General features: G+C 40.0%; 64 protein-coding genes (2 of these 64 running past the window's edge). 43 read left to right on the top strand and 21 right to left on the bottom strand.

All coding sequences use genetic code 11. The annotated features are described in order from the left end of the window. From AC0VYH_RS06830 to AC0VYH_RS06840, 3 genes are all read left to right on the top strand, one after another. Window positions 1–195, top strand: the 3' portion of a protein-coding gene (locus AC0VYH_RS06830; protein ID WP_475373533.1) for a LacI family DNA-binding transcriptional regulator. Its footprint begins 822 nt before the window's first position; 195 of the gene's 1,017 nt are visible here — the last part of the coding sequence; its start codon lies beyond the left edge, outside the window; the stop codon is at window positions 193–195. Between the two features lie 28 nt (window positions 196–223). Next, complete coding sequence (locus AC0VYH_RS06835) at window positions 224–1,570, top strand: GH1 family beta-glucosidase (RefSeq protein WP_475373534.1); 1,347 nt, start codon at window positions 224–226, stop codon at window positions 1,568–1,570. A 136-nt stretch (window positions 1,571–1,706) separates the two neighbouring features. After that, window positions 1,707–2,501, top strand: coding sequence for a hypothetical protein (locus AC0VYH_RS06840; RefSeq protein ID WP_475373535.1), 795 nt, complete (start codon window positions 1,707–1,709; stop codon window positions 2,499–2,501). Window positions 2,502–2,564: 63 nt separating this feature from the next. On the opposite strand, the gene AC0VYH_RS06845 is transcribed toward AC0VYH_RS06840, so the two are convergent. From AC0VYH_RS06845 to AC0VYH_RS06860, 4 genes are all read right to left on the bottom strand, one after another. Beyond that, the gene (locus AC0VYH_RS06845) at window positions 2,565–4,511 is read right to left on the bottom strand and encodes an FtsX-like permease family protein (protein ID WP_475373536.1); all 1,947 of its coding nucleotides are present in this window, start codon (window positions 4,509–4,511) and stop codon (window positions 2,565–2,567) included. Further along, complete coding sequence (locus tag AC0VYH_RS06850; RefSeq protein WP_475373537.1) at window positions 4,501–5,265, bottom strand: ABC transporter ATP-binding protein; 765 nt, start codon at window positions 5,263–5,265, stop codon at window positions 4,501–4,503. Before AC0VYH_RS06850 ends, AC0VYH_RS06845 begins: the two co-directional genes overlap by 11 nt. Before the next feature lie 101 nt (window positions 5,266–5,366). Beyond that, window positions 5,367–6,371 carry an ATP-binding protein gene (locus tag AC0VYH_RS06855; protein ID WP_475373538.1) on the bottom strand — a complete coding sequence of 335 codons (1,005 nt, stop codon included), beginning with the start codon at window positions 6,369–6,371 and terminating at the stop codon, window positions 5,367–5,369. Beyond that, window positions 6,368–7,051, bottom strand: coding sequence for a response regulator (locus tag AC0VYH_RS06860; protein WP_475373539.1), 684 nt, complete (start codon window positions 7,049–7,051; stop codon window positions 6,368–6,370). The genes AC0VYH_RS06855 and AC0VYH_RS06860 overlap by 4 nt, the downstream gene beginning before the upstream one ends. 175 nt (window positions 7,052–7,226) lie before the next feature. On the opposite strand from AC0VYH_RS06860, the gene AC0VYH_RS06865 reads away from it, so the two are divergent. Further along, entirely contained in the window at window positions 7,227–8,003 is a 777-nt protein-coding gene (locus AC0VYH_RS06865; RefSeq protein WP_475373540.1) for a DUF2628 domain-containing protein, read from the top strand. A gap of 127 nt (window positions 8,004–8,130) precedes the next feature. Beyond that, window positions 8,131–8,403, top strand: a complete 273-nt coding sequence (locus AC0VYH_RS06870) for a hypothetical protein (protein ID WP_475368712.1) — start codon at window positions 8,131–8,133, stop codon at window positions 8,401–8,403. Between the two features lie 62 nt (window positions 8,404–8,465). Here AC0VYH_RS06870 and AC0VYH_RS06875 read toward each other — a convergent pair whose 3' ends face one another. The 7 genes from AC0VYH_RS06875 to AC0VYH_RS06905 form a co-directional block, all read right to left on the bottom strand. Next, window positions 8,466–9,083 carry a sterol desaturase family protein gene (locus tag AC0VYH_RS06875; protein WP_475368713.1) on the bottom strand — a complete coding sequence of 206 codons (618 nt, stop codon included), beginning with the start codon at window positions 9,081–9,083 and terminating at the stop codon, window positions 8,466–8,468. A 1-nt stretch (window position 9,084) separates the two neighbouring features. Next, window positions 9,085–9,771 (bottom strand): GntR family transcriptional regulator, encoded by a 687-nt coding sequence (locus tag AC0VYH_RS06880; protein WP_475368714.1) that lies wholly within the window; start codon window positions 9,769–9,771, stop codon window positions 9,085–9,087. A gap of 193 nt (window positions 9,772–9,964) precedes the next feature. Then, window positions 9,965–10,774 (bottom strand): hypothetical protein, encoded by an 810-nt coding sequence (locus AC0VYH_RS06885; RefSeq protein ID WP_475368715.1) that lies wholly within the window; start codon window positions 10,772–10,774, stop codon window positions 9,965–9,967. Window positions 10,775–11,202: 428 nt separating this feature from the next. After that, entirely contained in the window at window positions 11,203–11,547 is a 345-nt protein-coding gene (locus tag AC0VYH_RS06890; protein WP_283152571.1) for a hypothetical protein, read from the bottom strand. A 26-nt stretch (window positions 11,548–11,573) separates the two neighbouring features. Then, on the bottom strand, window positions 11,574–13,094 hold the full coding sequence (locus tag AC0VYH_RS06895) for a T7SS effector LXG polymorphic toxin (protein WP_475368716.1): 1,521 nt from the start codon (window positions 13,092–13,094) through the stop codon (window positions 11,574–11,576). 15 nt (window positions 13,095–13,109) lie between these two features. After that, window positions 13,110–13,388, bottom strand: a complete 279-nt coding sequence (locus AC0VYH_RS06900; RefSeq protein WP_283152569.1) for a DUF5344 family protein — start codon at window positions 13,386–13,388, stop codon at window positions 13,110–13,112. Continuing rightward, window positions 13,385–13,753, bottom strand: coding sequence for a YwqH-like family protein (locus AC0VYH_RS06905; protein WP_475368717.1), 369 nt, complete (start codon window positions 13,751–13,753; stop codon window positions 13,385–13,387). The genes AC0VYH_RS06900 and AC0VYH_RS06905 overlap by 4 nt, the downstream gene beginning before the upstream one ends. Window positions 13,754–14,175: 422 nt before the next feature. Here AC0VYH_RS06905 and AC0VYH_RS06910 point away from each other — a divergent pair, with 422 nt between their 5' ends. From AC0VYH_RS06910 to AC0VYH_RS06940, 7 genes are all read left to right on the top strand, one after another. Next, window positions 14,176–14,442: a hypothetical protein gene (locus tag AC0VYH_RS06910; RefSeq protein ID WP_475373541.1), complete on the top strand. Its 267-nt coding sequence runs from the start codon at window positions 14,176–14,178 to the stop codon at window positions 14,440–14,442. 421 nt (window positions 14,443–14,863) lie between these two features. Next, window positions 14,864–15,391: a competence protein ComK gene (locus tag AC0VYH_RS06915; RefSeq protein ID WP_475373542.1), complete on the top strand. Its 528-nt coding sequence runs from the start codon at window positions 14,864–14,866 to the stop codon at window positions 15,389–15,391. 87 nt (window positions 15,392–15,478) lie between these two features. Continuing rightward, the gene (locus AC0VYH_RS06920) at window positions 15,479–16,312 is read left to right on the top strand and encodes a hypothetical protein (protein WP_475373543.1); all 834 of its coding nucleotides are present in this window, start codon (window positions 15,479–15,481) and stop codon (window positions 16,310–16,312) included. 15 nt (window positions 16,313–16,327) lie between these two features. Next, window positions 16,328–16,570 (top strand): hypothetical protein, encoded by a 243-nt coding sequence (locus AC0VYH_RS06925; RefSeq protein WP_475373544.1) that lies wholly within the window; start codon window positions 16,328–16,330, stop codon window positions 16,568–16,570. Between the two features lie 99 nt (window positions 16,571–16,669). Then, window positions 16,670–16,867: a hypothetical protein gene (locus AC0VYH_RS06930; RefSeq protein WP_430241217.1), complete on the top strand. Its 198-nt coding sequence runs from the start codon at window positions 16,670–16,672 to the stop codon at window positions 16,865–16,867. A gap of 256 nt (window positions 16,868–17,123) precedes the next feature. After that, entirely contained in the window at window positions 17,124–17,954 is an 831-nt protein-coding gene (locus tag AC0VYH_RS06935; protein WP_475368720.1) for a DUF2785 domain-containing protein, read from the top strand. Window positions 17,955–18,128: 174 nt separating this feature from the next. Further along, window positions 18,129–18,317 carry a hypothetical protein gene (locus AC0VYH_RS06940; protein WP_475373545.1) on the top strand — a complete coding sequence of 63 codons (189 nt, stop codon included), beginning with the start codon at window positions 18,129–18,131 and terminating at the stop codon, window positions 18,315–18,317. 88 nt (window positions 18,318–18,405) lie between these two features. On the opposite strand, the gene AC0VYH_RS06945 is transcribed toward AC0VYH_RS06940, so the two are convergent. Continuing rightward, window positions 18,406–20,946, bottom strand: a complete 2,541-nt coding sequence (locus AC0VYH_RS06945; protein WP_475373546.1) for a heavy metal translocating P-type ATPase — start codon at window positions 20,944–20,946, stop codon at window positions 18,406–18,408. Between the two features lie 11 nt (window positions 20,947–20,957). Beyond that, window positions 20,958–21,278 carry an ArsR/SmtB family transcription factor gene (locus AC0VYH_RS06950; protein WP_283152558.1) on the bottom strand — a complete coding sequence of 107 codons (321 nt, stop codon included), beginning with the start codon at window positions 21,276–21,278 and terminating at the stop codon, window positions 20,958–20,960. A gap of 248 nt (window positions 21,279–21,526) precedes the next feature. Between AC0VYH_RS06950 and AC0VYH_RS06955 the strand changes: the two genes are divergently transcribed. After that, on the top strand, window positions 21,527–22,621 hold the full coding sequence (locus tag AC0VYH_RS06955; RefSeq protein ID WP_475373547.1) for a hypothetical protein: 1,095 nt from the start codon (window positions 21,527–21,529) through the stop codon (window positions 22,619–22,621). A 206-nt stretch (window positions 22,622–22,827) separates the two neighbouring features. On the opposite strand, the gene AC0VYH_RS06960 is transcribed toward AC0VYH_RS06955, so the two are convergent. After that, the gene (locus AC0VYH_RS06960) at window positions 22,828–23,361 is read right to left on the bottom strand and encodes a hypothetical protein (protein WP_475373548.1); all 534 of its coding nucleotides are present in this window, start codon (window positions 23,359–23,361) and stop codon (window positions 22,828–22,830) included. 187 nt (window positions 23,362–23,548) lie between these two features. Then, window positions 23,549–23,899: a hypothetical protein gene (locus tag AC0VYH_RS06965; RefSeq protein ID WP_430241231.1), complete on the bottom strand. Its 351-nt coding sequence runs from the start codon at window positions 23,897–23,899 to the stop codon at window positions 23,549–23,551. Between the two features lie 291 nt (window positions 23,900–24,190). Between AC0VYH_RS06965 and AC0VYH_RS06970 the strand changes: the two genes are divergently transcribed. From AC0VYH_RS06970 to AC0VYH_RS06990, 5 genes are all read left to right on the top strand, one after another. Further along, entirely contained in the window at window positions 24,191–24,610 is a 420-nt protein-coding gene (locus AC0VYH_RS06970; RefSeq protein WP_475373549.1) for a GNAT family N-acetyltransferase, read from the top strand. 113 nt (window positions 24,611–24,723) lie between these two features. Beyond that, on the top strand, window positions 24,724–24,906 hold the full coding sequence (locus tag AC0VYH_RS06975) for a hypothetical protein (RefSeq protein WP_194220888.1): 183 nt from the start codon (window positions 24,724–24,726) through the stop codon (window positions 24,904–24,906). A 29-nt stretch (window positions 24,907–24,935) separates the two neighbouring features. Beyond that, window positions 24,936–25,160, top strand: a complete 225-nt coding sequence (locus AC0VYH_RS06980; RefSeq protein WP_475373550.1) for a hypothetical protein — start codon at window positions 24,936–24,938, stop codon at window positions 25,158–25,160. 33 nt (window positions 25,161–25,193) lie between these two features. Continuing rightward, window positions 25,194–25,547, top strand: a complete 354-nt coding sequence (locus AC0VYH_RS06985) for an SHOCT domain-containing protein (RefSeq protein WP_430241237.1) — start codon at window positions 25,194–25,196, stop codon at window positions 25,545–25,547. Between the two features lie 67 nt (window positions 25,548–25,614). Then, window positions 25,615–26,136, top strand: coding sequence for a GNAT family N-acetyltransferase (locus tag AC0VYH_RS06990; RefSeq protein ID WP_475373551.1), 522 nt, complete (start codon window positions 25,615–25,617; stop codon window positions 26,134–26,136). Window positions 26,137–26,212: 76 nt separating this feature from the next. On the opposite strand, the gene AC0VYH_RS06995 is transcribed toward AC0VYH_RS06990, so the two are convergent. Next, window positions 26,213–26,509, bottom strand: coding sequence for a DMT family transporter (locus tag AC0VYH_RS06995; RefSeq protein ID WP_475366979.1), 297 nt, complete (start codon window positions 26,507–26,509; stop codon window positions 26,213–26,215). Further along, entirely contained in the window at window positions 26,506–26,856 is a 351-nt protein-coding gene (locus AC0VYH_RS07000) for a DMT family transporter (RefSeq protein ID WP_475373552.1), read from the bottom strand. The genes AC0VYH_RS06995 and AC0VYH_RS07000 overlap by 4 nt, the downstream gene beginning before the upstream one ends. Window positions 26,857–26,997: 141 nt before the next feature. Between AC0VYH_RS07000 and AC0VYH_RS07005 the strand changes: the two genes are divergently transcribed. Next, the gene (locus AC0VYH_RS07005) at window positions 26,998–27,828 is read left to right on the top strand and encodes a LysR family transcriptional regulator (protein WP_475373553.1); all 831 of its coding nucleotides are present in this window, start codon (window positions 26,998–27,000) and stop codon (window positions 27,826–27,828) included. Here the strand turns inward: AC0VYH_RS07005 and AC0VYH_RS07010 are convergent. Further along, on the bottom strand, window positions 27,825–29,990 hold the full coding sequence (locus AC0VYH_RS07010; RefSeq protein WP_475373554.1) for a PAS domain S-box protein: 2,166 nt from the start codon (window positions 29,988–29,990) through the stop codon (window positions 27,825–27,827). The genes AC0VYH_RS07005 and AC0VYH_RS07010 overlap by 4 nt on opposite strands. A gap of 193 nt (window positions 29,991–30,183) precedes the next feature. Here AC0VYH_RS07010 and AC0VYH_RS07015 point away from each other — a divergent pair, with 193 nt between their 5' ends. The 4 genes from AC0VYH_RS07015 to AC0VYH_RS07030 all read left to right on the top strand — a co-directional run bounded on the left by AC0VYH_RS07015 (window position 30,184) and on the right by AC0VYH_RS07030 (window position 33,776). Further along, window positions 30,184–30,528, top strand: a complete 345-nt coding sequence (locus tag AC0VYH_RS07015; RefSeq protein ID WP_303529435.1) for a PadR family transcriptional regulator — start codon at window positions 30,184–30,186, stop codon at window positions 30,526–30,528. Continuing rightward, window positions 30,515–31,468, top strand: coding sequence for a hypothetical protein (locus AC0VYH_RS07020; protein ID WP_475373555.1), 954 nt, complete (start codon window positions 30,515–30,517; stop codon window positions 31,466–31,468). Before AC0VYH_RS07015 ends, AC0VYH_RS07020 begins: the two co-directional genes overlap by 14 nt. A 309-nt stretch (window positions 31,469–31,777) precedes the next feature. Then, window positions 31,778–33,109 (top strand): GntP family permease, encoded by a 1,332-nt coding sequence (locus AC0VYH_RS07025; RefSeq protein ID WP_194220898.1) that lies wholly within the window; start codon window positions 31,778–31,780, stop codon window positions 33,107–33,109. A gap of 124 nt (window positions 33,110–33,233) precedes the next feature. Continuing rightward, window positions 33,234–33,776, top strand: coding sequence for a CBO0543 family protein (locus tag AC0VYH_RS07030; RefSeq protein WP_430241252.1), 543 nt, complete (start codon window positions 33,234–33,236; stop codon window positions 33,774–33,776). Between the two features lie 46 nt (window positions 33,777–33,822). Here the strand turns inward: AC0VYH_RS07030 and AC0VYH_RS07035 are convergent, their stop codons facing one another. Then, window positions 33,823–34,737, bottom strand: coding sequence for a cation diffusion facilitator family transporter (locus AC0VYH_RS07035; RefSeq protein WP_475373556.1), 915 nt, complete (start codon window positions 34,735–34,737; stop codon window positions 33,823–33,825). 219 nt (window positions 34,738–34,956) lie between these two features. On the opposite strand from AC0VYH_RS07035, the gene AC0VYH_RS07040 reads away from it, so the two are divergent. The 12 genes from AC0VYH_RS07040 (at window position 34,957) to AC0VYH_RS07095 (ending at window position 42,409) form a co-directional block, all read left to right on the top strand. Next, window positions 34,957–35,451 carry a CBO0543 family protein gene (locus tag AC0VYH_RS07040; protein WP_475373557.1) on the top strand — a complete coding sequence of 165 codons (495 nt, stop codon included), beginning with the start codon at window positions 34,957–34,959 and terminating at the stop codon, window positions 35,449–35,451. Window positions 35,452–35,637: 186 nt separating this feature from the next. Then, a complete protein-coding gene (locus AC0VYH_RS07045; protein WP_475373558.1) occupies window positions 35,638–36,285 on the top strand; it encodes a pentapeptide repeat-containing protein in 648 nt (215 codons plus the stop codon). 174 nt (window positions 36,286–36,459) lie between these two features. Next, window positions 36,460–36,930 (top strand): N-acetyltransferase family protein, encoded by a 471-nt coding sequence (locus tag AC0VYH_RS07050; protein ID WP_475366988.1) that lies wholly within the window; start codon window positions 36,460–36,462, stop codon window positions 36,928–36,930. A 367-nt stretch (window positions 36,931–37,297) separates the two neighbouring features. After that, a complete protein-coding gene (locus AC0VYH_RS07055) occupies window positions 37,298–37,702 on the top strand; it encodes a cytidine deaminase (RefSeq protein WP_475366989.1) in 405 nt (134 codons plus the stop codon). 195 nt (window positions 37,703–37,897) lie between these two features. After that, the gene (locus AC0VYH_RS07060) at window positions 37,898–38,095 is read left to right on the top strand and encodes a hypothetical protein (RefSeq protein ID WP_475373559.1); all 198 of its coding nucleotides are present in this window, start codon (window positions 37,898–37,900) and stop codon (window positions 38,093–38,095) included. A 24-nt stretch (window positions 38,096–38,119) separates the two neighbouring features. After that, window positions 38,120–38,575 carry a DUF4871 domain-containing protein gene (locus AC0VYH_RS07065; RefSeq protein WP_475373560.1) on the top strand — a complete coding sequence of 152 codons (456 nt, stop codon included), beginning with the start codon at window positions 38,120–38,122 and terminating at the stop codon, window positions 38,573–38,575. Further along, window positions 38,576–39,172 carry a nucleotidyltransferase family protein gene (locus tag AC0VYH_RS07070; RefSeq protein ID WP_475373561.1) on the top strand — a complete coding sequence of 199 codons (597 nt, stop codon included), beginning with the start codon at window positions 38,576–38,578 and terminating at the stop codon, window positions 39,170–39,172. It begins immediately after the preceding gene. A gap of 66 nt (window positions 39,173–39,238) precedes the next feature. Further along, complete coding sequence (locus AC0VYH_RS07075) at window positions 39,239–39,448, top strand: hypothetical protein (RefSeq protein WP_475366992.1); 210 nt, start codon at window positions 39,239–39,241, stop codon at window positions 39,446–39,448. 68 nt (window positions 39,449–39,516) lie between these two features. Continuing rightward, complete coding sequence (locus AC0VYH_RS07080) at window positions 39,517–40,053, top strand: nucleoside/nucleotide kinase family protein (protein ID WP_475373562.1); 537 nt, start codon at window positions 39,517–39,519, stop codon at window positions 40,051–40,053. Window positions 40,054–40,490: 437 nt separating this feature from the next. Continuing rightward, window positions 40,491–41,114: a hypothetical protein gene (locus tag AC0VYH_RS07085; protein WP_475373563.1), complete on the top strand. Its 624-nt coding sequence runs from the start codon at window positions 40,491–40,493 to the stop codon at window positions 41,112–41,114. 414 nt (window positions 41,115–41,528) lie between these two features. Further along, a complete protein-coding gene (locus AC0VYH_RS07090; protein WP_430241274.1) occupies window positions 41,529–41,858 on the top strand; it encodes a PadR family transcriptional regulator in 330 nt (109 codons plus the stop codon). A 5-nt stretch (window positions 41,859–41,863) separates the two neighbouring features. After that, window positions 41,864–42,409: a DUF2812 domain-containing protein gene (locus AC0VYH_RS07095; RefSeq protein ID WP_475366995.1), complete on the top strand. Its 546-nt coding sequence runs from the start codon at window positions 41,864–41,866 to the stop codon at window positions 42,407–42,409. Between the two features lie 102 nt (window positions 42,410–42,511). Here the strand turns inward: AC0VYH_RS07095 and mprF are convergent, their stop codons facing one another. Both mprF and AC0VYH_RS07105 read right to left on the bottom strand, forming a co-directional pair. Then, complete coding sequence (mprF, locus tag AC0VYH_RS07100; RefSeq protein ID WP_475373564.1) at window positions 42,512–45,043, bottom strand: bifunctional lysylphosphatidylglycerol flippase/synthetase MprF; 2,532 nt, start codon at window positions 45,041–45,043, stop codon at window positions 42,512–42,514. 197 nt (window positions 45,044–45,240) lie between these two features. After that, a complete protein-coding gene (locus AC0VYH_RS07105; protein ID WP_475368738.1) occupies window positions 45,241–48,303 on the bottom strand; it encodes an efflux RND transporter permease subunit in 3,063 nt (1,020 codons plus the stop codon). Window positions 48,304–48,608: 305 nt separating this feature from the next. Here AC0VYH_RS07105 and AC0VYH_RS07110 point away from each other — a divergent pair, with 305 nt between their 5' ends. The 8 genes from AC0VYH_RS07110 to AC0VYH_RS07145 all read left to right on the top strand — a co-directional run. Beyond that, entirely contained in the window at window positions 48,609–49,490 is an 882-nt protein-coding gene (locus AC0VYH_RS07110; protein ID WP_475368739.1) for a TetR/AcrR family transcriptional regulator, read from the top strand. A gap of 75 nt (window positions 49,491–49,565) precedes the next feature. Further along, the gene (locus AC0VYH_RS07115; RefSeq protein ID WP_303529388.1) at window positions 49,566–49,856 is read left to right on the top strand and encodes a hypothetical protein; all 291 of its coding nucleotides are present in this window, start codon (window positions 49,566–49,568) and stop codon (window positions 49,854–49,856) included. A 207-nt stretch (window positions 49,857–50,063) separates the two neighbouring features. Further along, window positions 50,064–51,854 (top strand): M3 family oligoendopeptidase, encoded by a 1,791-nt coding sequence (locus AC0VYH_RS07120; RefSeq protein WP_475368740.1) that lies wholly within the window; start codon window positions 50,064–50,066, stop codon window positions 51,852–51,854. Between the two features lie 335 nt (window positions 51,855–52,189). Next, window positions 52,190–53,002, top strand: coding sequence for an alpha/beta fold hydrolase (locus tag AC0VYH_RS07125; RefSeq protein WP_283152530.1), 813 nt, complete (start codon window positions 52,190–52,192; stop codon window positions 53,000–53,002). 103 nt (window positions 53,003–53,105) lie between these two features. Further along, the gene (locus AC0VYH_RS07130) at window positions 53,106–53,486 is read left to right on the top strand and encodes a hypothetical protein (protein ID WP_475373565.1); all 381 of its coding nucleotides are present in this window, start codon (window positions 53,106–53,108) and stop codon (window positions 53,484–53,486) included. A gap of 641 nt (window positions 53,487–54,127) precedes the next feature. Then, the gene (locus AC0VYH_RS07135; protein ID WP_475373566.1) at window positions 54,128–56,521 is read left to right on the top strand and encodes an immune inhibitor A domain-containing protein; all 2,394 of its coding nucleotides are present in this window, start codon (window positions 54,128–54,130) and stop codon (window positions 56,519–56,521) included. Between the two features lie 139 nt (window positions 56,522–56,660). Next, window positions 56,661–57,005 (top strand): MerR family transcriptional regulator, encoded by a 345-nt coding sequence (locus tag AC0VYH_RS07140; protein WP_475373567.1) that lies wholly within the window; start codon window positions 56,661–56,663, stop codon window positions 57,003–57,005. Continuing rightward, window positions 56,998–57,036 carry the 5' portion of an SRPBCC family protein gene (locus AC0VYH_RS07145; RefSeq protein WP_194220919.1) on the top strand. Its footprint extends 429 nt past the window's final position, so 39 of the gene's 468 nt are visible here — the first part of the coding sequence; its start codon is at window positions 56,998–57,000; its stop codon lies off the right edge, out of view. The genes AC0VYH_RS07140 and AC0VYH_RS07145 overlap by 8 nt, the downstream gene beginning before the upstream one ends.

Genomic DNA, 57,036 nt, shown 5'->3' on the forward strand with positions numbered 1-57,036 from the left:
CTAGTCGGGTGTGATGATATCGATGCCTGTCGCTACAGTGCTCCGCAGCTCACGACTGTAAGGCAGAATAAAGAGCTGCTCGGTAAGCTTGCTGCTCATAGGCTTCATGATTTAACAAATGGTAAAACAGAATTGAAACCTGTTTTTATTGATTCAGAATTGATCGTGAGAGAATCTTGTGGAAGTAAAGTATAACGACTGACGTGATAATGGAGGGAAGACAATGGCAATTATACAATTTCCAAATGATATGAAGTGGGGCGCGGCAACCGCAGCCTATCAAATCGAAGGGGCCGTAGATGAAGGTGGACGAGGCCAATCGATTTGGGACACCTTTTCGCATACGCCTGGAAATGTGAAGAACGGAGATAACGGAGATGTCGCTTGTGATAGCTACCACCGTTATGAAGAAGATATTGCATTGATGAAGGAGCTAGGCATTGAAATGTATCGCTTCTCCGTCTCCTGGCCGCGTATTTTTCCGAATGGCACAGGGAACGTCAATGAAGAAGGTCTTCAGTATTACCATCGTTTTGTTGACGCCCTACTAGATCATGGCATTGAACCTATGTGTACACTTTATCACTGGGATTTGCCGCAGGCCCTTCAGGACAACGGTGGATGGGCAAGCAGAGAAACGACGGATGCGTTTGCTGATTATGCTGAGCTTATGTTTAACGAATTTAATGGGAAAATAAAGCACTGGATTACGATCAATGAACCATGGTGCGTGTCTTTCCTATCAAACTTCATCGGCGTTCACGCACCAGGCAATCAGGATCTCCAGCTTGCGACTACTATTTCACATCATCTTCTATTAGCACACGGAAAAGCGGTTACGAGATTCAGAGAGTTAGAAATGGAAGGTAACATCGGGTATGCCCCAAACCTCGAATGGAATGAGCCATACAGCAATAAGCAGGAGGACATTGACGCCTGCAATCGTGGAATGGGTTGGTTTATCGAATGGTTCTTTGATCCAGTCTTTAAAGGACGCTACCCGGAATTTATGCTGAACTGGTTTGAGAAAAAAGGAGTTTCCCTTACGCTTGAAGATGGCGACCTTGACGTTATTAGTCAGCCTATCGACTTTGTTGGGATCAATTACTACACAGGAAGCGTCGGAAGGTATAAAGAAAACGAGGAATTATTTGATTTAGAGAAAATCGATATCGGCTATGATAAAACGGATATTGGCTGGAACGTATACGGAGAAGGCTTCTATAAGGTCCTTAGCAAATTAAAGGATCAATATGGTGATGTTCCGATCTACATTACCGAAAACGGTGCCTGCTATAACGACGGCGTTGAAGATGGTCAAGTTAAAGATGAGCGCCGGATCGAGTATTTAAAGCAGCATCTTACCTCATTAAGTCGGAGTATAGAAGCAGGCGTGAACATTAAAGGCTACTTAACATGGTCTCTGCTTGATAACTTCGAGTGGGCAGAAGGCTATGATAAACGCTTCGGGCTCGTCCACGTTAATTTCCGTACGCTAGAACGAACGAAGAAGGATAGCTATTATTGGTACAAGCAGACGATTGATAATGGTTGGTTTGATATGGAGTAGGATAGTTCCCCTCACCGTGTGGCGGTGGGGGGATTTTGATTTACCGTAGAGTCTCATACTCTATATTAGTCGGATGATGGAAAAAAAGAGGAGGACCCTTAAGAGAAATCGAAATAGCAAGACGGAGGGATTGTATATGAACTATGCCGTATCGGTAACAGATACAACAAAAACAAATGAGATTGAAAAGAGCGGACTACAGCTATTAGCATTTCTTGATACATATGAGAGTGCGCTGCAAGAAATTACGACCGTTGAGGAGCCGCCAAGAGGGATTGTTTTCCACGATTTAGAATCAGCCACAAAGCTGTATTCGACGATTCCATTGCCCGCCTACACTTCGAGAGACTTGATCCACTTAACCCCATTACGAGACACGTGGAAAGATATTTATCTATCCACGGTAAAAGATGTGAAAGAGGCAGCGGATTATTATGAAAACCTTGAAATGGTCGATGTAGCAGAGCTTGTTGCCCATGAATTCACGCACCACGCTGACTTCTTCCATTCAGAATTCGATGATTGGGAAGAAGAGAATGCGAATGATATGTGGTTCGAAGAAGGCATTTGCTTCTACTTACCTCGGAAGCTCTTATTGACAGAAGAGCGATTTGAAAAAGTGATGAAGGTGGAGCGGCTGTTAATTGACGCTCATAAAGAAGAGTACGGTGAATACACGCTAGACGCATTTGGAGAAGCGGGCTATCGAGGTGGAGACGACTTCTCATATTCGGCTGCGTTTTATGATTATTGGAGAAGTACGACTACAGTTGCTGAGCTAATTGATGGTTACTGTGAAGGCGACGTACGTGAGCTTATTCGCTTATATCGCAAGTGGGTAGAAGGCGGAGAAAAAGGGCGCCTTCAGGATTACTTTATTAATAGGTTTGAACTTTCGGATGAAGTGGCGAGAGGGCTTTGGTTGAGGTGAGGTAATTGGGAGCGACAAATTATGACATAAAGCGGGTGGTGCCTGGCACCATCCGCTTTTCTCTTATAGTGCTTCACGTATAACTTTTTTATAGTAAGCGACTGATAACCCGCCGAAGATTGAATAAAGCAATGTATAGATTCCCATAACGATCAGCATTGGCGTATACAATTCGGTTCCAAAGAAGAACCAGCCGGAACGAACGGCAAAGTAGCCGTGAAGAAGTCCAACAACAAGGGGGATGCCGAAGTTAACAAGCTGCTTGCCGCGGATGCCACGTGAGAGATCCGCTTGTGTGAAACCGAGTTTTCTGAGAACAGTATAATTCGGACGTTCTTCTTCTCCTTCATTCATTTGTTTAAAGTAGAGGATACATCCTGACGTGATCAGGAAGGTAAGTCCTAGAAATCCTACGATAAACATGATAAGACCCATGTTTTCCTTTTGCTCTTGAAAGGATTGATATTGAGAGCTGTTCCCCTGGTCCTGTTCGAAGGAAAGTGACTGAAATAGCTCAGTTGCTTCTGGTAACGTTGACTGATTTACAAGGTTATATCCAAAATAGGTTAAAGGCTCATCTTGTATTTCTTCATCCATATCTTTTTGAAGAGAAGCAAAGGTCGTTTCATCCACTACAACCGTAGGTAGTCCACCATCAGAATAAGAATACGGGAGGATGTAGTCACTTTTCAATCCAAGATAATCTTGAGCTATTACCTTCTCTTTTCCTTCAATTTGAATGACGCCAGCGTTATCAAAACGAATGACGGATTCAAGAATTTTGCTAAATCCGGTAAAAACCGCTTCATTAGAAGACACATCTATTTCTTCAAGTGTTTGATCACTAATGACAGGTAACACCATTTCGGATGCATCAAAAGCCGTCCCGGACTGTTGTTTAGTAAGGATTTCTTCTGTCAAAACGGTCGCTTGAAGAACTTCCATTTCTTTGGTCGTGAAATCATAGCCTCTAGCCTTCAATTCCTTTTCAAATATAGCCGCATTTTGTTCCTCGGCAAGGGAGAAATGGTCCGGAATGTTTTGTTTCGATGTTTTTTCTGCTGAGTAATACGAAATATAGCTAAGTGAAGAAAGAGCGATCGCGAGTGCTGATACAGTCGTAATAATTGTAAGCAGAAGCGAGTTGGATTTCATTCGAAACATGATTGATGATAGAGAAAGTACATCATTAATGTTCAGATAGCCTTCTTTACGCTTCCGAATTAGGTTGGCGACGAATCGAATGGATCCTTTGTAGAAAAGGTAAGTTCCCAAAATAACGGATCCGAGAATAAAGGCCATGGCAAAGAGAAGTTCGTTCATGGCTGAAAAATCGCCATCAAACAGCCTGCTCGATACGTAATAACCTGCCATAATCAGAATGAGTCCAAGCACACCCATGATGACTTCTCGAATGGAAATGTTCTTTATCCGTTCTTCAGATTTAGAGGTCACGTGGAACAGAGAGAGAATACTTTGTGCTTTAATAAAGATCCAGTTCGTTATCAAAATGATACCGAAAATGGCGAAGAAAACAATCACTGTTTGCAGCAGGGCAGCAGAGGAAAAGTTCAGACTTGCCACTCCATCAATGCCAGTAGCTTTGAAGAGGATCATTTGGATCAGCTTGGAAAATGCAAATCCGACAAAAATACCTAAACTCATAGAGCCAATATAAATGAGTAAATTTTCTACGGTTAAGATTCGGAAGATGCGACCTTTTGTCATGCCAATTAATTGAAAGAGTCCGATTTCTTTTCCGCGTTGTTTAATAAAAATGCTGTTTGCGTATATGAGAAAAACGGTTACGATCACGACAAGCATGATTGAAGCCGCTCGGATGGCGGCTGTCATTTTAGCTGAAGTTTCCATGTTGTCGACACCCGGGTCATATTGAAGAGTGACGAAGGAAAAGTAGAGTCCGACACTAAAGATCAGGGCAAAGACGTACAAATAATAGTTTTTCATGTTCTTCTTTAAGTTCTTCAGAATTATGTGATTAATGCTCATACTGCACACCACCGAGCACGCCTTGAGTCTTCATGATGTCTTTTAGAAACGATTGGCGTGATTCCGTCCCTTTATTGAGCTGTGTATAGATGCGGCCGTCGCGTATAAAGATGACGCGACTGCTATAGCTAGCTGCAACGGGATCATGCGTAACCATTGCAATCGTGGCTTCGCGCGTTTCGTTTAAGTCGCTTAGCTTATTCAGAAGATCGGAAGCTGACTTTGAATCGAGTGCTCCAGTAGGCTCATCGGCGAAGATAATGCTTGGGTTATGAACGAAGGCTCGAGCGGCAGAAGTACGCTGCTTTTGTCCTCCTGATAGTTCATTTGGGTATTTATCCTGGAGATCATGAATGCCAAGCTCACCTGCAAGAGCCTCAAAAGCTGCAGTAGCCTCTTGTTTAGAAACTTTCGCAATCGAAAGGGGAAGCAGGACATTCTCTTTCACGGTTAACGTATCAAGCAGATTATATTCTTGAAAAATAAAGCCAAGATGTCGTTTTCGAAATTCAGCGAGCTGCTTTTCTTTTTGCTTTGTCATTTCTTTTCCTTCAATTTTAATCGATCCGCCACTCACACGATCGATGGATGAAAGCACGTTTAGTAGTGTTGTTTTTCCAGACCCAGATGCCCCCATAATGCTTATAAATTCCCCGCGTTCGATCGAAACGTCGATACCCATTAATACTTCTTGCTTCAAAAACTTATTTCCATAGCTTTTTTGAATTTTACTTGCTTCAAGTACGGTGGTCATCCAATTCCTCCAATGTTTAAGTGATAGTTTCATTATAAAAAGGAGGCGCAACTCTTTCCCTCGATTCGCCGAACAATAAGAGAAGGCATGTGACATTGTTGTCACATGCCTCGAATTTGTTCAAAGTCATTAAGTTCCGGAAAGGTAAGAGTGAAAGCTGTACCGCTCCCGGGCTCTGAATCGACCTCGATGGTAATCTTCAGATAGTCTGCAGCTTTTTTTACGAGATAAAGGCCTATTCCAGATGCTGCTGAATCATGATGATTGGAAGTCGACGTAAATCCTTTCTCAAAAATGCGAGGAAGATCACGATTCATAATCCCGCGTCCCTTGTCCTCAATGGTAAGGAAAGGTTTTTTTCCATTCCTGCCGCTTGTGATACGGATGTCACTGTTTTCGCTGTACTTAACAGCGTTTGTCAGTAGTTGACGAAGCATAAAGGAGAGCCACTTGGTGTCGCTAAGTATTTCACTGACAGGCAAGTCAAGATCAAAGCCAATTCGTCGCTGTTTGCACCATGTACGTAGTGGAGAAATTTCGTTGACCAGAATCTTTTGGAGGTCAACCCATTCGATATACAGATCATTTTCAATCGCTGGCATCCGCTTCTGGTGAAGCTGCTGATCAAGAAGAAAGTGGATGCGAAGCCATTCATATGTAAGCTGCTCATTTAGCTCTCGATCTTGGACGCGTTCAATCAGCAAATGAAGAGCTGTAAGCGGCGTTTTCACTTCATGAATCCAGGCGACAAGATCATCTTTCTCTACTTCGAGCTGGTGTTTCATATGATTGCTTTCGTTTCTAAGCTGCTCGATTTGATCTGTCGTGACATGCTCTACCACTTTTTCAAAAGGGGTGGTGGCCTGTGGAATACTTGTTAGATCATGGTTGTTATCCCGGTCTTCCAGCTCTTTGTAGAATTTCGTTTCCTTCACGAAACGTAATAGTAGAAAAAGAAAGAAGATGAGCAGGGTTAAAAAGACAGCATATAAAACAGACGTGAATGGGATTGTCGGATCAATCGATGCAATGAGAAGAAATACCCCTTCTATGAAAAGAGTGAAAGCAATCCAGCTACGGCGTTCCTTTAAAAATCTCCACATCATGATGTTTCCAAGGCCAAATAGCCCTGTCCTACTTTTGTTTGAATAGCGTCAGCAAGATCGATCTCCGCTAATTTTTTCCTTAGTCGGTTTACATTTACCGTGAGCGTATTGTCACTAACGAAACGCTGGTCGTCCCAAAGACGATTAATCAGTTCATCTCGGGTAACAATCTTGTTTTTACGTTCAATTAGCATAAGGAGAATGATCATTTCATTTTTTGTTAGCTCAATTGCCCTTTCGTTAAACGTCACCCGATTGCGCTCCGAATCAATGGTGGTACCGTTCCAGGTTTTAAGTGTATTCGTCTCAGTATTGTAATTGTATACGCGCCTGAGTATAGCCTGAATTTTTGCAACTAGAACATCAAAGTGGAAAGGCTTCTGGATAAAATCATCTGCCCCAAGGTTCATCGACATGACCATATCAGTTGGATGATCGCGAGAAGAGAGGAAGATGATCGGAACATTTGAATGATCACGAATCATTCTGCACCAGTGAAAGCCGTCAAACTTTGGGAGTTGTATATCAATAATTGTTAGGTCAGGTTTCACTGTAGAAAATGTTTGCATCACCTCACTAAAATCGCTAATGCCATAGACCTCATATGACCATTGCTCGAGGCGCTCTTTGATTTCGTGGAATAGGGATGTATCATCTTCAATTAATAGAATCTTAAACATTGAATCACCACACTTTGCTTCGTCATCTATGTCGATTATAGCAAATAAATGGTAAATAAAAATAATAGAAATGAAAATGATCGATTCGACAAAAAAGAACAAAAACCGGGTGGTGACAGGCACTCACGACTAGCGTATCCTTAAAAAGCATGAAAATAGGAATTGGGGGAGTACGATGAGTTGGTTCAATCGAAATAAGAATGACATTAAGTGGACAGAGCTTGATGAAGAAACACGTGAAGAGATGCTGGTATTTACGGGTAAAAGGGATAAAATTTATAAAAAGAAGTGGGAAAAGTTATCGACTAAGAAGTCACCTATTTCGTGGAACTGGGCAGCATTTTTCTTAAGCTTGTTTTGGTTTACATACCGTAAAATGAACGTATTTGGATACTTGTTCCTCGGTATTATCGTCATAGTGGACGTTTTATCGATTGTGTTTTTTAAGAAAGCACTACCCGGTTCAACGATAGCACCTGCTTATATTGTTTTGGCTCTGTTTGGAAATAAGCTCTATTTTGATTTTGCGTTAAGCAAAGTAAAGAAGCTGAAAGACCTTTATCCCGATCGTGATGAGCGTCTTGCCGTGATTAAAAAGCGTGGAGGCGTGAGCTGGTTATATGCGCTTCTATTTGTGGTCGTCATGATGATCTACGGTTTTGGAAGTGCGGCTCTAGAAGAGGAAGTTTACTATTCCTACATGGAACCTAAATTTACAGAAGCTGCTGAATTACAGGATTCAGGTAAATTAGATGAAGCGATGGGCATTTACAATGACATCGAAAATGACAACTTACCTGTGCCATCTATTCACTTTAACAAGGCGCTTCTATATGAAGAGCAAGGAGAATTTGAAAAAGCGTTAAGTGAGATGAATACATACATTGGATTAGAACCTGAGGATGAAGAAGCAATGGAAATTAAAGAAGAGATTGAGGCGAAAATGGAATAGAGGGAAGAGAGAGGGGTCAGGTGCGTACCTGACCCCCCTTCGCGTACATTTGTCTTTTTCATTTACATATTTCTCCTCTTTTAATCAATAATAAGAAAAAAACCGGATGATTAAAGGAGTGGGTATTATGGATGAAATAAACCAGCAAGTGTTACGAGAAGCCCATCAGGCATGCGGAGATATTGAAACCATTCGTCAGCAGTTGATAGATGCGAGGCAACGAGGAGAACTGGCGTTAGCGCAACGATTTGAAGAAGAATTAATTCGAGCAGAGCAAGTCGCCAGAGAGTGCCAGCGGAAGCTTCAACAAACTACAGCAGGAAGTCTTGAGGGGGAGCAAATTCTCCAGCAGATCACTCATGACTTAACGACGTGTGGTCAAACATTGCGTCAACAATAAGAATGAATAATCCATAGAAAAAGGGGCTGACATGAGAATGTCAGTCCCTTTTTGAGATTTTGCTACGGACGCTGCTCTAAATCCTTCGCCGTCTGACTCATTTGTACATCCTTTTCATTTTTTAATGTGCCAAACAGTACATCAACGAACGGAGTAGAAACACCGTACCAATAATTTTCGTTTTTATAATGATGCAAAATGTGCGTTTTCTTGATCCACTGCCCAAACCTTGTTTTGGGCTTAAACGGTCGATGGGCAATGTAATGTTTCCATTCGTAGACGAAGAACATAGCGAGCAATCCTGTGCTAAAGGAAAGTGAGAGCAGTAGAGATCCAGACAGGACATAGAAGATCAAACAAAGGAGCAGCAAATTCGGAAAGCTATACCAGATCGGTAGAAATAATAATTTGAGATCATTCGGCATTTTGTGATGGTCGTAGTGCAACCGTTTAATAAGCTTAAGAAGTAATGGATTGTTAGGTGTTTTAATGTGAAACAAAAAGCGGTGTGTGAGGTATTCACTAAACATATAGGTGACAATCCCAATGATTATAAACACTGGGACAAGGTGAGAGAGGGTCATTGTCAGTAAGAAGCCAAGAACGATGAGAAATAGGATAAACATGATCAAGATATCAAGGTGGAAGAAAAAATCACGATACAATCCTTTTGCTTTCAAGTTATATGCCCCCGTTCATTTTCGTTTTCCAGAGTTCCAGGCTCGTAGACATCATCTCTTTCGTCAGAGACTCTGCGTGATCAAGATCTCCTTTTAACGTAGCTTCGAGAAACTGCTCATAATAGTGCTTTGATGCTTGACGATGAGAAGGGTCTAGAAAGTACTTTTCAGCCATTTTGCCATAGATGTCTTGAAAACTATTAAGGATTAGAAGAAAGATGGGATTATGTGAGAGCTCAGCAATGTTTTTCTGTAGACTCCAATCAAAATTAGCGTATGATTTCGGATCGTCTGTTAGCTCTTCAAGTGGGATGAAAAGCGAAATGATTTGGAGTCTGTGATGAAGAAGAGCATCCCGGACATAAGCAGGTGTTAACGTAATACGTAGCTCGAGCATGTAAACGATAAACTCATCAGGTATATCTTCGTGGTGCTGGAGGATGTTCACGATCGTCATTAAATTGCCATGCTTCCAGTAATCATTTACAATCGCTGGCGCACCTTTACGAATCGTTATCCATCCATCACGCTCTAGTCTCTGTAAGGCTTCACGAATGGTAGGGCGACCTACTTGATAGTGGGTAGCGAGTTCTCGTTCAGGAGGGAGCGGATCGTTAGTCGCCCATTCTTGTTCTAAAATAGAGTGTATGAGCTGTTTAGTGATTTTTTCGGACGATCGTTCTTTCATTGAGTGTGATCACCTCGATTCTGGTAAGACCAGAGTTTTTGTTGGTAATACCATTATAATATAAGGGAAAGGGAATATGTGGGTTTTTGTTTGAAAATTCTGTTTTGTAATTAATGATAGAATACAAAAAAACTCTACAAATGAAATTTTTGTAGAGTTTATCAAAAGAGGTATTCGATAGAAAGGGAAGTTGTCAACTATTTTCCATTTGATAAGAGGCATACGCCCCTATATCCTTGAGAGTGTTTTCCCACTGTTCTTGATCAGCCAAATAAATATAAACGGGTTTCTTAGGGTCTTCTGTATATTCACTAATCCAAACGCCTTTTGATGAAGGGAGGAAGAAAATGATATTTTCTAGATAAATTTCTTCTTCAGGTGTCACGATGTTAAAGTTGGAGATGTTGAATAGAGTCCAGTCGAATTGTTTAAGGTCCTCTGTGAAACAGTTAAAACTAGTTTCTTCTGATGGTGTGAATTTAGATTTCTTTCTTACTTTATCTATTTTGTTAGGATTACTTAACAGATCAAATGATCGATCGCTAAGAGAAAACGGCTCTACTTTTTCATAGTTTTCGAATGTAATGCCGTAAAATGCTTTCATATGATCTGAAATCTCTTCGGAAGAGATCAGAGAAAACTCATGAATGATATCCCGATCAATAATATGGGAGAGCCATTCGTCTCCTTCATAATGATGGAGCATTAAAACAGCTTTTTGTGGAGCGTTTGAACAACGAATCATCCGTTTAGAAGCGACGTACTTCGTAAGAAAATCAGTTGTTTCTTTCGTAAGAGGATTTTCTCCTTTTGCCTCTCGTTCTTCATCCCACATTTGCTTTAAAATTAGTTGTTTACTAGTTGCTTCTAAAATAGCAATCCATTCTTTTTCAGACTTTTCACCGATTGCCGACTCCGCTATTCCTTTAGCAACACTTTGATGGCCAATCGCACTAACCATAAGGGCTAGCTCTTCTGTTGTGCAGGTTAGTAGGTGGTTCATTTATATACCTCCAATTTTTCATAAAAAGATGGCTTTTAAAGATCGGTAGATAACTTGATACACAATGATAGATAATATGATTTGAATTATCAAAGCTGACAATAGGTAGATTTTTCTTAGGAACCAATTATATTTTGCGGATTTTGAATACCAATAATAACCAGAACCGATCGTTATTTTCATAGAAAAATTCATTGCTTTATGAATTATATTACTAGGGTTTTGGACAAGGGTAGATAAGTAAAAATTCACCATAGTTCTTTCGAGTAATAGAATAGTGACCCCATACATAACTTGTATCCCTAATATATAGAATAATAAAATTCTGATAATTTCTATAAACTCATTCATTGTAAATCCCATTTTTTGCTCCATTTTTATTAATCAAATGATCAAGCTGTAACATATTAAACTGAATCTGCTTAGTGTTATAAGAATACTGCTTTCATCGATCTATATATAATTTGATAAATAACAATAGATAAAACCCCTTGAACAAAGAGTGCAATTGCAAAGAAGGTTTTTCTTAAAAACCAATTGTAATGTGCTACTTTTTTGTAAATAAAATAAGCAGAACCTGTTACTGACATGGATATAATATTTAATGTTTTCTCTAGAAAATTACTTGATTTTCTGTCTATATCAAAAACATATGTATTAATCATTATTCTTTCAAGTAAAAGAACACCCAGTCCAAACATAAATTGTATCCCTAATAGGTACAAGATTAATATTCTCGCTATTTCAATAAATTCTCTGATGGTAAATCCCAAAACGTTCACCTTCTTAAATATGTTTATTAATTAAACCAACTTGTAACAGATTTTCCAACTTTGTTTATCATACCATCAACACTTTCTCCTATCTCTTCTCCTAAATCTTTTATTTTATCACCATATTTCGAACTAACAATACCACCTACTAATCCGCCAATTGCACCTCCAACCACAATACCAACTGGTCCTCCAACGCTTCCAATAGTTGCACCGACCTTAGTGCCAACACCAATAGCAACAAAATCAGTGCCAAATCCGAAAAATGCTCTTCCAGCCTTTTCTGCAACACTCTTATTTGCATTTTCAGGAGCAGAAAATTCACCTAAATTAGATACTACAGAAATTCCTAAACCTACAATTGAAATCCCTTTAGCAGCTCCACTAAAGCCTTTTGCACTTGCAGTGTTTGCTAAAATATCTTTAGTCCCGGTTTTCATTCGATCTACGGTTCCTTTTAATAAATCTGACCCACTTAATTTATTAAAATTCTTAGGAAAGCCTGCAACATGCTTATAAAGGTGTGCTGGACTATCATATGAAGATACAAATTTATGCATCGGTTTCATGAATGGATTTGTAGGAGAAGAGGCTCTTGAAAAATCTAAGATTTTTTTTGCAAGAGGTGAACTATGGCCTCCTCTACTTGTCCAAGAGGGATCTGTTTTTACACTGAATTCATAGTTTCCTTTTATTCTATTCCAAATAGTTGGTTTGCTACCGAAATAATGAATATCTAATTTTCTTGATACTAAAAGTGTTGTTGCAGATGCTAAAGTTTGATAACCGACTAACAAGTTATCTCCAAAGCTCATTTGCTTATTGATGTAATCAAATGGAGACGTAAACATATTACCATAGCTTGCTAACTTTTGATTTGTTAGTTGGGATTGGAGACTATTGTAGCTTGATAAGTTATCTAACTGTTTGTCAGAATAACTATTGATGTTTATACTCCCGCCATTAAACATCTCCCGAACGTCTTCAATAAATGCTTTAATAGTATGCAAATCTTTCTCAACATTGTCTAATGCTTTCGTTTGAGCTTGATCGAATTTCATTAAATCTTCAACGGTTTGATCAGATTCTTTTAATGCTTTTAGGTATGTACTATGGAAACGATCATCATCTAACTTTGGAGCATAAATAATATCGCTTACGCCGCCAATAATTGCGTTTGTTTCAGTAACTAGTTGTGATGTATTGTTATTCGCTTTGTTCAATCCGTTGGTTAAATCATTTTCGATGAAGTCTTGTCTTATGAAACCTTTTTCGGAAGACTCAAGAGTCAGTTCAGCATCTTTTATTTGCGTAAGGGCATTTGAGTAACTCTCTAGAGCATAGGAAAAGGCTTCAAGAAGTAAAAAGTGGAAGTCTTGATAAAAAGAACGGACTGATTCACCACCCTTACCACCAAACGCATCATCTAAGTTAGCGAACTCTTTTATATTATCCATTAGACTTTGAAGTTGATCATTTTGAGTTGATAATGCTTTTTCTAAATGATTGATATCAGATTGAAAAGACTCAGCATCTAAGACTTTCATAAACTCATATGCCTCCTATCGCAATTTAATGGACGAAGATAGTTGTTGATCAGTATTTTCCATATCTGATAGAGCTTTGCGGACAGATTCATTATTTGCCACAAGAACTTCTTTGTAAGAGTTACCTATTTCAGTTAGGAGCTGGTTCAGTTGATTCATTCGATCAACAACGTCTAATCTATTTTCTGTTGCAAGGTTATGTGGTACTTCTGTTTTAAGGGAATGCAGTGTTTTTTCAATTCTTGAAATGGATTGTTCTACTTCACCATATTTGATTCGTATCTCTTTACTCATTGAACGGATGTCCTTTCTTTTTCTTCGTTTTTAAGCCGTAGTTTTTCGTGGGAAATACTTGATTCTACCATTCCTATTTCTATACGCAGTCTCGTTATTTTGTCTTCTAATGTTGATAGGACTGAATTAAGTTGAGAAATCGATATATCGTTATAAGCTTCTTTCTTGTCTTCACGGATATTCTTAAAAGAATCTGCTAACGTACCGTGCCAGGTGGAAGGGGTCAATTCAGGATCGTCAACCAGGTGTCGATTATGTATAAATTCATCCTGTATACTATCAAGCTTTCTAGTACATGTTTCCAATCGGGCTAACTGTTCCCTTTTTTCAGTTAGGTCTGATTGCAATTGAAATAAATAGGACATTTGCGCTATCCCCTTTGTATGGTTGATAAGAAAAATCATACTCAAGCAGTAGTATATGGTACCAAATGGAAGGGTTCTGGTAAATAGGTTGTTCTACCTGTTCGTGAGACTGACGTACGGGGTACTTGTACCTATACCCTGTTTTCACTTCTATTTAACCATATTTTTGTAAAAAATGGTAATAGTGTTACTAGGTGGTTTTTTATAGCTTCATAGAGTTTACGTAGCCTTCACTAACAGGTTTGATTATGAAAAGGAGTTAGATGTTAAATGGTTAGGGTGTTCGTTTATCGGGAAAGTACGGAGTAGACTCTGTTAAAGAATGTTCATACTTTTGCCATAACAAAAACGAGATTGGCGCTGTTATACTTAGGATAGAAGTCATGAATCAGTTCACCTAGAAAAGGAAAGAAGGAAAAATGATGAGCACAGAATCTGAATCTAAACTATTGTTTTCATTGAGCATTGTGCAGTTTATCCTATCTGCGTTAATACTTTTACTTCCGATTATGTATCTGATTACTCCTGAAGAGGAGAATTTACTACTATACGGTATTATGGGATTTGGCGTAATTAATTTACTTGCTGGTATTTCGAACCGAATCAAGGGACAGCAGCGTTCTGGTATGTTTTACTCCATCGCGGGAGTTGTACTGTTTGCGATTGGTGTAAGCATGTTGATGTTTTAATAGATTCTTATAGTAGACAGACCTATTCTCATGTGAGAGTAGGTCTGTTTTTGTATGGAGTAGGGAGTGCGTTTGGCTGCATCTTCTCATTCAGCGTAGGTGATTCGACAGGAAGTTACATAAAGCGGGTGGTGACAGGCACTCGTGGGTCTTATCTACTAAAAAAAGTATTTGAATATTTCGGAATATTATCTATAATCAAGGTAAAGGGTGGAAATATTTACAAGGGTATACAAGGGCGATTTGAAGGCATGTATTTCTTGCTTTTGAGGAGGTGATGAGAAAAGTGAATGGATACATAAAAGCCCCAGAATGTTTTGTCTTGGTGGACACATTCTGGGGCAGTTGTTGGCGTGGAAACCAACATTGATTTTAGTATACCCTGTATTCAAGCAGAGGGGAACCGTAATGGTGAATGCGAATGAATCTTATACCCGATTTAAAGGGACGGAAGGGAAAAGTAGGCATGGTCAATAACGAAGTAGAAATCTTAAATGACTATGAAATTAGTAAAACGACCAGGGCGATTGTAGTGGCGAAAGAGGTTGGGTTTAGTTCGAGAATTTATGATCGATGCGGTATCTATTTATCAACAACATCTCCAGTAGATTTAATTAGGCAGGCTTGTCTTGAAGCTGGGGTTACGTATGAAGGGCGAAGAAAGGCGGTTATCTATCATTTGAAGTACGAACAGCAGACGCCCATCATCGTTTCCAATTGGAATGCGATTTCGGTTTTTCCAACAGAGTCACCTGAAAGCATCGATTGCTGCTGGGTATTTTACCAGCATGTTAGAGGTGTGTATGCGATCACGAAGAGTACTACAATGATTTTGTTTCAGGATGGTTTTGAGCTCCTGGTTCCTGTCTCAAAGGGCAGACTACAAAAGCAAATGGAGCGAATGGGGCGCTGGATTAGTCATTATTCGAATAATCCGGTTTACTGTTGAGAGCGTTGGAGGGGTCAGGCACGTGCCTGACTCCTTCTTTCTGTTAAACTATAGAATAATAGGGTTTAATTGGAAGGTGGAAGGTGCATGGGCAAACCAGTAGTATCTGATAAAGAGATTTTAGCCTATTTAAGATTTAGAATTCCAGAAGAAAATCAGGTTGGTATCTTTTTCTTGGTTTTAATTATCATTGATTTCTTAGGATTCTTCCCTTACATGATCGGTCCGTTTTCAAGACCGTTCTTTATAGCTGCGCTAGTCCCAGCTATCGTTCTTAACCTGTGGATGATCGTCTATGTAGTCGCGCCTTATAAACTAGAAAAAGCATATTATCTTTTGGTAGGAGTTTTTTCGATTGTTAGTGCTTATTTGTATTGGTTAGGTAGCGAAAAGATCATTTATATTAATCTAGGCGTTGAGGGATACTCTGCTTTTATTGTTGGGTTGTTTATTCTGATTCTACTCATCACGTTCTTTTATTTCTATACACGTTATCAAATTCGGAAAGGAAAATATACGCGTAGCAAACAGGATCGGCAGCATCGAAGTGGTTTTGGCATCTTGGTGACGGTAGTGTTTATTTTAGGCTTTTCTCAGTTGGGGAAAATCATAAACACTTCGAAAGTGATGGATATGTACGTTAGTATAGGGATGCTTTGTTTGCTGTCGTTCTTTATGTTAATTATGATCGGGAGTTTTCATCAATATCGCTTTATTCATAACCACCTACCAACCGTTCGAAAGCTTTATCCTGACTTTGGTAAACGGAAGAAAGATAGAAAAGTATATCATCACTATAGTATAGCTGTTATAAAAGATGATGAATTAACAGAAGAAGAGATGAAAACGATGACGGATGAAATAGGTGAATTTATTTCTTTTCTTCCAATGAAAAAGGTGGCAGTGGATGGTTTTGATTAGGATGGTTTGCTTGATGTGTTTCCTGGAGGAGATTGTGATCCTTTATGTATTGCAGTGATGAAAGTTAATCAGGAACGCCTTGATGAAGCTATAAAGAAAATGGTGAGAACGAAGCGTTGGAAGTATTTCTTCAAAGGTATTCCTGAGGAAGAGTATGAAAAAGTGGAGGATGTCCTTCACTTTGACCCGAAAGAGGCAGTTCTTCAATCAGGGAATCTATCAGAAGTGAGAGCTTTTCTGCAGAAAAAAATGAGATAGAAGTACGTACCAACCACATTACCAATTACTTGAAGGATTGAAACAAGTAAAACGAGAAGTAGTTAGTGTGATAGATCATGGTGTTGGAGGTGGAGGTAGATGGAAGATACAGTGTTCTGGATTATGATCGGCGGTGGTTTACTGTCCCTCATTGCCTGGGGATGGTATTATGGGTCACTCGGAAAACGAATTGCGAAGGAAGAAGAAAAGGCAGGACGAGATCTCACGTATGAAATCAATCCGTTTACGGGGAGTTCGCACGGTGTTGATTCGAAGAAGAAGCAGGATTGTAAATAAGGTGATACTCTGCTAAGTGCTTGGAGATTTTGGTTTGGTGATCAGTTTGTTCTTGATCCTCACTTATATTGAATTCCTGAAAAAGAAGGCGGGATTAAGTAGGAAATACAGATGGACGAGAGCGATGGGATCGATGATGTTTTTTACTTGTCTCACCATCTATTCGTATCTGAAATAGGCAGAAGGAGTGAAAAAGCTGCGTTGTAGCGCAGCTTTTTTCTGTCGATTATTTTCATGTGGAAAGGGTGAACGAATAGTGGATTTGAAGCTAGCATTGGAAAAATTGAATTTGAACGATAGGCAAGGAGATCTTGATCACCTTATTAATAATATGCTTCAGCAAATCGGTAGTACAGATCCTGTTTTAAGAGATGAACTCATTTATACGACGTTTGGCAAACTGGTTATGATGGATTTCTTAAATGAAGAACAATTGACTCATCTATTGAACGTTTGTCTTGATCAAGATCACCTTTTTTATGAAATGGGAGAGCGAGAGACAGACTCGGTTTTCACACGTTCTTTCTCGGCTTTGGTGGTTGCACTTGTAGTCGAAAAAGATCGCTCAAATCGTTTCCTTAAGAAAGAACAAATCGAAGCTTCGATAGAAGGAATTATACGTTATTTACAAGCAGAGCAGGATACGCGCGGGTTTGTAGCGTTAAAGGGGTGGGCGCATAGTATTGCTCACGGAGCAGATGCTCTTGCGGAATTAATCAGACATCCGTTTTTTGATAGGGAGAAAACGGTTGAATGTCTTGATGCGATTCAAGAGTGCCTTTTCAAAGAAGGTACATATGTGGACGATGAGGACGAACGGCTTTTGTTTGCGATCGAAGCGCTTTTGGAGAAGGGAATGAAGGAGGAGTGGCTGAGTAATTGGGTGACGTCACTTAGTGACAATCTTGAATCCCTTTTTGAAGTGGAAAGGTATAGTGTGGCATTCTTTCATAAGAAGGGGAACGTCTTAAGTTTCCTGAAAAGCTGTTATTTTAGGCTGTTGATCAGGGATACGTGTTCTGATGCGAGGAGTGTAATTGAAGACGTCGTGGAGAAATGGACGAGGAAGATTTATTTAGGAGATTGAGCGTGGTACATAAGAAGCGGTGTTACAACGATCTAAGCGTTATGGAATAAACCCTTAGAAAGGAGTAGTCTCAGTACCAAAATTATTACCAGGAAAGCTAGTCTTGTTTGTACTAGGAGTATTTGTTGTTCAGATCATAGTTTTTGTATGAATCAACACTTGGGAGGTAAAAGAATGATGGGAATCGTATTAACGATAGTACTGTTTATTGTCAGTCTGTTTATTCTATATGTCGTCATCGAATCAGCCGTTAGAAGAGGGATTAATAGTTCCGTTATTGGGAAGTATCTCGAGGAAAAGCATGGAATGAAAGAAGAGGATAAACCTTCTTTTTTAGATCATGATCTGGATAGTGATGAGTGAGAGTTCGTTCAGAAAGTAGAAGTAAGCAAAACAATAGCACAAAGGAAAAAGGAGGTGTTTCTCTCGATGAGAAACATCTCCTTTCTACTTAATGCTTAAATTTCAATAATCTGAGTGCATTTAAGATAACGATTAAGGCTGCGCCGGTATCGCTTAATACAGCAATCCAAAGTGTGAGCCAGCCAGGGAAGATGAGGGCAAGCGCGATCACTTTAATAATGATCGAGAACCAGATGTTTTGTTTAATAATTCTTAATGCTTTTTGGCTTAACTTCATTGTATGTGGAAGTTGATCAAGGTTATCAGCCATAAGAATAATATCGGCTGTCTCCATCGCTGTGTCAGTTCCAGCGCCACCCATCGCAATGCCTAGGTCGGCAGTTGCAAGTGCAGGAGCGTCATTGATGCCATCTCCAACCATAGCTACCTTGTACCCTTCTTGTTGTAGCTTCTTAATGGCGGTTACTTTATCTTCAGGAAATAGCTCCGCAAAATAACGATTCACATTTGCTTCTGAAGCAATTGTTTTGGCCGTTCCTTCATTATCTCCTGTTAGCATGACCGTTTGTTTGATGCCGTTTTGTTGTAATGCGTGTAAAGCCACGGCAGATGTATTTCGGATTGTATCAGAGACGGCAATCGTTCCAAGAATTCCTTGGTGTGTGCCGATAATGACGACGGTTTTACCGTTACGCTGCATTTCTTGTACATCTTTTTCTATTATTGTTAAAGGAACAGATAGTTCATCGAATAATTTTGGATTCCCAGCGTAATAGATCGTGCCATTGATTGTGGCTTGAACGCCTTTACCAACGATGTTTCGAAACAGCTCACCATGCTGTGGTTGTATGCCTTTATTGTTTGCATATTCTACAATCGATTTTGCAATCGGGTGAGTGGAATGATTTTCTAATGTTAAGGCAATGGATAGTAATTCTTGTTCTGATCCGTTTGACGCCTTAATGTCAGATACTTTCGGTTTACCTTCTGTTAATGTTCCTGTTTTATCAAATGCAACAGCGGTGATCGCACCTGCTTTTTCTAAAAACGTACCGCCTTTAATTAACACGCCATTCTTAGCAGCATTTCCAATTGCTGACACGATCGCAACAGGTGTTGAAATAACGAGTGCACATGGACAAGCGATAACTAGTAATTCAAGCCCTCGATAAAACCATTCTCCCCATGTTCCAATGCTGAGTAATGGTGGTAAAACCATTACGACTAGGGCGAGCACGAACACGATCGGTGTATAAATCGCTGCGAATTTATCGATAAAGGCTTCCGTCGGCGCTTTCTGTTCCTGTGCTTCTTCAACGAGATGAATAATTTTGGCGATCGTCGTATCGTCAGCTAACTTTGTAACTTTAATCTCAAGAGAGCCGTGTTCATTAATGGATCCAGCATAGACGGTATCGCCGATTCCTTTATCAACAGGAATTGATTCACCTGTAATCGGAGCCTGATTAACGCTCGATTCTCCTTGAATGATTTCTCCGTCCAATGGTAGTTTATCACCTGGTTTAACGACGATAGTTTCACCAACAGTAATACGCTCTACAGGTTTCTTCACCATTTCTGAACCAGCTTTAACCCAGGCTTCTGGAGGAGCTAGATCCATCAAGTTACGAATCGAATTTCTTGTTTGTTCAATGGATTTTGTTTGCAGGTAGTTTCCGATAGCAAACAGCCAAACCACGACAGCCCCTTCAAGCCATTCTCCGATTAACGCAGCTCCAATCGCAGCGGCAGACATGAGAACGTTCATGTCGAGTGAGCGACTTTTGATTGCATAGAAGGCACTTCTAACAGGTTTAATTCCACTGATCACAATCGCAATGGCGTATAAAATGATTGAGACGATTGAAGGGATGATCGTAAAGGAACTTATGAACCCTAGCGCTATTAAACTACTAGAAACGATCACTGAAGCATTTTCATTCTTCTTCTTAGGTTGTATTGGTTTTTTAGTATCTGGAACCGCTTTAAATCCAATTTTGGAAACTTCTTTCATAATGCTTTCCTCATGAGTAGAAGCGTCAATCTTCATTTTTCCCGTGGAAAAATTAACGCTCACATCTTTAACGGTTGGCAAGGTGTTAAGGTGATTTTCGATACTTTTGGCACAGCTGCCGCAGTCCATTCCTTCAATATGAAAAGTTCTATAATCCTTTTTCTGATTGATCGGTTCAACGGAATACCCGAGTTTTTTGATCTCTGCCTCAACCTGAGTAAAGGCATCTACAGAACTTGCGGCTACTTGCAGTTTTGCTGTACTGTAATTGACCTTTACCTCAGTTAAATTCTTTAATTTACTTAACGTTTTTTCAATGGTTTTTGCACATGCAGGGCAATCCATTCCATGAACTTGATAAGTCTTTTTCTCCTCAGAAGTATCGGTGGAATGAGCGTCTGTTTTCTCTAGATTCTGTTGTTCGCTACTGCAACAGCTTGTTTTTTCTGACTTGGTGTCTTCAGTTACATCAGTGTTACTACTGGAACACTGATCCGCTTCTTGCTTGTATTCATTTTGAAGAGCAGAACTGCAGCAGCTTGCTTTTTCGATAGAAGAATCACTGCTACATTCGTTTTTTTCTTCATTTTTATTGTTACAACATTTATCTGCCAAAGAAAGTCCTCCTAATCAACGTGACGTTCACAGCAAGCTACATCATTTTCAACATCATCTAGTATGAGATCGAACATCGTGAGTAGATCTCGAATTTGTTGGTTTCTTAAACTGTAGTAGCAATACTTTCCTTCATTTCGACCTACTATAATCCCGCAACCTTTCAAACAAGCAAGATGCTGTGAAATATTTGACTGGTTTCCATTTACTTCTTGAACAATCTCAGAAACGGTTTTTTCAACATCCTTTATGCTCTCAAGAATTTGAATTCGTGTTTTATTAGAAAACCCGTGAATTAGCTTTACTTTCATATCAATATCAACAGTTTGCATATGTGCCCTCCTGACATATTAGTAAAAACGAATATGTATGTTCTCTATCATATTAGCAATCTCTAATGTGTGTGTCAAACTAGTGTGAATTTTTTCGAAGTTAGACAGTGAAGGTGCAATAGGTGATATCTATATGAAATAAGAGATTGAGATATTTGTATGATTTTGGAATAATTAAAAATGGAAGTCATTGCGAGGTAAAATGACATTTCATAAAAAGATGATAGTGTGAAGGAGTCATATGACCGATGAGGTTGCTTACATCAAAAAAGGTGGCAGAGTTTGAACTTATTCAACAGGCTTTAATCAATGAAGGCTTACCAAAGTTATCAGATGACGCAAGAATCAAGAGGTTAGGAGAAGGTGCCTGGCACTGTGCGTATTTGCTTGAGCGGGAGCGGCTTGTTCTTCGCATACCGAAGAAAATAGCTTACGAGCGAGAGGTGATTTTCAATCGTAAGGAGTTAATAGCGGAGTATGCTGCGACAAAAGCTTTTTACGCGCACGCCAATAAAGCAAAGAACGACATTTGCCCTAACTATTTTAAGTACAGCGTTAATGAAGAATTAACGTACACGCTTGAAACTTATGTAGGAAAATCAATTGATCTTAGCACTCAGACGATAGAAGATGGGAAAAGATATGGAAGAGAGCTAGGAGAGGTCTATCTTGCTCTTGAATCGTTTACTCCACCATTTAAGGGGATTGGATATTTGTATCTTGACGAAAAAGAAGAATTAACAGGCGCGTATGATCTAACTGTAAGTGAATTTCTACTTGAAGAAACAGAAGAGTATCGGGAAGAGTTACATACGCTGCTTGTAAGTCCATACAATTTTGATAAAGAGAAAGTGAAGGAGTTTGGGGAATCGTTTATTTCTAATCGCTCGATTGATCGCGAATCTATTATTCTCACAAATCAAGATGCTTCACCAGAGAATCTCATTTTCACGAAAAGTGGCGTTAAAATGATCGATCCTTATCCTCTTCTAGCTACTGGAACGTCACTTGCAGCTAATTATGTTTTCAACTATGAGACGTTATTTCCTACGTTTTATAACACAGAAAGGTATCGGAAAGGGAATTACCATCAATATGTTTCAAAGCTAATTGCGAATGCAGAAGGGTTTAGGGAAGGGTATATCAGTCGCTTGGAGCAGAAGCATGAAGCCCTACATGTTGAGGTGTTTTTAAAACTTCTGACGATGGCGCATGATCATTTTCTTTTGCTGCAGAAAGAATCTCTCACTCGTGAAGAAGTAATCCGTTATGGGACGAAGGGGCAAGTGGAAGAACGTTTCATGGTTTATTTGAAGGAGCTTGAGAAATATCCATACTTATAGGTGAGTTATTAAAAAGAGTTCGGACGATTCATCGGATGAACCGTCTGAACTCTTTGATAGAGTGGTTATTTCGATTTCTCTTCGTTCTCATCCATGTTCCATGAATATCCCGATTTTCCCATATAGTAGAGAAAACCAGCAGACGATAGGATCGTTAGAATCGCAATGATTAGTCCGATGAAGAGCCCTCCTTTGAATAATGGTCCTTAATTTCTTTGTGCAATAATCGAGTTTGCGATTTCTACCATATCTTCCTTCGTGAATGGAGATTCTTCCCCTGATGGCGTGAATCCAGTCACTTTGTATAGAGCATTTTCGTTTTTACTTAGCCACGTGATCGTTAAGAGGTGACCATCTTCAGCTTCTGAGTATGTGCCATTAACATCTTGATCAAGTTCCTCGTTCGTTTCCCCTATAGAGGTATCGATTCCCTTTTGGTTCTTGATCATAACGTTTAGTCGTTTGTCATCTTCTCCATAATAAAAATCCATTCCATATGGCTCTAATTCCGTTTCAGCTACAGCCTCTACATCATTGACTTCTAATGGGATTTTCTCCATATTGGGTACGGTAATTTCACTTCTAAAATCTTCAGGAAGTTTCTCCATTTCAGTCTTAACCTCAGGATAATTCTCTTGCAGGGAGTCTAAATGATTTTCAGTAGACGCTTTCTCTTGTCCACCACAGGCTGCGAGGATAAGTATTAATCCGAATAGAACTGATGCTAATTTCAATTTCATATGTATCCCTCCTATTCTGTACTACGAAATAGGCTAGGAAAAGTTTCGGGTGTAATGACATTTGATAGGTTTAATGGTATTGAATTGGGATTTTCATAAATAGAAGAAAAGATCTCTTCACTACAAAAACCTCGCTCATCTTTTCATGATAGCGAGGTTTTTTAGTACACATTAGTCTCTTATTCTTTTAAGCCAATAAACGCTCATAAATAACTTCTTTCGTCTCTAAATCGATAGCATCTACTTTAATTTTCACTACCTGGTTATCATCATTCTTCTTAGCACCCCAGAGACGTATGTAGTTGTTACTATTATGATCCAGGAAATTCACCTGAACGGTTCTAACATCCCCGATTTCTACTTGTTTGTCCTCAATCCAACACTCTTGAAAGACCATTGTTTCTTGGGGTTGGCTTAATAGGTAGTCATGCATGAACTTTTCAAACTCAGGAAAATTCATCTTTTGATCTTCAATACAAACCTTGTTAAATTCATCGCGATCCGTAATATGGTAATTTGCTTTTGATTCGTTATTCATTGTAATTCCTCCTCGTAAACACGGTTGATAGATAGTTATTTCCCCGAAAAAGATCTAGGTAAAACATCGAGAAAAGGAAAGATTCTGATCGGTTGGGAGGAAAAGTTTACAACCATCTTTGCGAATGTAGGGTGGTGAAATAATAGTGATTTGAAATTTTGGAAAAGAAGGGATTGTGAAATTGTCAGCGAATGTATGAAAAGCTAATTGAAAGAGGTGAATGGCGTGCATATAAAAGTGATGAAAAAAATTATATACGTTAGTGAAAAATAAAAAGAAGGAATGATGGAGTTGACTATACGTTATCAAGTGATTGACCGATTTCCAACCAGCGACGAATATGTACGGTTGTGTTTATCAGTCGGTTGGAATAATATGAATTTTTCTGTAGCGGAAAAGGCGGTTCGTCAATCTATTTATGCGACGGCGGTATCTTATGGAGATGAAGTTATTGGCATGGCACGTATCGTTGGTGATGAGGCGATGTATTTTTATATTCAGGATTTCGTCGTTCACCCTCTGCATCAGGGAAAGGGAGTAGGGAAAATGTTAATGAACCAGCTTTTCTCCTATTTGAAGGAACATGCTCCTACGCAAGCCTTCATCGGTCTTTTTGCAACAGAGGAGGGAAGTCACTTATATAAGCAGTTTGGCTTTAAACCACCAAGTGATATGAATGGAATGTTTCGCTTAACCCCAATTGAATCATAATGCGCCTAGACGGTGGCGGTGTCTTCGATAAGAGGATATCGTCACTTTTTAATGGTAATATTTGAAACTTTATAGGGGTTCCACACGTAAATAAACAAAAGGGAGGAATGAAAATGACAGCATTTATTGTAATATTACTTGTTATTGCATTTATCGCATCTGGCTTTTCAAAATCGTCGTCGACGCGACGTTCTCCAGGTGGAACGGATCATTCAAGCTATTATAGTGGTGGGCATCAAAGCTCAGGATGCGATAGCTTCGGTGGAGATGGTGGGGGATGCGGTGGTGGTGAGTAATCAGGAAGAATAGTTGTTGAGGTGAGAGTATGTTGAAAGGAATCAAAAGTATATTGGCGATCATAACGCTAGCTTTAGCGGTAGCTGCTTTCGTGAAGGGTAGTGTTGCAATCCTTGCCCCTATGCTCCTTTTTCAGGGACTTTTTATAGCCGTTTTAGGGATTGAAGAGCGTGGAGAAAGGCGAAGAAAGAAAGCTGGAGTGATTTTTTTAGTGTCAGCTCTGATCATTCTGACTTCTGTTTATATCTTTTAATGATGTGCGAAAAGGTCAAAAGGAGGGATTGTCATGAGTTCTCATTTTCGTGTAAAGCCTAGTAAAGTTAGTTCCATGATCGGAATGATTGCTGGCTTTATTTTTGTAATTATCGGTATTGCATTTGTTTCGCAAATAGGCGCATTCGGTATTGTTTGGACTGTGTTTGCGATCCTTATCACGGGATACCATGCCCTGAATGTTTTTAGTAAAAATGGTGTTTCAACGTATCAAGCTGATGTTGATCGTGACGATGATAAGGGTGCGGCTTCCGATCAAGACTACGAGTCGAAAATACGTCAACTTCATCGTTTGAAGGAAGATCACATCATTACGGACGAAGAGTACCAAAAAAAGAAAGCAGAACTCTTGAATCGTAAGTGGTAGAATAAGAGTAGCGAATTAAATACATAAGAGACATGAAGGTTGCTTGCCATGTTGAAAGGAGCACCATGTGAAGACAGAGATCATAAAGTTAACGAAACCAACTGCTCAATTTGTTGAAGTCTTGAATCGGTGGGAAAATGATCGAGAATTGATTCCGCTGATTCGCCCGAATAAAAGCAGGGAGGAATTAGAGCGGCGCGAGACGATCACTCTTGAGGGAGTGAGGGAGCGTCTTACGTATCAGCAGATATTCCAGATCTTTGTGAATCATGAGATGATCGGAGAAATGAATTACATGGTGGACCCTCCGCACCTTTTCAAGCAAGAACCAGGAACGGCGTGGATTGGCATTACGATTGGCGAACCTGAAGGAAGAGGCAAAGGAATTGGATATGAAGCGATCCAACATTTAGAAGAGCAAATTTATCAGCAGGGTTTTAATCGGATTGAATTAGGCGTGTTTGAGTTCAATACTAATGCGCAAAAGCTCTACCGAAAGCTTGGATACGAAGAGATTGGCAGGTTAGAAGATTTCACCTACTGGCAAGGAAAAATGTGGTCAGATATTCGAATGGAAAAGTATTTATAAGAAAGCGCCGATCAATTAGTGGTCGGCGCATTTTTTGATTACGGCGGGCCCAGGTACGTATCTGACCCCGTTCTGCTTATAATATAACCACACCAATGATGATAAACGCTATAGAAAGAAATTTCCTTCTTGTAGCTTTTTCGTTGAATAAGATGAGACCGGCAATGGTTGTGCCGGCGATAGAGCCGCCGGACCAGATCGCGTAGGCTAGTCCGATTTCAATAGATTGCACAGAAAGGGTGAGAAAGTAGATGCATAGCCCGAATAAAACAAATGAGGCGATGCCTGGAATTTTACGGGTGAATCCAGCTGATAGCTTTACGGCAATACTGCCTATAATGGAAAAGGCGAGAGCTAAAATTAAAAAAATCATATCGTTTCCTCCCCTTTTTCTCTATAGCGAGACTTTGTATTTAAGCCAACGATGCCAATCAGAATGAGGAAAATAGCGAGAAATTTTGAGAATGACGTAGACTCTTGAAAGAGGAGGATTCCAGCTACGGCTATAATCACCGTACCTCCCCCAGACCAAAGTGCGTTAATGATACCCAATTCGTGCTCTTTCGTTAAAAAAATATAAAAGAGGATTGCGATAGCATAACTCAAGATCACGATTAAGCTTGGTCCCCACTGGGTAAATCCATTACTGTATTTCATGAATGTCGCCCCGATCACTTCAAATACAATAGCGATACTAAGCCAAGTATAAGCGCTTTTCATTGTTATCCCCCAGTTCTTGATCATATTCTAATTCTAGAATAACGTGTGATCGAGGAGAGTGGGTAATATAAATAAATGATGGATCGATAACTTCAGGTTATAATATAGGGGAGAATCATATGAAAGAGGAGAGTGTTTATCTTGCTTCCGAAGTTAGCCTACTTTATTAAAATTGCTGACGAGAGAAGTTTCACTCGCGCAGCAAAAGCTTTATTTGTTTCCCAGCCGGCTCTCAGTAAACAGATGAAGAAGCTTGAAGAGGAGCTTGGTTTTTCTCTTTTTAACCGATCAATTAAAGGAGTAGAGCTGACTTCAAAAGGTCAAGCTTTTTACGAAGATATTAAACCGCTGTTTACGCAGATTAATCAGACGGTCGATCGCTATAAGAAATTTGATCAGATACGATTTGGCTCGACACCGATCTTAAGCACCTATTTTTTGCCTGGATACTATGAGCAGCTTCAGTATTCGAATGTTCATGTTACGGCTATTCGAGAAGATAGTTTGGATTTGGTGCCGCTGTTAGAATCTCATGAAATTGATGCGGCGATTGTTCAGAATACCTCAGCGATTGAAGGGATGTATTCAACATTTTTATTTTCTGAACCTTTTGTTGCGGCTGTACCGGTTTCTCTTTCATTAGCGAATAAGAAAGAAGTGACCCTAGAAGAATGTTTCCGGTATACACAAATCATCCCTCCTACCGGCTATCTTTCTGAGCAGGTAAGAGGGCTATTGAATGACCATTTATTTGAGGGAGACGTGTTAGAAACGCACTATCTCGGGATGGGGGGACTTGTGTCGCTTGGAATTGGGATTGCCTATCTTCCGAAAATGATGGGAGAGGCGATTGAACAGAAAGGAGTTGTTTTTCTGCCTATAAAAGGAGAGGCGCTTAGTAGAGATATGCATCTTCATACGAACAGCCCGGCTCTTCTTTCTCTTTTATCAACATCATTTGAACGGCGTTAACGTTCGAGTGGCAATGAAATGGTAACAACGGTTCCTTCGCCAACAGAACTATTAAACAGAATGGTCCCCTTGTGTTCGTGAATGATTTTATAACAGACGACTAGTCCAAGGCCAGTACCAGTATCTTTATTCGAAAAGAATGGCTCACCAAGTCGGTCTAATCGTTCTTTCGGAATGCCTACGCCTTTATCAGCAATTTTGATGATCAGGTGCGTATCGGAGTTGCACGTCGTGATAGAGAGTTGCCCTCCATCTGGCATCGATTCAATACCGTTTTTGATAATGTTCATAAGGACCTGGGTCATTTGATTTTTCTCACAGCGCATCATGAGGGATGGCATATGGAAAGTCGTCTTCACATCGACATTGTTTAATAAAAGCTCTGGCTCCATGAGTGAGACGACGTTACGGGTTAGCGTCATAATATCAGTTTGTTGGTACGTAACGGCCTGTGGTCGCGCGAGTGATAGGAATTCATTGATGATTGATTCAATCCGATCCATTTCAGATAACATCAGATGCAATATATCATTATGGATCCGATCTTTGTACAGCTGAATAAATCCTTTTACCGATGTTAATGGATTGCGAACTTCATGAGCGACAGCTGCTGCTAGCTGTCCGATTGCAGAGAGCTTTTCTGAACGAAGGAGAAGCTCTTCTGTTCTCTTACGATCGCGTATATCTCTTGTAATAGCGGACATTGCCATGATGTTCCCCTCATGGTCTTTAATCGGTGAATAGGTAATGCTTACGTCGATTAGCGTTCCATCCTTTTTCTTCCTTACCGTTTCGAAATCCACAACACCGTCACCGTCAGTAACAGCTTCTATGATCTGATCAGCCTCTTCTTTATTGTCATCAGGGTAGATGTCATAAAGATGACTTGTCATGTTCTCATCTTTATAGCCGTAAAGTCGCTGGAAAGCGGGATTTACTTTAATGATTTCTTTATCAAGGTTACTAACCGATATAGCATCAGCATTATTTGTGAAAATGGAGGCAATAAGCTCCTGTGTTTCAACAAGTTCCTTTTCCACCTCTCTGCGTGCTGAAATATCCCTTCCAATAGCGATTAGATATTTCCGATCACCATCAGCGTTGTACGTTGGGGCTTTAATAATTTCAAATGTGCCAGTCTCTCCATTAGCTAGTTCAAGCTCATATTCGTATTCCACCTTTTTTTCTTCTTCCCAGGCAATCCAATCTGTTTTTGCATTGTTCTTAAGTAGATGGTGAGCATCAACGCTTCTGCATTTTAACTCATCACACGTTTTTCCTTTGTATGCTCCCTCTTCGATCCCAAATATTAATTTCGCATACGCATTCATTTCAAGAATTCTTCCTTGTTTATCTTTAAAAATAATGAATTCAGGTATGGAGTCAATGAGCGAGCGCAATTGTTCTGCTTGATCAATTGTATCGAACTGAGCATTTTTGAACTCAGTGATATCTTTTACGATTTTATAAGCACCGCGGAAGTGTCCATTTGTATGAATGGGAATGGTTTTGATCATAAGGTGAACCTTATTGCGGTAAATGTCATACGCCTCAATTTCGTAAGAGCGTTGATCTCCATATAAGGCTAATTCGAAATGTCTACCGATCTTAGAAATCGCTTCCTCATTTACCACATGTGTAGGTGCTTTGATCAGGTCTTCCAATGAATAGCCAAGCATTCTGTGAAGGGCTTGATTGATTAGGGTTAGCTTTAAGTGTTGATCAACAAAAGCAATCCCATCAGGGTTTTCATCAATTAATGAGTGAAACCGCTGTTCAAGCTCTTCGGTAGGAATGCTTTCATTGTTATCTGAAGGTTCACCGGTAACTTCCTTGTAGAGAGCCTCTTTATCCTCAACAATGACAAGTGTCACATGGTTCGAATCTATTGGAGAGAAACGAATCGCTTCCTTCGTAAAAGGGAGAGGGAGTTCAATAAATTTTCCCGGCTCCATTGTAAAAGCTCGATCGAGGTGTGCTTGGATTTGGTTCTGTTCGATTGATAAAATACTTTCAATGCACTGTATGGATTCTGCTTTTTCATAAGAGGAGAATCTTGAAATCGCATACTCATTACGATGGACGATGCCCCCGTTCCGATCAAGAACCACGAGGGGCAGAGGAATGGCATCGTAATGGGCGTAATAGGAAGCAGTATTCATAAATGTAACCCTCCAGATCTCGTAAACTATTTTACTATTATAACAAATGAAAAGGGGAGGGGGGTCAGGTACGTACCTGACCCCCTCTCCTTTATTAAAATGTTATCAAATCCACATTGCTGTTTATCACATAACACTGTATGATACATAGTATATATAGTGTATGACACACAGTAAGAAGGTTGGTGAGGGTGTGACGTTATTAAATTCATTCATAACGGAGCTCAGAAGAGGCACGTTAACGCTCGCGGTTCTAAGTCAATTAAGAACTCCTCAATATGGCTATTCTCTCGTTCAATCGCTTGACAAATCAGGCATATCCATTGAACAGAGCACGCTGTACCCTCTGCTTCGGAGGTTAGAGAAGCAGGAGATGGTGACGAGCAGTTGGGATACAACGGAAAGCAGACCGCGTAAGTATTATGTATTAAGTGAGTATGGAAGAGAAATTTTCGAACAGCTGAAACTAGAGTGGGAGAAAACATCGAGCGAATTAGCTACCTTGTTGAAGGGGGAGGACGAACGTGAATCTGATTGAGGTTTACATTGGTGAAGTGACGAGACGACTTCCTGAATCCATTCGGGAGGACATTGCGCTTGAATTAAGATCAACGATCGGGGATATGCTGCCGGATGATCCTTCAGAAGAAGAAGTGAAGAGCGCCCTTAATGAACTTGGGAGCCCGGTACAAATGGCGAATGGATTTCGGGATTGGCCAATGCATCTCATTGGCCCTCAATATTTTGAACTTTACATGAAGATTATCAAGATGGTGTTACCTATTTCGCTCGTTGTCACATTTATCGGGTTTATGACGATTAATGTGATCGACTACAATGGCACAAGGTCACTTGGAGACGTCTTTTTTAATCTGATGGGTGATGCTATTGGAGGCTTATGGAATACCGCAATTCAAACACTATTCTGGATCACCCTCATTTTTGTGATTTTGGAACGGACCGATATAAATATAAACCGAGCGCTAAAAGGATGGTCAGCGGATGAATTAAAGAAGGTAACCTCTGTGCCCAAAAAGAAGAAAGTTGCGAAATCGGAGCTATTCGCCGACCTTCTCTTTGCGGCAGTTTGGGCAACGCTTTATTTTAACGCAGACAACTTACTTGGCATCATTCGAAACGGTAAGTTGGATGTGCCTTTCTTTAATAATGATGTGCTTTTATCTTACTGGCCACTTGTAAGTCTGACTCTTCTAACGACGGTGTTGCTAGCTTTATATAAAGTGATTGTTGGCTATTGGACGAAGCGTTTAGCGATGGCTAATGCTATTCATCATGTCTTTGCGACGACAGTAATTGTGATTATGTTATTAAATGATCAGCTGATTCATCCGGATCTAACGAACTTATTGTCTCTTTCAGAAACGTATCAAAATATGATTCTTGCAGCAATTGGGCTATTCTTTATTCTGAGTGCCGGCATGGATATTGTGAAAGGATTTTGGAAAGCGAACTTGTAAGTTTAGTGCTTTTTTTCGTGGAATATTTAAAAATAGTGCTAGAAATGCAAGGGTTTAATTAACTGAAAAAAATAAATTTTAATAGAATCGCAGAAACTGCGATTCTATTTTTCATGATGTAAACCCTTTATTATCAAGGGTTTTTAGGGATTTTCTATCAAATAGAACCGTCTGTTTCACAATTAACAGAAAAATTTTTTAAACGTTTCCATTGATTTATGAAATAATAATTCCTATAATGAAGAAAGTTGGAAGGGTTTTCAATGGAATTAATGTAAACCCTTTATTTTAGAAGAGGTGGGAGTTATCATGGAAATCTACTTATTAGCAATAACACTCATATCAATTGCAATCGTAATTGTAGGAGTTTCTGTATTTCAGTGGCATGCTTTCATTGGTTTAACTGTAGCGGCTTTATTCCTGGCAGTCATGTCGGGCATGGAATGGGTCGATATTATAGGTTCATATGAAGCGGGTGTTGGTGGCGTACTTGGTCACTTAGTTGGTATTCTAGCACTTGGTACGATTCTAGGAAAACTGCTGTCTGAATCCGGTGCAGGGTTGCAGATTGCGAATTTCTTTATTCGCGTCTTTGGAGAGAAAAAGTTGCCATGGGCGATGTTCTTCTCAGGATTTATTATCGGAATTCCAGTATTCTTTGAAGTTGGTATTTTAATTCTATTACCACTCGTTATTTCGATTCAAAAGGCAACGAAGAAAAACATTTTATTGATTGCGCTACCAGCTGTAGCAGGTTTGTCGATTGTGCACGGATTGATTCCGCCGCATCCGGGTGCCGTTGCTGCGATTGGTATTTATGAAGCGGATCTTGGTAAAGTTCTATTGTATTCACTAGTTATAGCGCTTCCAGCTGGTATTCTTGGTGGTCCGGTATTTGCCAAATGGATTAACAAGCGCGTAGTTCCTGTAGGTGAGCCTGATTTGATCAAAGTGGAAGATCAGCAGGATCCATCTAAACTACCTGGTACAGGCATTTCATTTACAACAATCATTATGCCGGTGTTTTTACTTGTTCTAGGTACGTTCGCTCCGTTCCTACCGTTACCAGGTAGTGCGGAAGGGATTTTAGAATTTATCGGTAGCCCACTTGTGGCACTGTTATTATCTTGTTTCTTTGCATTCTATTTCCTTGGATTCCGTCAGGGATTAGACAAAAAACAAATTAAGAAATACGTAGAAGAATGTATTCTACCTGTTGGATCAATCATCTTGATCATCGGTGCAGGTGGTGGCTTTAAACAGATTTTGATCGATAGCGGAATTGGAACGATTATCGGGAATCTTTCTCAAGATCTTTCGTTATCACCACTCGTTCTTGCCTTTATGATTGCAGGTCTTATTCGAATTGCTACAGGTTCCGCAACTGTTGCTTTAACAACAGCAGCTGGAATTGTGTCACCGATCATCGCAACGATGTCAGGTGTGAATCTAGAATTGCTCGTTATTGTTACAGGTGCAGGTTCACTTATGTTCTCACATGTAAACGATGCTGGTTTCTGGATGGTTAAAGAATATCTAGGCTTAACCGTTAAAGAAACGTTTAAAACGTGGACTGTGTTGGAAACCGTTCTTTCCTTTGCAGCATTTGGCGGAGCATTAATTCTGAACATGTTTGTATAAAAGCGAGAGGGGGTCAGGCACGTGCCTGACCCCCTCTTTTTTTCATTCCAGCATAAAACGCTCCTATTTAGGAAATGTTAACCATATCAAATACGATAGGGTACATGATGGGATGTTGAATGAAGTGAAGAATAAGATGATTGAACTTCATACTTCAATCGAAAAATTAAACGATGGATATAGCACCCTTTGGAAAGAAGAAATGTTTCTTGCCTGGCAATGGTGGTTGAACGTTTTACTTCTTGTAGGACCGTGGGTTATTTGGCTGATTCTACGAAAAAAGGAAAGCACGAACCGTTTATTATTAGCAGGATTATTTGTTTATGTGATTACATCAACGCTGGATTCGATGGGCGTTGCTTATGGTCTATGGTTTTATTTGTATACACCGCTACCGTACATACATACGTTTTTTATGCCATGGGATTTAAGTTCTTTCCCAGTTATGGTTATGTTGCTTATTCAATACAAACCAAACTTCAGTCCACTATTGAAGGCGGTGTTCTTTTCGCTAATTTGTGCGTTTGTATTCGAGCCGTTATTTATTAAATTAGACGTATATGTTCCTCTTAAATGGGAGTTATATTATGGGGTGCCAGTCTACATTATCATTTATCTTATTGCCCACCGTGTTAGTAGGAGAGGTAATTTCCACGAGTTAGAATAGAAAAGGGGGAGCAGGTACGAACCTGCTCCCCCTTTTTTGGATTCTATTACTCGTTACAGTTATTTTCTTGGTCTTTTATTTCTGATGTTTCACATTCGATTTGAATGGTAGTGTGCGAGAGGTCAAATTGATCATGTAGTTTTTGCCCAGCGATCTTAAGCATTTGATCTCGATTTACCCCCTGGTTAACCACAAGGTGACAGGTGAAAGATGGAAAGTCGGAGGTAATGTTCCAAATATGCAAATCGTGAATAGAATTCACCCCATCGATTTCAACTAGCGCTTTTTTCACTTTTTGAAGATCGATATTAGAAGGGGTTCCTTCCATTAATACGTGGAAAGAGTCCTTCGTGACTCGGATCCCGCTAATTAAAACGAGTATAGCGACAATCGCACTCGCAATTGGATCGGCGTAATTCCAGCCTATGAACATGATGAGCAATGCGGCAATGATTGCGCCGATTGATCCAAGTAAATCACCTAATACATGGAGAAAAGCACTTCGTAAATTGAGATTCTCAGAAGTGTCTCCTTTCATAAGGATCCAAGCTACGAGAATATTGACGATCAGGCCAATAGTAGCGATGACCAGCATACCTGTGCTTGCTACATCCGGTGGATCGATAAAACGATTAATGGATTCCCATAAGATATAGAATGAAATCGCAATAAGCGCAATCCCGTTTAAGAACGCCGCAAGAATCTCAAATCGCTTATACCCATATGTTTTCTCAGTATCAGATTTCTTCTCACCGAGTTTAAAGGCAAGTAAGCTCATACCTAAAGCGACGGCATCGCTAAGCATGTGACCGGCATCAGATAAGAGTGCGAGACTGTTGGTTATAATTCCTCCAACAACCTCTAGGATCATAAAAGTGGCGATAAGTATAAAACTAATGAGTAGTGCTTTTTTGTTTGCTGAATGAGTGTGTCCGTGATCATGAGAATGATTATGCCCCATCGTAATGCCTCCAATCGATTAACAATAAAACGTTATACATGAGTATATGTTCATATACTGATTATACCACTAATGCAAGTTGTTTTAAACGTCTTTTGAAGGGGGCAGGCTCGGGCCTGACCCCTTCAAAAGACAACTGTATCTATAAGGCGGATTTTCGCTCAATTAGTATGTATCAAAAGACCAAACTTGGGGACTTTAATGTGATAGAGGAGCGTGATGAAGGTGTCAAAGGACAAGGGTATTCTTTATTTGATTTGGATAGTGACTGCAGCACTTCTATATAAATATATCCCGAGAAATAAAATTCGACACGGTCTTGTAGCCATGTTTTTTAAGCAGTTTGTTACATGGTTTTTCGGTTTGCTTGTTGTTGAGAAAGGACTTATTCAATATCCTGTTCGACTTTTTAAGAAATCAAACCGTACAAGCTTCACATTCGAGTATTTTGTTTATCCCGCGTTTTGTGCCATCTTCAATTTGAATTATCCGGAAAATAGAAAAAAATTCACTCAGCTTCTTTACTATGTTTTTCATGTTGGAGTCATTACGATAGGAGAAGTGATCGCGGAAAAATATACGAATCTAATAAAGTATGTTAAATGGAAGTGGTACTGGAGTTTTATTACGCTTTCGCTGACGAATTTTAGTTCACGCATGTTTTATCGCTGGTTTTACAAAGATGAGCTTAAGACAAAGGAATCAAATGAATAAGTCATTCTCAGCTTCCTCATTCTGGAGGCTTTTCTTGTGCAAACAGAGAGAGGGAGTAATTAATATTCATGCTGAGAAAGCAAGGCAAAGTTTGTACATACTTCTTTCCAAAAAGACAGGCTTATATTTACTGTCACTCATATGATATCTTTCTTATGACCAAACTGAAGTAAGAAGGGTGTTACGATGAGCAAAAACATAAAACTAGAACGTCCAAAAATTCCGGCTATCCTTGAAGAAGGTCATTTTCGTGCGATTTATAATGATGAAGACTTAACACTAATGAATTGCGAGATTATAGGTGAAGCGGTGGACGACGTTGAGCTTGACCGTGTGATCTTATCGAAAGTGGTGTTTAGAAACGTTACATTTACAAACGCCACGTTTCCTCAAATTGATATGATTGATGTTATATTCGATAATTGTAACCTTTCCAATGTGAACTTCACTGAAGGCATCATTCATCGCGTGAAGTTCACGGACTGCAAGTTAATGGGTGCTGATTTCTCGGAAGCAAACCTTGGAAACGTTATGTTTGAGAATTGTATGGCAAATTTCAGTAGCTATGTGGATACCAGGCTGAAACAAGTGAAATTTGAAGATACGTCTTTGCAAAGCGCGAACTATCATGGCTGTCAGTTTACAAAGACAATTTTCAACAGGTGTGACGCAAACGATGTGAATTTCGTACAAACGCTCTTAAAGGGTGTCGATCTTAGCACGTGTACATTTGAACGCCTTCATGTTGATTTGGAAAGCCTAGATGGATGTGAAGTTTCACAGGATCAGGCGATTGGGTTTGCGAAGTTGTTAGGATTGAAGGTAGTTGAATAGCGAGAGGGGGACAGGCACGTGCCTGTCCCTCGCTGCGTTACTTCATAAAAGAAGTGATTGAGGAATGGGCGGATATTTGAAATAATTGTTAGTGGATATAACCTGCGATAGAATATTGGGATTTACATAAAGAAATAAGTGGTTTTAGACAAGCTGCTAAGATTGGAGGGTTTTATGAACATTCGCCATGTGAAGCAATCAGATTACTATATGATTTCTCCACTGATCAATGAATGGTGGAGTGGAGGACAAATGATCGACAAGCTTCCTAAAATGTTCTTTGATCATTTTACGAATACGAGCTTTATTGCAGAAGAGAACGGTGAGATTGCTGGGTTTCTAATTGGTTTTCTTTCACAAACTCATTTAGAAGAAGGGTATATTCACATTGCTGGTGTTCACCCTTCTTATCGAGGTGGTCACATTGGACGTCAACTTTATGAGTCGTTCTTTCAAACAATGAAAGTTTATGGCAGAAGCTTAGTGAGGTGCGTCACCTCGCCGGATAATAAGAATTCGATTGCCTACCACTTTAGAATGGGTTTTGAGATTGAAGGAGGAAACCGCGTCGTGAATGGAATTGCGGTTCACTCAAATTATGACGGACCAGGGCGTGAGCGGGTTGTGTTTGTGAAGCGCGTATAAATGTCCGTGGCGGGGGTCAGGTCCGCACCTGACCCCCGCGCTTTTTTTACTGGCAATTGAAACTAATTCTCGTTCGTTTCGTATGTAGTAATACGCAGAAAAATTGATCAGTTTATATTCTCTAATAGATTTACTCTGAAAAATACGTAAGGCATTGGAGAAGGATTTATGGCAGAGGGGATGTTTTTGCTTATGATTGTGTTCATTACGGTTTTTATTATTGGAAAAAAGAAGAAAAAATAATTTGTAGGTTTGATTCTTTTCTTAAGGGAGTGTTTGCTAAGTTTATCGCAAACGCTCCTTTTATCCATTAGGTCATTTACATAGCACAAAAGTGAAATTTTATTCTGAGGAAGGGTTTAATTTAATGAAAATAGAAAGCAAATTGTATGAGGAAGCAGTGAGTTTAATAGAGTCTCGTTACCCGTCTGGTTGGGGAGGGGCTGCGGCGATGTACACAAGTGAAGGTTCTATTCTAACGAGCGTTTCTCCAGAGAACATAAATGCTTCTGCAGAGCTTTGTATTGAAACGGGGGCTATCCTAGAAGCCCATAAATTAAATATAGAAATCACGCATTCCATTTGCGTCGTACGTGAAGATGAAAATGCTCAATATGTGATTTTAACCCCGTGTGGCATTTGTCAGGAACGACTCTTTTATTGGGGATCGCATGTGAAAGCAGCTGTGTTCACAAAAGACGGAACGCTTACCTTTAAAACATTGAAAGAGATCCAACCTTATCACTGGTATGAAGCATATGAGGGAGAGTAATTAGATAAGAAGTAGATGGGCGTTAATCTCAGGAATCAGTTCCATGTCCAGGAGCTAAAAGCAAAGTGTTCATCCGTATAGGGCTAATCAGGTGGTTGAAGGATGTGAGAATTTCAAGTTTCCCCAGAAGGGATTTATTCCCTTTTATAGAAATGTGTAGTGATGATAAGTAAATCCTGGAAATGAGGGATGGCGATGATTGAGACGCTCTGCTTTTTCTGTATAAAGAAATTTCATATTAAGCCCTCTGATTCACAGTTTCGGAAGTTGAAGCAGAACCCTGGTGCGAGCTATGTGTGTAAGGCGTGTAACCAATCGATGCAGCGAGAAGCACAGCAAAGCACGGGGATTCATCCAGACCAAATTGATCAGTATGATAAATTTTTCCGTTAAAATGACCGGATGGAGTGAAGATGTATGAAAAGATGGCTTGCATTCTTACCAGTGTTTCTCATTCTTCTCACCAGTTGTAATGGAAATGGTCATGTGACGAAGCAGGTTGTTCAAAAAGAAAACCAAGCAAAAGTAAGTAACACTTTCACATCAGGCTCATATAAGATGATTGGTGAAGAAGAGCGGATCGGCTTTATATATGATGATGCGTCAGCATTCAAGGTTGGTGAAACTAATAAGTACATGTGGCACTTGTGGGGCGAAGAAGACGAACTAGATGGTTCTCTTAAAGTAATCGGAACACATCAGGAGACAAATGAGGAGATCGTGGTTTTTGAATCAGATGAGTTGGCGGGTCCGCACAACGGAGCGGATGCTCACGTCCCGTCAACGATGCAACTTCCTTCAACAGGTGTCTGGGAGCTAGATGCTTATGTTGGGGAAGAATTTTTTGGAACCATTGTAGTGGAGGTCATGTAATTGCCTTACTTTAATCAAGAAATAGGTGTACAAAAAGAAGCGTTAGAACACATTCTTTATCAGAATCCAGCCATTGAAAAGGCTCTCGGTGTACTAAGGGAAGAGTTCGATCATGCATACATCGGAGCAGGGTGTATTGTGCAAACGGTTTGGAATGACTTAACGAATCGGCCGTTGGATTACGGCATCCATGACCTCGATGTTGTGTATTACGATGATCAGGATTTGAGCTTAGAAAAAGAGGTCGAGATAGAAGAGCATCTTCGGAAGTTGCTTTCCGACATTCCTTATAAAATTGACGCCAAAAACGAAGCGCGCGTTCATCTCTGGTATGAAGAGAAATTTGGTCAGCGTATCGCCCCTTATTCTTCAGTAGAAGATGCTATCAATAGCTGGCCTACTACTGCAACATCAATCGGTGTCAAAGTAGGAGAGGATGGTGCGTTTCAGGTATATGCGCCATACGGATTATGTGATTTGTTTGGGTTAATTGTGCGTGCAAACAAGTTGTTAATTACCCGCGATGTCTATGAAGCGAAAGTGGAAAAATGGACGCGGAAATGGCCAGAGCTTGAGGTGATCGCTTGGGACAAGTGATGAAGGTGCAAAAAGGAGTACTCTAACAATTTATAGTGGTCTCTTATCTACTGTTTGGAGGCAATAATGGAAGCGAAAAAGTTCTTATCTTTACTAGGGTGGGTGATGCTTGGATCGTGGCTCATTCATTTTTTTATTTACTATTTAATCGATTTAGATCGAGAAATCTATTCTGTAGAAAAGATCGTCTCAGGGATTGTGTTTATTCTTATCGCAGTACCAATCTATTTTACTGGTGTTCACCTGTATTATAAATTTAGCGAGGAGCGTTTATAGGATGAAAAAGGGGTTGGGGGAGATCTGATTTGCAGAGAGTGGAAAACATAGAAGGAAGGCGATGTGGTATGGCGCATTTTGATTTAGAAATGATACTACCAAAAACCCCGCTAAAGGAACCCTTTCTACTTGGGATCGATGGGTTAAGTCGGTCAGGTAAAACCACGTTCGTCTCCGAGTTAGAGCACTTACTTGAAATGTCAGGGTATCGCTCTGTTACATTTCATATAGATGATTACATAGAGCCAGAGCAAAAGCGGTATAACACAGGCCACGAAGAGTGGTACGAATACTATTTTTTGCAGTGGGACGTCGCTAAGCTAAAACAGCAACTTTTTGACAGCATAATGGAACGAATACCGCCCGAAAATTTGAAGGTAGATTTGGTGTTAATCGAAGGGGTCTTTCTGCAAAGAGACGAATGGCGTTCTGCGTTCGATTGCGTGCTTTTCTTGCAATGTGAAAGAGATGTGCGGTTTGGACGAGAGAAAGAAGAGACTCAGAGAAATCTAAAGAAATTTGAAGAGCGATATTGGAAAGCAGAAAAGTATTATATGGATACCGTTAAGCCTTTGGAGAGAGCGGATTTTGTGATTGAGTCATGATCGTTCAAGAAAGGAATAAACGGATTAGCATTCCTTCAGTAGGCATATTCTTGCAACTGTTCCTTGTTTTATTTGTCACTGCGCTAAACGGTTTACGAACTTCACTGATGAATCATTTTTCAATTTACCCAGTTGCCCTTATGGAGCTAACGATTGGCGTCATCAGCTTATGTTTGGTGTCTACGGGCTCATTCAATCAAAGTATTCCGCTCTTTCATGGATCGTTGTCATGATCGGTGCAATGACGTGCTTTCTATTTGTTTTTGTGTATCTACTTCCAGAGGGGGGACTCCGCCTTCTCATCGGATGGTTATGAGGTCATTTGAATCCAACGAGCGAATGTTCGTAGCGCCTAAAAAGATAGCTGATTATGACATGGAATGGAACGATGTGTATCAAGAAATAGTAGATGCTGCATTAAAATTGGAGGAAAACTAGTGAAAATGAAAGTTCTGGCTCCTTTCATTCTATTGGGAACATTACTGCTATCAAGCTGTGCGAGTAATGAGGATAAAACGGCTGAGATTAAGCCTATGCCTGATTCGGATTATGTAAAAACATTCGAAGAGTTGAATCTTGGTAATCTATTCGATTTTGAATTCGAATTAGAGAATGCGGATAAACGCTGGGTAAGGCTTTGGGTTGAGCGGTATCAAGATGGAGAGAAAGATAGTGAGCCTATCACGGAACTTATCTACGGTGAGAGTCCGATTCCTGATGAAACGTCCAAAGGGCATTTAGGGTTTGGAATCATTCAGTCTAATGAAGGTGAACCGTCTTATTTTCTTTATTCACCAGGCGTTAGCTCAGCTCCGAATAAAAGCGTTGAAAAAACGAAGTCAGAAACATCAATGGCCACATTTGACTATGCGTTTCCAGATGAAAAGGTGGATTTACTATTGAACGAAGAAAAAGTGCTTGCAGCGTATCGGAGCACTTCATCGAATCAAATGAGAACCTATGATTTAGGAAACAAGGATGATGTTAAGAAAATGATTCAAGAGGATACGGAGGTTTTGTTGTTAAAAATCTTGATTGAAGAAAGTGATGAGGATAACTAATGGTTTTTGTTATGTCGGTTTAATAGTCATAGGATTTTAGTATGCTGAAACTATAAAGAGAATTTAACGAAATAGAGGCGTTTTTGTGGGAAATGTATTCTTTTTTGGAGGACTAGGATTAATATTTATAGTTGCTATGTTTCTTATAACATGGGGCGTCACTGCTCTATATAAATTAATGGCAAAGTAAAGAATGAAATTCCGTCTATCATTATGAGGGAAATTTAATAATAAAGTGAAGAACAGAGCTTGGAATGGCTTTTACGCCTCCAAGCTCTATTTTTATGTGATTTTACGTTTTCACCTCTGAAAAAAATGAATGTATTTTCCAATTAGTGGTTGCTTTATATATCATTACCTGATATATTACATTTATTGATATATCATTAAACGATATATGATTGGAGGAAGCTAATGCCAAGAAATGATTCTCTTGAAGTGGGAGAGCTAACAGATACATCTTATTACATTCTCCTATCACTGATGGAGCCTAAACACGGATATTTAATTATGAAAACAATTGAGGAAATGACAGACCACGCGGTTGTGGTCGGACCGGCGTCTATGTATACCACGATCAAAAAGCTACTTGGGGCAGAACTGATTGAGCTGCATGATAAGAGTGATAAGAAAAAGGTGTATGTAACGACAGAAAAAGGTGTTCAGCTAGTAAAAAAAGAAATCGAACGAAAACGCCAAATGATTCAGCACGGGGAAGAAATCCTCGCAAATAAAGGAGAGTGAGTATATTGGGGAAAAAGAAATATGTGATGAGCAGCGGTTTAGCTTTTTTTGAAGAGAAAGAGATGGAGCGGCTCGGTAAGTTTGCGCAAAAAGGATGGTTTTTAGAGAAGTTTGCGTTCTCAGGTTTTAAGTTACAAAAAGGAGAACCACAGGACGTGATTTATTCACTAGACTATCAATCGGAAGCAGATGAGGAGTATTTTAGTTACTTTGAAGAAGCGGGATGGAAGCATGTTTGTACTGGAGCGGGTGAAATGCACATCTTTTCGGCCGCACCAGGCACTACCCCAATCTATTCAGACCAGGCTTCCGTCAAGGAGAAATATAAAAGGGAAAGCCAATCAATGAAAAAGGTCGCCCTGCCAGCATTTCTAATAGCTGTTATGCTAGTCGTGTTGCTGTTTAGTAGTGAGAATGGATTTCTCCCTACTGTTGTTGGGGATATAAGTGAATATGCAAGTTACGCGGTTTATATTGTGTTGATCTTCACAGGAATGCCCTATCTTTCGTATCAATATAAGTTGAGGAAGTTGGAGAAGCGTAATGTTTAATAGGGGACAGATGCAAATAAAGTAATAGAACTGTCCGTGGTGATGGGACGATTGTTTGTAATGGGGGTCAGGTACGCACCTGACCCCCATTACGTTTCACACTCATTTTCTCTTCCTCCCAATCAACAGCGAGACTTGCGCCATTGTAAAAGGCAGGGATGATTTCTTTCGATAGGCCATGTATTTGCGTTCCCAGGTGTGGGCGTATTTGCCTTTGAACTTTCGTAAGCCCTGAAAATGATAAAAGATATGACCATGAAGAAAAATTTGGGCAGCGATTCGCTCACTTAAGAAGGAGAACTTGGATTGACCCACGTTCGAAAGTGGAGCCATTCCTAAGTTAAAGCGCTCGTAGCCTTCAGTCTTAGCCCATTCAAATAAAGAGAGAAACATGACGTCCATTGTGCCTGAAGGGGCATCGTGTAGAAAACGCATTAAATCAACAGATACCGTTTTGTTGTTATCGTAGACAGGCATAAGACTAGTAAAAGCAATGATCCTATCGTTTTCTTTCATAACAGCGATCTCTGATTTGTTTAGATAATCCACATGATAGAATCCGAGCGAAAATCCTTTCTCATTTCTTCCCTGTAGCCATTCATCAGATACGTCTTTTAGCTTCTGCAAAAGATCTTCACTGTGCGGTGGCTTTACTATTTCAACTTGAAAATTCTCTCGTTCGAATTTATTTTTAACAGCACGCAATGCTTTCATTCTCTTTCCAGATAGCGTGAACTGATCTAAATCTACGAATGCTTCTTCACCGAGCTTAAAGAAACCAAAGCCTTTTTCATGGAGAATGGGAAGCAGGCTGTTACTAACTTCATAGAACACTGGGGTATAGCCCTGGATGTCTGCCAGGTGCTGAAACTCTTCGATAGCTTCAGGAAATGCTTCTTTCTGTCCGATCGGATCGCCGAGAACGACGAGCTTATCCGAAGATTTTTGGAAGCAGATTAAAACCGTTCTATTGGAGTTCCAAAAGATTGATTTATCGTGCAGGAAAATTAAATGAGCTAACGTATTTCCACCATAAGTTACAAGGTGCTCTTGTATTTCATTATCATGTTCAGGTGATGATTCCTTGATTGGGTTTCTCGGTTTAATCACGGCGGTTCCTATCACAAAAACAATCAGCGCAATCATTAAACCAATTAATGCACTATAAAACAGCGTGTGGTAATCTGTAATAACATATGGCAAGACTTGTGGTGGAATAACGCCGTTTGATGAAGGCAAGCTTAAATATCCAATTAACACATACATCGACGTGATGAATAGGATCACTAGCCCATCAATAATGGTTTTGCTCCACGTTAATACATAGCTCTCGCGATAGAAGCGCGTTCTCGACATATAGAGAATGAAGGCAACGAGTAAGAGAAAGATTGCTTCCTCATAATCGATCCCTTTAGAGAAGGTAAAGGCAGCTGCTGCGAAAAGGACGACGATGGTGAGATAATATGCTCTTTTCACCTTGTACTCAATTCCTCTTGATAACCCGAGTAAAGCAAAGCCAGCTCCAACGGAAAGCTGATGAGAAAGGTTAACAAGAAACGGTAGAGAATGCATTTCTTCTAGAATTTTTAACCGATCGATTATACCAGGTAAGGCTGCAGACAATAGTAAAATTAAGCCCGAAATAAACACGAGCAGCGTAAGCATCACATGACTTAGCCTTTGAATAAGGGCAAGTGGGAGGCTATCCCAGTTTGCATTCCATTTCTCCCAATAGTCTCTTACAAAAAGAATCGCAGCGAGTAAGAATGGAAAGATAAAGTATCCAACTCGATAGAGAATGAGTAGAAAAAGGACTTTCTCATCTTGGACACTAACAAGCTGGGTTCCCCAAATGAAGATCAAATCGAACGAACCGAGTCCGCCCGGGATCATGCTCACAATCCCAACGCATGAAGCGACAACAAAGATGGGGAATAACTCGTGAAAAGAAATGCTCAGTTCAAGTATGTTTGCTAGTAACCAGACGGCAAGGAACGCAAATGTCCACTCAAGGAGAGAGACAGCGATGAGCTGGAATTTCGTTCGTGAACCAAAGAACCGAGGAGAGCTTTTATCACGATGACGAACGAATTGAAAAAGCAGTACAGGCAGATACAGTCCAACCGCTATAACAACGACATAAAGCCATAGGAACTTTTCCATAAGAAGATTATCTCTATAAGCAACAAGAATTGTGAGTGCAAGGAAAGATAACCCAGTCAAATAAAAATACGAAATGTTTCCAATGGACTTAGATAGTTTCTGTTTATCTACCTCATAAGTTTGATAAAAATATTTTCTAAGCATTCCGCTAATAATTCCACCAGATCCGATCAGGTTAGAGAAAGCATTGACGATAAACGATTGCTTCAACAGCTGCTTTTTCGGAAATGATTTTTGAAGTGATTTTAAAAGCAATGAGTCGTATAAGAACATCGGGCTAACGGCTCCCATAGAAATTAATAAAACGAGAATAAGTTTGCCGATGTTAAACTGATTAACTTCATTTCGGAGAAGCTCCGGGTTGATGCTAGACATGAAAGGAAGGCTTTCAATCACTGCTAGCACAAAAAGAAAAAGAGGTAAGATGAATTTCAAATAGTGAAATAAATACTTGTAAATAGTTGTTTTCATAGTTCACTCCTTTATCTTGATTTTACATGAATCTTAGAAAGTTCACTCAATAAATTTGAAAAAGGTGAAAATTTTTGCCTTTGGGAAGAAAATCATAAACCATCCCCGTTTAAAATATGTATCGAAAAGTGTAGTATAGCAGAACGATTCACTCACAAAAAAAAACGTTCAGAGGATTTCCTCTGAACGTTTTTTACTTACATTTCTTCTTGTGTTTTTTTCTTGCCTCTAAATCGATACAAAACAAGGTAAAGCATCGGAACCATAATCAGCGTTAAGACAGCTGAGAAAAGGATACCTGATATGATCGTAACGGCAAGCGGTGTAAAGAGCGCATCGCCACTTACGGCAACTGGGATAAGGGCAACGATTGATGTAATCGCGGTAAGGAGAATGGGGCGTAAGCGAACACGACCGGACTCAATAACTGCGTCTTCTACATCCATGCCTTTTTTCAGTGCTTGTTCGATAAATTCAATTAACACGACCGAGTTTCTCACTACGATACCGGTGAGTGATACCATTCCCATCACACCAAGGAAACTGATTGGCGTTTGGGTAACGAATAGTCCAAGAATCGCACCCGCAATCGCAAGGTATACGGCAACAAGGACAAGGAACGGTAGTGAAAGTGAATTAAATTGCAGGGCAATCAATAGGTACACTAGGAAGAGTACGATGATGAAGAGTACGGTAATTTCAGCAAAGAAATCACTTTGAGCTTCATTTTCACCGCCAAGTGTAATGCTGTAATCAGCGTCATCTAGCTGATCGCGCTGATCTTCCACAATCTTAGTTACGTTAGCTTCGTAATTCTCCTCGTCTTTAGGGAAGGCACGAAGCGTAATCGAGCGTTCACCATCAATGTGAGGAATCTTTTGAATTTGTTCACTTTGTTCTGTTGTCACAAGCTCATCTAATGAGATGAGTTCAGGTGGTCCACCTGTTGATGCGGCTGGAAGCTCAAGGCTTGAAAGATCGACTTCATCTTCGCTACCTTCTAGCACGATATTCATATCACGCTTTACAACGCCATTATCAAATGCTTTTAGTGGAATACCAGCCGTTGCAAGTCGAATTTGCTGGCTGATCTGATTGACCGTAATGCCATTTTCTTCGAGTGCATCGCGATCTGGTACATATTCGAGCGAAGGTTCAAAGTCACCTACGTTATCAACGACAAGGTCTGTTTCAAGTCCTTCGATCTCTTTTGTTAGCTCATCTCTAAGGTCGATAAGCTTATCGATTTCTGGTCCAGAGACGGTAACGGTCACAGGTGCTCCTGCAGGAGGTCCCTGCTGGATCGTTTCCATAAAAATCTCAGCATCCGGGTACTCATTTCTGAGCTTATCTGTCCAGTCGTCAATGAGTCCTTGCGTTGTCTGGTTTTCTCGATCGACTCTGGCAACGATTTGGCCAGTATTTTCACCAGTGCTCGTTAGCGAGCTGTTGAAGAGACCAGGAGTACCTGTGCCTGTGAAGACGCTTGTTTCATATACGCCGTCATCTGTTTTCAGTTTTTCTTCGATTTCTTGAAGCGTATCGTGTGTGTCTTCGATCGGCGTACCAATTGGTAGCGTGATGTCGACCGTTACTTCTTCCTTATCAGCAGCCGGGAAGAACTCAAACGGTGTTAAGACGACTAATCCGAAGATCGCTGTCGTGAGCACAAGACCAAGAATAGAAACAAGAATTGGTTTTTTTGAAAATTTCTTTAGAAGCTTGTCGGCATAAACATCGGCAAGCTTATTTAACGGTTTGCCAAGAAGTCCTGGTGCATCTGACATTGGCTTCTTCGATCGACGGCTTAAGAAGTAGCGCAAAATCGGTACGAAAATGAGTGCCACTAATGTTGATGCAATAATCGTTGTAATGAGCACTGTTGGCAACGCGCGTATAAATGCCCCGTTACCACCTGAAAGGAAAATTAGTGGCAAGAATGTAAAGACGATCGCTAGAGAGGAGGTCACGATGGACACCCAAATCTCTTTCACGCCATTAACGGCTCCCATTAAACCTTTATCGCCGAGCTTATATCTTCGTTGTATGTTGTCGTTTATGACGATCGAGTCATCAACAATAATCCCGAGTGCGATGATTAACCCAATGACGGAGATCTGGTTTAGATCCACATCAGCAAAAGGTAGTGGAATAAAGCCCATTAGAACGGAAATCGGAACAGCAAGTGCTACGACGAGCGCACCCGATCCAGATAGTCCAAGAGATGTTGCCACAATAACGGCAAGCACAGAAATCGCTAGGGATAGGAATAGGCCATCAAAAATGTCCGTAACGATTGAAGCTTGAGAGTAATAAGACTCTAGCTCTACGTTTGAAGGCAGGCCTCCTGAAAGCTCATCCACTTTATCACTCACACGCTCATCGACAGTTGGGATATCTTCTCCGGACTTTACGTAAGCGGTGAAGGAAACAGATGGCTGTCCTTCAAAAGTGATAATATCTTCAACGTCTTTTGGACTAACTTCAACGCTTGCAATGTCTTTTAAGTAAACCGCGTCTCCATCAGGGCTTTTACCTACAAATAACTCTTCCATTTCATCGAGTGAATCGTAGTTTTCAACAGAAAGCTGAACAACTTCCTCATCCATTTTCTGTTTTCCTAAAGGCGTTGGATAGTATTCATTATTAATGGCACTTTGAACGTCGGTAACGTTCAAGCCGGAATCTTTTAATTCCTCTTGTTTTAATTCAATTAAAATTTGTTCTTCAGGCAGTCCTTTGATTGTAACGCCAGAAACGCCTGATAATTCTTCGACTTCCTCTTTCCATCGATTTAATTCTTCTTTAAGAGAGAGGAGGTTGTCGCGGTTATCGCTTGTAAGATGGTAGGAAACAATCGGCATTTTTGCCGTTGATTCATTTACATCTGGTTCGAAAGCTTCGTCAGGAAAAGAAGTCGAGGCATCGGAAACGGCCTGGCGTACGTCACCAAACACTTCCTTCTTACTTTCTCCTTCCGCTACTTCGATCACTATGTTCGAAAAGCCTGCTGCTGAAGAAGATGTCACTTCAGCGATGCCATCGATCGAACTGAGCGATGACTCGATTGGGTTCGTAATTGATCGTTCAACTGTGTCCACCGTTGCACCAGGATAAACGGTGCTAATCGTTCCGATATTTACTGTTGTTTCCGGAATTTCACGCTGTGGAAGTTGAATGAATGTAAACACTCCAACGATGACAAATAATAAAATAAATATCATAAAGAGCTTGGACCGTTGTAAAATCCATTTCAACATATGAGAGCCTCCTCTGTTCGTTTTCGACTGTTCGGTCAATCTGATGTCATTTATACCCCATATTTGTTGAAATATAAAGTTTTAATGTGCTTGACTCAATAGTCATTTTTACTGAGATTAGCTAGGAAGTCAAGAAACGAGTGTGCTAAAAAACAAATTCGAAAGGGTGAAGGTTAGTCAGGTATGATTAAGTAAACTTCTTGTTTTAATCGAGATATGCAGTTTAAGCTCGAGGGCATATTGTGACTATCATTCCACTCATCAAGTAGTGTATTCTGATGGAAGAAGACATCGAGGTGAACGATATGGATAAACGAAAAGCAATATTAGAAGCGGCCGTTGAATTGATCGCAGAGAAAGGGTACACGCATACATCGATGCAGCAGATCGCTGATAGCGTAGGAGTATCAAAAGGTTCGCTTTACTCATTTTTTCCATCAAAGGAAGATTTGATTATTTCGATTTATGAACACTATCAACAGCTCGTTTTTGAACGTGCTTTTGTTGTGGGATTAGACGGTAATCTACCACCTTATGAGCGGTTTGCAAAACAATTCCAGGTGCAATTCGAAGGGATATTGGAATATAAATCTTATATGAAAATGCATATGCGCGGGGAATCCGCTCAAAGCAGTGAAAAGCTTGAAGGAATGGGCCATCGCATGAGAGGGAGACTCTTTAGCTGGCTAGAACGAAATTTGATTGATTTATATGGGGAGAAGATTGCCCCATATAAATGGGATTTGATGTGGATGACGCAATCCATTTATACCTCCTACACAGGTCTTATGATTTCTTCTGAGAGCCTGCTTTCTCCAGAAAAGCTTGGAAAGCACATCGTTAGGCAGATTGATATTCTAGCATCGGATTTTCTAGCAGGAAGTAGCACGCCTCTTCTAGATGATGAAATGATGCGTCCTTTTTCCGTAGGGATGGATCGAGAAGGGGCTTTTACATCGTTTGAGAAAAGAGAGAGTGCCTGGAAGGCGCTCTATAATAATATCCATGAATTAAAGGAGCCTCAATACTATCTAGAGGTAACGGATCGCATATCGGAAGAATCTAGAAAGTCAAAGCCTGATGAGATTGTGATGAGAGGGCTGTTTCAATTACTGAAAGAAGAAGATTTGCTGAAAGGAAATGCGCAAGCACTAGAAACACAAATCCTTCCGGCGACAGAACATTAGGATGGTTATTTTCCAATTTTTTCGGGTAAATAGGGTGTAGAGAGAGATGGTTATCACCAAAGGAGAGAGAGACAAATGTCAGAGAAACCTTCATCAATCAATGGAAGCAGTACCTTTATTGCAATTGTTTCCATTGTAGCGGGCTGTCTTGCTGCTATCATTGCAGGAAGCTTCCTATCCGGAGCTATTGAACTAGCAACAATTGAAATCTTCCCTATATTCTTCCCAATCATTATTTGCGCTGTCGGCATTTTTCTAGGAGTGGTTGCTTTTCGCATTTCAAAAAGAAGACTTGCAGTAATGGGGATTGCCTTAAATGCTGTTGTTCTTTTATTACCATTAGGCTTTTTAGTCGTGAAGTTATAGAGGAATGAAGAAAGCAGTTTAGATTATGAGTTTCTAGCTTTAATCACATGAGAAAAAAGATAACAATGAGCGCTGAATAGTATTTCAATTCAGCGCTCATTTTTTATTCTATATTCAGGATTCGGAAGGGTTTTTTAATTATTCTGAATAAAATATGGATAATTATGTTAACGTTAGGGGGTGCTATAAAAACTGGGAGGGATGTTAGTGAGAAATACACAAACAAAGCAGTGGGATTTAGACAGCGTTTATCCAGGAGATAAAGTAATTTCATTAAAAGAACAGGTCTCTACTATCATTTTACATATTGATCAAGTGCAAACAGATTTGGAAAATCAAACTCATCCTCAAGAAATACTTGAAATGGTTAAGGCGATAGAACTTGTTCAAACCATCAACACAAACGTTTTTGAAATGGATGAGTATATTATTTGTAAATTTTCAGTCGCCGTTCATGATCCAGAGCTACAAACGCTTAATGAACTAAGCACTCGGATGAAGTCACGGATGGAGACGCTATTGCTTACTTTTCGTCACTATCTCGCAGCTATTTCAGATGATCAGTGGCATGCATTGCTCAAAAGTCCAGAAGTTCAAGGAATTGAAACGTTCTTAACGATTCAACGCCAAAAGGTTAAAGACCAGTTAAGCCCAGATCTGGAGAAAGTCATTCACTCTCTTTCAGTAAATGGTTTTGATGGATGGGAAGACCATTATGAACAGGAATTTGCTCAACTTACAGTGCCTGTGAGTAATGAAATGGGGATAGAAAACATATCTTTTGATTCGGCATTTATGCGTGCGATGCTCTCAAGTGACCGAAAGATTAGGGAGGAAATTGCTTCATCAATGACAAACGTTTGTCGTAAAAACGAAATACGTTTTGCTTCAATATTTAATCACCTTGCAGGTTATCGGAACGAGCTTTACCGTTTAAGGGGGTGGTCAAACCCTATGAAGGAAATGTATGAACAAAACCGAATCAGTGAAGCTTCAGTTAATAGCATGATGCAAGCACTCCATAAAAGCAAAACCTTGCTACATCAATTTTTAGACCGGAAAGCGCAGTTAAATCAACTAGAGAAGTTGAGTTGGTTTGATATTTACTCTCCAACGTTTACTTCTAAGGAAACTGTTACATATGACCAGGCAACAGAAATCGTCATAAGTCAGTTTTATCGATTTAGTGAAAAGATGGGCAAATTCGCTGAACGAGCTTTTGAAGAAGGATGGATTGATGGAGAACTCTCTGATTCTAAGCGACATGGAGCATTCTGCGCATCGTTGCCAAATTCGAAGGAAAGTCGAGTACTCCTATCTTTCACAGGAAACTATCAGGATGTCGTTACTCTTGCTCATGAGTTAGGGCATGCTTATCATAATTTTCACCTTCATGAAGAACCAGGATTTGCTCATCAAACCGGAACGGGATTAGCAGAGACAGCATCGACTTTCGCAGAGAATCTAGTACTTGATGCCGCAATCGAATTAGCGGATTCAGAAGAAGATAAATTATCCTTGCTAGAGTTGAAAATTATTAATGGATTAAAGTACATTGCTTATATTCCCGCTAAATTCGAGTTTGAACAGCAGTTTTACGAAAAGCGTAAATCCCAGATGCTTTCAGCAACGGAATTGACTGATTTGATGGAGAAAAGTGAAAGAGACTGGTTTCAGGATTCATTAGAAGAGGTGAACACCCATAACTGGATGACGATTCCGCATTTCTTTAATACAGAAAAAGCTTTTTTTAATCTGCCGTATACAATTGGCTATTTGTTCAGTAATGGTGTTTATTCGCTTTATTTGCTAGATAAAGAAACGCTTCCTGAACGATATAGTCAACTACTCAGCTCTTCAGGCAATAAAACAATGGAAGAATTAGGCGCTGAGTTCCTAGATCAAAATTTAACCGAACCATTTTTCTGGGAGACATCGATCAAGCCTTTAGAGAAAGCCATTTCAATTTATCTCGAGAAAACCAAGGCTTATTTGTAAGCAAGAGTCGTTTAGTGATATGCCGTTTCATTTCTTGATTGTTTAAAATACTATTTTTAATAGATGAAAAGCTAGGTCAATCTGATCTGGCTTTTTGGTTATGCTTCGTTATAGAAAGGTGGTTCTTTGTTTGATTTCGCTCTAGGAGACTAGTAGGCTCTTGTTATTAGTTAAACGATTATTGTTCGTCATTACCGTTGGCTCGTTTTGTTAGCGTAATGTTCCCATCAACGATTTTCTTCTTTCAATCTCCTCCCATTCACGGTTATACTAATGCAAGAGTATTGGATCAACTATGGGACGCAACATCCCTTATACAGAGAGGATTTAACAGCATGCTTGATTATAAGCTTTACAAAAGTAAGAAGGCGAACTGCAGTGAAACGATCGTGTTGATTCACGGTCTTGGTGGGAACTATGGGATCTTCTGTAACCAGATCTCCACATATAAAAAAGAGTATGATGTGCTTGCTATCAACCTACCGGGGCATGGAAAATCACCGAGTACTGACAGTTATAACATGCCTTTCAATAGAGAATTAGTCGCAGACGAAGTGATTCTGCTTCTAGATGAGTTAAAGATTTCTAAAGCACATTTAGTAGGTATTTCACTAGGCTCTGTTGCCGTGCATCATTTGCTTCAACGAGTTCCGGAACGCGTTCAGAGTGCTGTACTAGGAGGCGCGATCACACGATATTCTCCTCTAGCTACCTTCATGCTTCGCGCTGGAAATGCAGTGAAAGCGTTTGTACCATATATGTGGTTGTATAAAATGTTTGCTTATATTATGATGCCTAAAGCAAATCACGCTAGCTCTAGAAAGCTATTTATCAGAGAAGCTCTTAAAATGAATCGAAGAGACTTTCTAGCTTGGTATGCGTTAACACCTCAAGTAAATGCAGCATATGCGAACGTTCAACAATATAGCCAAAACATCCCGAAGCTCTACATTTCTGGGGAACAGGATCATCTCTTTTTGGATCCTTTATTAGAAGATACGAAAAGCGATGAACAGGCACAGCATTTGATCTTAGAGCAATGCGGTCATGTTTGTAACGTGGAAAAACCAAGGGAGTTTAACGATGCTTCGCTTGCATTTTTTAATCAGCATAGCTCAACCCAGTCTTCCATATCATCCGCTTTATAAAGGCTTTGAGTGCCTGTCACTAAGCGAATTTAGACCTATTTGTAACCTTTTCACCGTTTAACTCGTTTAGATAGAAAAGGCTGAGCGAATGGAGGGGTTCATGGTGAAGATCAAGCTTCTACCGATTCTAGTGGGAACCTTATTACTATTAGGTATAACTGGCTGTGGAAATAATGAAGCTCAAACCGTAAATACATCAAAGGGTGACGTGGGGGAAGAGACGGCAGTTCCAGCTACATCAGAAAATGAATTCTCTCAAGAAGCAAGAATGATGGCGAATGATGAGAAACTCATTGAGATGCTAAAGTCTACAGGAGTGATCAAGGAAGATGCGACGCCAAGTGAGATACAGGAGGCGCTAGAAGAGTACTTGAAGGAGAAAGCAGAAGGGATAGACCAGGGCGCAAAATCAAGTGAGAAATATATCGAGGATTTGAAGAAACAAATTCAACAAGACTTAGAAAAAGAAGGTTCGAAAGAGTAATCTTAGACGAGAGCTTTGGTTCTAACAGTTCAGAAAAGGCGTGCATTGAATGCCCTCCTTTTTTGAACTTTTTTTGTTCATTTTAAGAAGTAAAAAACATGAAGCTTGGAACGAAAAGTTAACTGGTAAATATATGATATTATGAAAGTAGTATAGTACTAGATGGGAATGAGTGAAGTTGAATAAACCTGTGGTCATTTGCCTTCTCCTTTTTAGCGCACTGTTTTTAGTTTTTCAAGAAAGCGCATTAAGTACAATGATCTATAATTGGTTTTTAACGATGCTGCTGATGTTCTACATATATACAATTCATGGTGAGGAAATAGATGAATATTGATCAGTTACAATCTAGAAAAAGCCCTGCAAACGGATTCTCTTATTTGTAGGGCTTTTTCTATTTTTTACTTAATTTAACGTGTTGAAGCGTTATTGCAAAAAAACAAATTAGTGATGAGGAAATGGTGCTTTTGATCTGATTTATTTGTGTGAAAAATAGCTCACTACTTGAAAAAATAGTCATAAAAAGGAGGGTTTTAGGAAATATTGTGACTTTTGTATCATTCAAATTTTTCTGAAAAAGGATTATAGTATGATTATTGTAAAACTATTGTAAAAAACATTTTTTTAGGGGGAATGAGATTTTGAAGGGGAAAAATGTACTGTCAATGGCGATGATTGCTGCGCTAACGCTAAGTGCTTTCACAGCACCTGGAGCAAGTAGTCAAGCTAGTGTAGACACGCCGCAAGTGAAGCAAGAAGTGAAGGAAGAAGTTGTACATAAGCAAGGTCCATTTGATCTAGCTATTGCAAATGAAGAAAAGCTAATTGAGATGCTGAAAGAGAGTGGGAAAATCTCTAAAAATGCATCTGCCAAAGAAGCAGAACAAGCATTGGATGTGTTTTTGAATGAAAAGTCTGAGTCGCTTATGGAAAAAGACACGACCGGGGAATTAGAAGATGAAAAGCTTGAAGTTGAAGCTGACATTAAAGAAAAGTTAATGAATGATAACAAAGGTAAGGGAAATGACAACGGGAAAAAAGGCGGCAAGAAACTTGATAAAGTCGTTGAAGAAGACTATCACGGTGATGTTCGTTCTGATAACGTCCTAGTGCTTTTAGTCGAATTCCCTGATTTTCCACATAACAGTATTAAGCCAGATGAATCTGATATGTATTATGAAGATTACGTGAAGGAACACTATCAAGATATGATTTTCGGTGAAGATGGGTATGAAGGTCCGAATGGTGAAGATCTTATCTCTATGAAACAATATTATGAAGAACAATCAAATGGCGCTTACACGGTAGATGGCGCTGTTGCTGGATGGTATATGGCATCCAAAAATGCAGCTGAATACGGTGGTAACTATCCGACAGAAGATGATAGCGACAAGAATGCGCGTGGTCTTGTGAAAGAAGCTCTGAATGCAGCGGCTGCTGATCCTTCTGTCAATCTAGCAGAATATGATCAGGAAGATCGCTATGACCTTGACGGTGACGGTAATTTCCGGGAGCCAGATGGTCTTGTTGATCACTTGATGGTAGTTCACTCAGCAGTTGGAGAAGAAGCTGGTGGTGGACAATTAGGATCTGATGCGATTTGGTCTCACCGCTGGAACCTTGGTAGTATTTTCCCAATCGAAGGATCACCAGAACCAGAGGAGGATTACTTTGGTGCAGGTTCCATGTATGCATATGACTATACTATTGAACCAGCTGATGGAGCAGCAGGAGTGTTCGCTCATGAATATGGTCACGATTTAGGTTTACCGGATGAGTACGATACACAATATTCTGGGGCTGGTGAAGCAGTATCTTACTGGTCAATCATGGCGAGCGGAAGCTGGGCTGGTGCACTTCCTGGAACAGAACCTACTGGTTTCAGCGCATGGTCTAAAGAATTTCTTCAGGCTGCTCAAGGTGGAAATTGGTTGAAGTATGATGAAGTTGATTTAGATGAGATTGACAAAAAAGGTTTGGAAGTTTATTTGGATCAAGCGAACACGAAAGGGACAAACCTTGACGCGCTTCGTATCAACCTTCCAGACAAAGAAACAGAAATTAATACGCCATTTAGCGGCGAATTCGAGTATTTCAGTGGGAGTGACAATGATTTAGATAATTCCGCTGTGATGAATGTAGATCTTTCAAATGCGTCATCAGCCGAATTGACGTTTAAGACATGGTATGACATTGAAGAGGACTGGGATTATGGTTCGATTCAAGTAAGTGAAGATGGTGAGAACTGGACAGCGATCCAGGGAAATATCACGACAGAAACTAATCCGTATGATAATAATCCTGGACACGGCATTACCGGTCTATCCAATGGTTGGATTGATGCTACATTTGATTTGAGCGCTTATGCAGGAAAAGATGTACAAGTGAAAATGAACTACTGGACAGATGGAGCTGCAATTAATCCTGGCTTCTATGTTGATGATATTCGCGTAACAGCGGATGGGAACGAGCTTCTCTTTGACGATGCAGAAGGCGAGCCTAAAGTGGAGTTAGATGGTTTCACAAAGAATAAAGGAGTGAAGGTTTCAGAGCACTACTACCTTCTTGAATGGAGAAATCATCAAGGTGTCGATGAAGGACTTGATCACATTCGTCGTGGCGCTAGCTTGATGTCTTATGATCCTGGTTTAGTTGTTTGGTACGTGGATAACAAGTATTCTGATAACTGGACAGGGGTTCACCCTGGCGAAGGGTTCCTTGGGGTTGTCGATGCGGATCAGCATGAATTGTTCTGGAGTGACGGAACGGTTGCCCAAACACGTTACCAAATTCATGATGCGGCGTTCAGCCTTCGTAAAGATGAGAAGATGTTCATTGACTATAGCGAGCTTCTTGGTCGCACAATGACAGATAAGAAAAATCAATTTGTGAAAGAATTTAACGATAAGGAAAGTTATTTGAATGAAGCTATCCCTGATGCAGGACGTAACGTTCCTCAATATGGCTTGAAATTCAAAGTAACAGGTGAAGCAACGGATCGTTCGGTTGGACGTGTGTTGATTACAAAAAAATAAGAAATGAGGGAACGCTTAGAGATAAGCGTTCCTTTTTTCGTTTAAAGGGGGAGGTAGGCCTGACCCCGTTCTAAATAATTGATATAGTATGCTTGACTAGGTGGTGTACCCCGCAGTTTATGATGAAGGGGGAGGGGACATGTATAAAATAAGCCAATTTGCTCAGTTAACAGGATTAAGTAACGAAACGCTTCGCTATTACGCAGAAGTTAAGCTATTAGAGGCAGCTTATATTGATCCGAACAGCCGTTATAAATACTACGATGATGGCAGTTATTTTCTAGCGCTATTATTAGCAAAGCTAAGGCGGTTTGGATTTACCATTCAGGAAATGAAGTCTGTGATGGAAGATGAGTCATTCGCTCATTTAGAAGATCTTTTGAGTCAAAAGAAATTGCGTATAGAAGAACAAATAAACGATTTGCAACTTCAACTTCAAGACATTGATGAGTTTCTTAAATCAGGGAGGGAAAAGAATGATTAGCTGGAAAGAGGAGAAGGTGATTCGTGTGCCG

It is taken from the genome of Anaerobacillus sp. QJM3NY_32 (assembly GCF_056173645.1).

Excerpts from the sequence above, each read along its gene's own strand:
- AC0VYH_RS06835 (WP_475373534.1), top strand. The coding sequence starts at position 224 with ATGGCAATTATACAATTTCCAAATGATATGAAGTGGGGCGCGGCAACC.
- AC0VYH_RS06840 (WP_475373535.1), top strand. The coding sequence starts at position 1,707 with ATGAACTATGCCGTATCGGTAACAGATACAACAAAAACAAATGAGATT.
- AC0VYH_RS06845 (WP_475373536.1), bottom strand. The coding sequence starts at position 4,511 with ATGAGCATTAATCACATAATTCTGAAGAACTTAAAGAAGAACATGAAA.
- AC0VYH_RS06850 (WP_475373537.1), bottom strand. The coding sequence starts at position 5,265 with ATGACCACCGTACTTGAAGCAAGTAAAATTCAAAAAAGCTATGGAAAT.
- AC0VYH_RS06855 (WP_475373538.1), bottom strand. The coding sequence starts at position 6,371 with ATGATGTGGAGATTTTTAAAGGAACGCCGTAGCTGGATTGCTTTCACT.
- AC0VYH_RS06860 (WP_475373539.1), bottom strand. The coding sequence starts at position 7,051 with ATGTTTAAGATTCTATTAATTGAAGATGATACATCCCTATTCCACGAA.
- AC0VYH_RS06865 (WP_475373540.1), top strand. The coding sequence starts at position 7,227 with ATGAGTTGGTTCAATCGAAATAAGAATGACATTAAGTGGACAGAGCTT.
- AC0VYH_RS06870 (WP_475368712.1), top strand. The coding sequence starts at position 8,131 with ATGGATGAAATAAACCAGCAAGTGTTACGAGAAGCCCATCAGGCATGC.
- AC0VYH_RS06880 (WP_475368714.1), bottom strand. The coding sequence starts at position 9,771 with ATGAAAGAACGATCGTCCGAAAAAATCACTAAACAGCTCATACACTCT.
- AC0VYH_RS06885 (WP_475368715.1), bottom strand. The coding sequence starts at position 10,774 with ATGAACCACCTACTAACCTGCACAACAGAAGAGCTAGCCCTTATGGTT.
- AC0VYH_RS06895 (WP_475368716.1), bottom strand. The coding sequence starts at position 13,094 with ATGAAAGTCTTAGATGCTGAGTCTTTTCAATCTGATATCAATCATTTA.
- AC0VYH_RS06900 (WP_283152569.1), bottom strand. The coding sequence starts at position 13,388 with ATGAGTAAAGAGATACGAATCAAATATGGTGAAGTAGAACAATCCATT.
- AC0VYH_RS06905 (WP_475368717.1), bottom strand. The coding sequence starts at position 13,753 with ATGTCCTATTTATTTCAATTGCAATCAGACCTAACTGAAAAAAGGGAA.
- AC0VYH_RS06910 (WP_475373541.1), top strand. The coding sequence starts at position 14,176 with ATGAGCACAGAATCTGAATCTAAACTATTGTTTTCATTGAGCATTGTG.
- AC0VYH_RS06915 (WP_475373542.1), top strand. The coding sequence starts at position 14,864 with ATGAATCTTATACCCGATTTAAAGGGACGGAAGGGAAAAGTAGGCATG.
- AC0VYH_RS06920 (WP_475373543.1), top strand. The coding sequence starts at position 15,479 with ATGGGCAAACCAGTAGTATCTGATAAAGAGATTTTAGCCTATTTAAGA.
- AC0VYH_RS06930 (WP_430241217.1), top strand. The coding sequence starts at position 16,670 with ATGGAAGATACAGTGTTCTGGATTATGATCGGCGGTGGTTTACTGTCC.
- AC0VYH_RS06940 (WP_475373545.1), top strand. The coding sequence starts at position 18,129 with ATGATGGGAATCGTATTAACGATAGTACTGTTTATTGTCAGTCTGTTT.
- AC0VYH_RS06950 (WP_283152558.1), bottom strand. The coding sequence starts at position 21,278 with ATGCAAACTGTTGATATTGATATGAAAGTAAAGCTAATTCACGGGTTT.
- AC0VYH_RS06955 (WP_475373547.1), top strand. The coding sequence starts at position 21,527 with ATGAGGTTGCTTACATCAAAAAAGGTGGCAGAGTTTGAACTTATTCAA.
- AC0VYH_RS06960 (WP_475373548.1), bottom strand. The coding sequence starts at position 23,361 with ATGAAATTGAAATTAGCATCAGTTCTATTCGGATTAATACTTATCCTC.
- AC0VYH_RS06965 (WP_430241231.1), bottom strand. The coding sequence starts at position 23,899 with ATGAATAACGAATCAAAAGCAAATTACCATATTACGGATCGCGATGAA.
- AC0VYH_RS06975 (WP_194220888.1), top strand. The coding sequence starts at position 24,724 with ATGACAGCATTTATTGTAATATTACTTGTTATTGCATTTATCGCATCT.
- AC0VYH_RS06980 (WP_475373550.1), top strand. The coding sequence starts at position 24,936 with ATGTTGAAAGGAATCAAAAGTATATTGGCGATCATAACGCTAGCTTTA.
- AC0VYH_RS06985 (WP_430241237.1), top strand. The coding sequence starts at position 25,194 with ATGAGTTCTCATTTTCGTGTAAAGCCTAGTAAAGTTAGTTCCATGATC.
- AC0VYH_RS06995 (WP_475366979.1), bottom strand. The coding sequence starts at position 26,509 with ATGATTTTTTTAATTTTAGCTCTCGCCTTTTCCATTATAGGCAGTATT.
- AC0VYH_RS07000 (WP_475373552.1), bottom strand. The coding sequence starts at position 26,856 with ATGAAAAGCGCTTATACTTGGCTTAGTATCGCTATTGTATTTGAAGTG.
- AC0VYH_RS07010 (WP_475373554.1), bottom strand. The coding sequence starts at position 29,990 with ATGAATACTGCTTCCTATTACGCCCATTACGATGCCATTCCTCTGCCC.
- AC0VYH_RS07025 (WP_194220898.1), top strand. The coding sequence starts at position 31,778 with ATGGAAATCTACTTATTAGCAATAACACTCATATCAATTGCAATCGTA.
- AC0VYH_RS07035 (WP_475373556.1), bottom strand. The coding sequence starts at position 34,737 with ATGGGGCATAATCATTCTCATGATCACGGACACACTCATTCAGCAAAC.
- AC0VYH_RS07040 (WP_475373557.1), top strand. The coding sequence starts at position 34,957 with ATGAAGGTGTCAAAGGACAAGGGTATTCTTTATTTGATTTGGATAGTG.
- AC0VYH_RS07045 (WP_475373558.1), top strand. The coding sequence starts at position 35,638 with ATGAGCAAAAACATAAAACTAGAACGTCCAAAAATTCCGGCTATCCTT.
- AC0VYH_RS07050 (WP_475366988.1), top strand. The coding sequence starts at position 36,460 with ATGAACATTCGCCATGTGAAGCAATCAGATTACTATATGATTTCTCCA.
- AC0VYH_RS07055 (WP_475366989.1), top strand. The coding sequence starts at position 37,298 with ATGAAAATAGAAAGCAAATTGTATGAGGAAGCAGTGAGTTTAATAGAG.
- AC0VYH_RS07060 (WP_475373559.1), top strand. The coding sequence starts at position 37,898 with ATGATTGAGACGCTCTGCTTTTTCTGTATAAAGAAATTTCATATTAAG.
- AC0VYH_RS07065 (WP_475373560.1), top strand. The coding sequence starts at position 38,120 with ATGAAAAGATGGCTTGCATTCTTACCAGTGTTTCTCATTCTTCTCACC.
- AC0VYH_RS07075 (WP_475366992.1), top strand. The coding sequence starts at position 39,239 with ATGGAAGCGAAAAAGTTCTTATCTTTACTAGGGTGGGTGATGCTTGGA.
- AC0VYH_RS07080 (WP_475373562.1), top strand. The coding sequence starts at position 39,517 with ATGGCGCATTTTGATTTAGAAATGATACTACCAAAAACCCCGCTAAAG.
- AC0VYH_RS07090 (WP_430241274.1), top strand. The coding sequence starts at position 41,529 with ATGCCAAGAAATGATTCTCTTGAAGTGGGAGAGCTAACAGATACATCT.
- mprF (WP_475373564.1), bottom strand. The coding sequence starts at position 45,043 with ATGAAAACAACTATTTACAAGTATTTATTTCACTATTTGAAATTCATC.
- AC0VYH_RS07105 (WP_475368738.1), bottom strand. The coding sequence starts at position 48,303 with ATGTTGAAATGGATTTTACAACGGTCCAAGCTCTTTATGATATTTATT.
- AC0VYH_RS07110 (WP_475368739.1), top strand. The coding sequence starts at position 48,609 with ATGGATAAACGAAAAGCAATATTAGAAGCGGCCGTTGAATTGATCGCA.
- AC0VYH_RS07115 (WP_303529388.1), top strand. The coding sequence starts at position 49,566 with ATGTCAGAGAAACCTTCATCAATCAATGGAAGCAGTACCTTTATTGCA.
- AC0VYH_RS07125 (WP_283152530.1), top strand. The coding sequence starts at position 52,190 with ATGCTTGATTATAAGCTTTACAAAAGTAAGAAGGCGAACTGCAGTGAA.
- AC0VYH_RS07140 (WP_475373567.1), top strand. The coding sequence starts at position 56,661 with ATGTATAAAATAAGCCAATTTGCTCAGTTAACAGGATTAAGTAACGAA.